Annotated in this window: 54 protein-coding genes, 2 tRNA genes, 1 pseudogene and 1 riboswitch (2 of these 58 running past the window's edge); of the genes and pseudogenes, 18 read left to right on the top strand and 39 right to left on the bottom strand. The window is 68.5% G+C overall.

The annotated features are described in order from the left end of the window. The 4 genes in view from gcvPB to gcvT are tightly spaced (at most 37 nt apart) and all read right to left on the bottom strand, a layout consistent with a single transcriptional unit that may run on beyond the window. Nucleotides 1–1,257, bottom strand: partial view of an aminomethyl-transferring glycine dehydrogenase subunit GcvPB gene (gene gcvPB, locus OPU67_RS01945; protein WP_420708937.1) — the 5' portion only. Its footprint begins 297 nt before the window's first position; 1,257 of the gene's 1,554 nt are visible here — the first part of the coding sequence; it begins with the start codon at nt 1,255–1,257; the stop codon falls past the left edge of the window. Then, nucleotides 1,254–2,630, bottom strand: a complete 1,377-nt coding sequence (gene gcvPA, locus OPU67_RS01940; protein WP_267617133.1) for an aminomethyl-transferring glycine dehydrogenase subunit GcvPA — start codon at nt 2,628–2,630, stop codon at nt 1,254–1,256. The genes gcvPB and gcvPA overlap by 4 nt, the downstream gene beginning before the upstream one ends. A gap of 37 nt (nt 2,631–2,667) precedes the next feature. Then, complete coding sequence (gene gcvH, locus OPU67_RS01935) at nt 2,668–3,036, bottom strand: glycine cleavage system protein GcvH (protein ID WP_267617132.1); 369 nt, start codon at nt 3,034–3,036, stop codon at nt 2,668–2,670. A 3-nt stretch (nt 3,037–3,039) separates the two neighbouring features. After that, nucleotides 3,040–4,179, bottom strand: a complete 1,140-nt coding sequence (gcvT, locus tag OPU67_RS01930; protein WP_267617130.1) for a glycine cleavage system aminomethyltransferase GcvT — start codon at nt 4,177–4,179, stop codon at nt 3,040–3,042. 57 nt (nt 4,180–4,236) lie between these two features. After that, a riboswitch (glycine riboswitch) is annotated at nt 4,237–4,346 on the bottom strand. 240 nt (nt 4,347–4,586) lie between these two features. On the opposite strand from gcvT, the gene OPU67_RS01925 reads away from it, so the two are divergent. Further along, on the top strand, nt 4,587–5,786 hold the full coding sequence (locus tag OPU67_RS01925; RefSeq protein WP_267617129.1) for a cation:proton antiporter: 1,200 nt from the start codon (nt 4,587–4,589) through the stop codon (nt 5,784–5,786). A gap of 3 nt (nt 5,787–5,789) precedes the next feature. Here the strand turns inward: OPU67_RS01925 and OPU67_RS01920 are convergent, their stop codons facing one another. From OPU67_RS01920 to OPU67_RS01885, 8 genes are all read right to left on the bottom strand, one after another. Continuing rightward, nucleotides 5,790–6,992, bottom strand: coding sequence for a serine hydrolase domain-containing protein (locus OPU67_RS01920; RefSeq protein ID WP_267617128.1), 1,203 nt, complete (start codon nt 6,990–6,992; stop codon nt 5,790–5,792). A gap of 31 nt (nt 6,993–7,023) precedes the next feature. Then, nucleotides 7,024–9,651, bottom strand: coding sequence for a methionine synthase (metH, locus tag OPU67_RS01915; protein WP_267617127.1), 2,628 nt, complete (start codon nt 9,649–9,651; stop codon nt 7,024–7,026). Nucleotides 9,652–9,742: 91 nt separating this feature from the next. Then, nucleotides 9,743–10,786 carry a homocysteine S-methyltransferase family protein gene (locus tag OPU67_RS01910; RefSeq protein WP_267617126.1) on the bottom strand — a complete coding sequence of 348 codons (1,044 nt, stop codon included), beginning with the start codon at nt 10,784–10,786 and terminating at the stop codon, nt 9,743–9,745. After that, the gene (gene metF, locus OPU67_RS01905; RefSeq protein ID WP_267617125.1) at nt 10,783–11,712 is read right to left on the bottom strand and encodes a methylenetetrahydrofolate reductase [NAD(P)H]; all 930 of its coding nucleotides are present in this window, start codon (nt 11,710–11,712) and stop codon (nt 10,783–10,785) included. Before metF ends, OPU67_RS01910 begins: the two co-directional genes overlap by 4 nt. After that, entirely contained in the window at nt 11,709–12,710 is a 1,002-nt protein-coding gene (locus OPU67_RS01900; protein WP_420708936.1) for an ArsR/SmtB family transcription factor, read from the bottom strand. Before OPU67_RS01900 ends, metF begins: the two co-directional genes overlap by 4 nt. Before the next feature lie 85 nt (nt 12,711–12,795). Continuing rightward, nucleotides 12,796–13,983 (bottom strand): galactokinase, encoded by a 1,188-nt coding sequence (galK, locus tag OPU67_RS01895; RefSeq protein WP_267617123.1) that lies wholly within the window; start codon nt 13,981–13,983, stop codon nt 12,796–12,798. Nucleotides 13,984–13,999: 16 nt separating this feature from the next. Beyond that, nucleotides 14,000–15,025 carry a UDP-glucose--hexose-1-phosphate uridylyltransferase gene (locus tag OPU67_RS01890; RefSeq protein ID WP_267617122.1) on the bottom strand — a complete coding sequence of 342 codons (1,026 nt, stop codon included), beginning with the start codon at nt 15,023–15,025 and terminating at the stop codon, nt 14,000–14,002. Then, the gene (locus OPU67_RS01885; protein ID WP_267617120.1) at nt 15,022–16,512 is read right to left on the bottom strand and encodes a sodium:solute symporter family transporter; all 1,491 of its coding nucleotides are present in this window, start codon (nt 16,510–16,512) and stop codon (nt 15,022–15,024) included. The genes OPU67_RS01890 and OPU67_RS01885 overlap by 4 nt, the downstream gene beginning before the upstream one ends. A 99-nt stretch (nt 16,513–16,611) precedes the next feature. Between OPU67_RS01885 and OPU67_RS01880 the strand changes: the two genes are divergently transcribed. Together OPU67_RS01880 and OPU67_RS01875 are read left to right on the top strand one after the other, a co-directional pair. Continuing rightward, entirely contained in the window at nt 16,612–18,702 is a 2,091-nt protein-coding gene (locus OPU67_RS01880; RefSeq protein WP_267617119.1) for an alpha-galactosidase, read from the top strand. Beyond that, nucleotides 18,699–20,633 carry a beta-galactosidase gene (locus tag OPU67_RS01875; RefSeq protein WP_267617117.1) on the top strand — a complete coding sequence of 645 codons (1,935 nt, stop codon included), beginning with the start codon at nt 18,699–18,701 and terminating at the stop codon, nt 20,631–20,633. The genes OPU67_RS01880 and OPU67_RS01875 overlap by 4 nt, the downstream gene beginning before the upstream one ends. Nucleotides 20,634–20,640: 7 nt before the next feature. On the opposite strand, the gene OPU67_RS01870 is transcribed toward OPU67_RS01875, so the two are convergent. From OPU67_RS01870 to OPU67_RS01830, 9 genes and pseudogenes are all read right to left on the bottom strand, one after another. Further along, on the bottom strand, nt 20,641–21,537 hold the full coding sequence (locus OPU67_RS01870; protein ID WP_267617115.1) for an NAD(P)H-binding protein: 897 nt from the start codon (nt 21,535–21,537) through the stop codon (nt 20,641–20,643). 62 nt (nt 21,538–21,599) lie between these two features. Further along, nucleotides 21,600–23,162, bottom strand: coding sequence for a hypothetical protein (locus tag OPU67_RS01865; RefSeq protein WP_267617114.1), 1,563 nt, complete (start codon nt 23,160–23,162; stop codon nt 21,600–21,602). A gap of 158 nt (nt 23,163–23,320) precedes the next feature. Then, entirely contained in the window at nt 23,321–23,704 is a 384-nt protein-coding gene (locus OPU67_RS01860; protein ID WP_267617112.1) for a GtrA family protein, read from the bottom strand. A 4-nt stretch (nt 23,705–23,708) separates the two neighbouring features. Then, nucleotides 23,709–24,398 (bottom strand): class I SAM-dependent methyltransferase, encoded by a 690-nt coding sequence (locus tag OPU67_RS01855; RefSeq protein ID WP_267617110.1) that lies wholly within the window; start codon nt 24,396–24,398, stop codon nt 23,709–23,711. Beyond that, on the bottom strand, nt 24,385–25,422 hold the full coding sequence (locus OPU67_RS01850; protein ID WP_267617108.1) for a glycosyltransferase family 2 protein: 1,038 nt from the start codon (nt 25,420–25,422) through the stop codon (nt 24,385–24,387). The genes OPU67_RS01855 and OPU67_RS01850 overlap by 14 nt, the downstream gene beginning before the upstream one ends. 203 nt (nt 25,423–25,625) lie before the next feature. Then, entirely contained in the window at nt 25,626–26,102 is a 477-nt protein-coding gene (locus tag OPU67_RS01845) for a hypothetical protein (protein WP_267617107.1), read from the bottom strand. Continuing rightward, on the bottom strand, nt 25,987–26,424 hold the full coding sequence (locus tag OPU67_RS01840) for a Gfo/Idh/MocA family oxidoreductase (protein WP_267617162.1): 438 nt from the start codon (nt 26,422–26,424) through the stop codon (nt 25,987–25,989). The genes OPU67_RS01845 and OPU67_RS01840 overlap by 116 nt, the downstream gene beginning before the upstream one ends. A 64-nt stretch (nt 26,425–26,488) precedes the next feature. Continuing rightward, nucleotides 26,489–26,896, bottom strand: a pseudogene (locus OPU67_RS01835) (zinc-binding dehydrogenase); the annotation flags it as partial. 196 nt (nt 26,897–27,092) lie between these two features. Next, entirely contained in the window at nt 27,093–27,605 is a 513-nt protein-coding gene (locus tag OPU67_RS01830) for a DUF1003 domain-containing protein (RefSeq protein WP_267617106.1), read from the bottom strand. Nucleotides 27,606–27,617: 12 nt separating this feature from the next. Here OPU67_RS01830 and OPU67_RS01825 point away from each other — a divergent pair, with 12 nt between their 5' ends. Continuing rightward, nucleotides 27,618–27,884 carry a hypothetical protein gene (locus OPU67_RS01825; protein WP_267617105.1) on the top strand — a complete coding sequence of 89 codons (267 nt, stop codon included), beginning with the start codon at nt 27,618–27,620 and terminating at the stop codon, nt 27,882–27,884. A 3-nt stretch (nt 27,885–27,887) separates the two neighbouring features. Here the strand turns inward: OPU67_RS01825 and OPU67_RS01820 are convergent, their stop codons facing one another. Genes OPU67_RS01820 through OPU67_RS01810 form a run of 3 tightly spaced genes read right to left on the bottom strand, consistent with a single transcriptional unit; the run spans nt 27,888 to nt 31,182 of the window. Then, complete coding sequence (locus tag OPU67_RS01820) at nt 27,888–29,132, bottom strand: glycosyltransferase family 87 protein (protein ID WP_267617104.1); 1,245 nt, start codon at nt 29,130–29,132, stop codon at nt 27,888–27,890. Further along, complete coding sequence (locus tag OPU67_RS01815; RefSeq protein WP_267617102.1) at nt 29,129–29,866, bottom strand: SDR family oxidoreductase; 738 nt, start codon at nt 29,864–29,866, stop codon at nt 29,129–29,131. Before OPU67_RS01815 ends, OPU67_RS01820 begins: the two co-directional genes overlap by 4 nt. Further along, nucleotides 29,863–31,182, bottom strand: a complete 1,320-nt coding sequence (locus tag OPU67_RS01810) for an FAD-binding oxidoreductase (RefSeq protein ID WP_267617101.1) — start codon at nt 31,180–31,182, stop codon at nt 29,863–29,865. The genes OPU67_RS01815 and OPU67_RS01810 overlap by 4 nt, the downstream gene beginning before the upstream one ends. Nucleotides 31,183–31,343: 161 nt before the next feature. On the opposite strand from OPU67_RS01810, the gene OPU67_RS01805 reads away from it, so the two are divergent. Then, complete coding sequence (locus tag OPU67_RS01805; protein WP_267617100.1) at nt 31,344–32,822, top strand: UbiA family prenyltransferase; 1,479 nt, start codon at nt 31,344–31,346, stop codon at nt 32,820–32,822. Next, nucleotides 32,819–33,289: a GtrA family protein gene (locus OPU67_RS01800; protein ID WP_267617099.1), complete on the top strand. Its 471-nt coding sequence runs from the start codon at nt 32,819–32,821 to the stop codon at nt 33,287–33,289. The genes OPU67_RS01805 and OPU67_RS01800 overlap by 4 nt, the downstream gene beginning before the upstream one ends. A 130-nt stretch (nt 33,290–33,419) precedes the next feature. Here OPU67_RS01800 and OPU67_RS01795 read toward each other — a convergent pair whose 3' ends face one another. The 3 genes from OPU67_RS01795 to OPU67_RS01785 form a co-directional block, all read right to left on the bottom strand. Continuing rightward, entirely contained in the window at nt 33,420–33,854 is a 435-nt protein-coding gene (locus OPU67_RS01795) for a DUF6538 domain-containing protein (protein ID WP_267617097.1), read from the bottom strand. Nucleotides 33,855–33,998: 144 nt separating this feature from the next. After that, a tRNA-Thr gene (locus tag OPU67_RS01790) sits at nt 33,999–34,074 on the bottom strand. A 50-nt stretch (nt 34,075–34,124) separates the two neighbouring features. Beyond that, nucleotides 34,125–34,198 (bottom strand) — tRNA-Cys (locus OPU67_RS01785). Between the two features lie 166 nt (nt 34,199–34,364). Here OPU67_RS01785 and OPU67_RS01780 point away from each other — a divergent pair. Further along, nucleotides 34,365–35,144: an acyl-CoA thioesterase gene (locus OPU67_RS01780; protein WP_267617096.1), complete on the top strand. Its 780-nt coding sequence runs from the start codon at nt 34,365–34,367 to the stop codon at nt 35,142–35,144. A gap of 270 nt (nt 35,145–35,414) precedes the next feature. On the opposite strand, the gene OPU67_RS01775 is transcribed toward OPU67_RS01780, so the two are convergent. The 8 genes from OPU67_RS01775 to OPU67_RS01740 all read right to left on the bottom strand — a co-directional run bounded on the left by OPU67_RS01775 (nt 35,415) and on the right by OPU67_RS01740 (nt 40,314). Then, nucleotides 35,415–35,606 carry a hypothetical protein gene (locus OPU67_RS01775; protein ID WP_267617094.1) on the bottom strand — a complete coding sequence of 64 codons (192 nt, stop codon included), beginning with the start codon at nt 35,604–35,606 and terminating at the stop codon, nt 35,415–35,417. 134 nt (nt 35,607–35,740) lie between these two features. Beyond that, entirely contained in the window at nt 35,741–36,571 is an 831-nt protein-coding gene (locus tag OPU67_RS01770) for a crotonase/enoyl-CoA hydratase family protein (protein WP_267617092.1), read from the bottom strand. An 88-nt stretch (nt 36,572–36,659) separates the two neighbouring features. After that, the gene (locus tag OPU67_RS01765) at nt 36,660–37,055 is read right to left on the bottom strand and encodes a helix-turn-helix domain-containing protein (RefSeq protein ID WP_267617090.1); all 396 of its coding nucleotides are present in this window, start codon (nt 37,053–37,055) and stop codon (nt 36,660–36,662) included. Next, nucleotides 37,052–37,492 carry a JAB domain-containing protein gene (locus OPU67_RS01760; protein WP_267617088.1) on the bottom strand — a complete coding sequence of 147 codons (441 nt, stop codon included), beginning with the start codon at nt 37,490–37,492 and terminating at the stop codon, nt 37,052–37,054. The genes OPU67_RS01765 and OPU67_RS01760 overlap by 4 nt, the downstream gene beginning before the upstream one ends. Before the next feature lie 49 nt (nt 37,493–37,541). Further along, nucleotides 37,542–38,048, bottom strand: coding sequence for a hypothetical protein (locus tag OPU67_RS01755; protein WP_267617086.1), 507 nt, complete (start codon nt 38,046–38,048; stop codon nt 37,542–37,544). A 3-nt stretch (nt 38,049–38,051) separates the two neighbouring features. Continuing rightward, complete coding sequence (locus OPU67_RS01750; RefSeq protein ID WP_267617085.1) at nt 38,052–38,396, bottom strand: hypothetical protein; 345 nt, start codon at nt 38,394–38,396, stop codon at nt 38,052–38,054. A gap of 25 nt (nt 38,397–38,421) precedes the next feature. Beyond that, nucleotides 38,422–39,009 carry a hypothetical protein gene (locus tag OPU67_RS01745; RefSeq protein ID WP_267617083.1) on the bottom strand — a complete coding sequence of 196 codons (588 nt, stop codon included), beginning with the start codon at nt 39,007–39,009 and terminating at the stop codon, nt 38,422–38,424. 105 nt (nt 39,010–39,114) lie between these two features. After that, on the bottom strand, nt 39,115–40,314 hold the full coding sequence (locus OPU67_RS01740) for an LL-diaminopimelate aminotransferase (protein ID WP_267617082.1): 1,200 nt from the start codon (nt 40,312–40,314) through the stop codon (nt 39,115–39,117). Nucleotides 40,315–40,477: 163 nt separating this feature from the next. Here OPU67_RS01740 and OPU67_RS01735 point away from each other — a divergent pair, with 163 nt between their 5' ends. The 7 genes from OPU67_RS01735 to OPU67_RS01705 all read left to right on the top strand — a co-directional run bounded on the left by OPU67_RS01735 (nt 40,478) and on the right by OPU67_RS01705 (nt 47,432). After that, nucleotides 40,478–42,388 carry a PHA/PHB synthase family protein gene (locus tag OPU67_RS01735; protein ID WP_267617081.1) on the top strand — a complete coding sequence of 637 codons (1,911 nt, stop codon included), beginning with the start codon at nt 40,478–40,480 and terminating at the stop codon, nt 42,386–42,388. A 150-nt stretch (nt 42,389–42,538) separates the two neighbouring features. After that, nucleotides 42,539–43,345 carry a phasin family protein gene (locus tag OPU67_RS01730; protein ID WP_267617080.1) on the top strand — a complete coding sequence of 269 codons (807 nt, stop codon included), beginning with the start codon at nt 42,539–42,541 and terminating at the stop codon, nt 43,343–43,345. Nucleotides 43,346–43,543: 198 nt separating this feature from the next. Continuing rightward, a complete protein-coding gene (gene clpS / locus OPU67_RS01725) occupies nt 43,544–43,948 on the top strand; it encodes an ATP-dependent Clp protease adapter ClpS (RefSeq protein ID WP_267617079.1) in 405 nt (134 codons plus the stop codon). Between the two features lie 10 nt (nt 43,949–43,958). Beyond that, the gene (locus tag OPU67_RS01720; protein ID WP_267617078.1) at nt 43,959–44,465 is read left to right on the top strand and encodes a DUF427 domain-containing protein; all 507 of its coding nucleotides are present in this window, start codon (nt 43,959–43,961) and stop codon (nt 44,463–44,465) included. 135 nt (nt 44,466–44,600) lie between these two features. Beyond that, complete coding sequence (locus OPU67_RS01715; protein ID WP_267617077.1) at nt 44,601–45,842, top strand: LptF/LptG family permease; 1,242 nt, start codon at nt 44,601–44,603, stop codon at nt 45,840–45,842. 10 nt (nt 45,843–45,852) lie between these two features. Further along, on the top strand, nt 45,853–46,959 hold the full coding sequence (gene lptG, locus OPU67_RS01710; protein ID WP_267617076.1) for an LPS export ABC transporter permease LptG: 1,107 nt from the start codon (nt 45,853–45,855) through the stop codon (nt 46,957–46,959). Continuing rightward, nucleotides 46,956–47,432, top strand: a complete 477-nt coding sequence (locus tag OPU67_RS01705) for a GNAT family N-acetyltransferase (RefSeq protein ID WP_267617074.1) — start codon at nt 46,956–46,958, stop codon at nt 47,430–47,432. The genes lptG and OPU67_RS01705 overlap by 4 nt, the downstream gene beginning before the upstream one ends. Before the next feature lie 128 nt (nt 47,433–47,560). On the opposite strand, the gene OPU67_RS01700 is transcribed toward OPU67_RS01705, so the two are convergent. Continuing rightward, on the bottom strand, nt 47,561–48,655 hold the full coding sequence (locus OPU67_RS01700; protein WP_420708935.1) for a fatty acid desaturase family protein: 1,095 nt from the start codon (nt 48,653–48,655) through the stop codon (nt 47,561–47,563). A gap of 116 nt (nt 48,656–48,771) precedes the next feature. Between OPU67_RS01700 and OPU67_RS01695 the strand changes: the two genes are divergently transcribed. Both OPU67_RS01695 and OPU67_RS01690 read left to right on the top strand, forming a co-directional pair. Beyond that, a complete protein-coding gene (locus tag OPU67_RS01695; protein WP_267617073.1) occupies nt 48,772–49,977 on the top strand; it encodes an N-acetyltransferase in 1,206 nt (401 codons plus the stop codon). Between the two features lie 417 nt (nt 49,978–50,394). Beyond that, on the top strand, nt 50,395–51,183 hold the full coding sequence (locus tag OPU67_RS01690) for a response regulator (RefSeq protein ID WP_267617071.1): 789 nt from the start codon (nt 50,395–50,397) through the stop codon (nt 51,181–51,183). 132 nt (nt 51,184–51,315) lie between these two features. Here OPU67_RS01690 and OPU67_RS01685 read toward each other — a convergent pair whose 3' ends face one another. After that, the gene (locus OPU67_RS01685) at nt 51,316–52,974 is read right to left on the bottom strand and encodes a CHASE domain-containing protein (protein WP_324255322.1); all 1,659 of its coding nucleotides are present in this window, start codon (nt 52,972–52,974) and stop codon (nt 51,316–51,318) included. A gap of 257 nt (nt 52,975–53,231) precedes the next feature. Here OPU67_RS01685 and OPU67_RS01680 point away from each other — a divergent pair, with 257 nt between their 5' ends. Together OPU67_RS01680 and OPU67_RS01675 are read left to right on the top strand one after the other, a co-directional pair. Further along, nucleotides 53,232–53,441: a NepR family anti-sigma factor gene (locus OPU67_RS01680; RefSeq protein WP_267617070.1), complete on the top strand. Its 210-nt coding sequence runs from the start codon at nt 53,232–53,234 to the stop codon at nt 53,439–53,441. Then, nucleotides 53,438–54,061: a sigma-70 family RNA polymerase sigma factor gene (locus tag OPU67_RS01675; protein ID WP_267617069.1), complete on the top strand. Its 624-nt coding sequence runs from the start codon at nt 53,438–53,440 to the stop codon at nt 54,059–54,061. Before OPU67_RS01680 ends, OPU67_RS01675 begins: the two co-directional genes overlap by 4 nt. Before the next feature lie 163 nt (nt 54,062–54,224). On the opposite strand, the gene OPU67_RS01670 is transcribed toward OPU67_RS01675, so the two are convergent. Beyond that, nucleotides 54,225–54,833: a superoxide dismutase gene (locus OPU67_RS01670; RefSeq protein WP_267617067.1), complete on the bottom strand. Its 609-nt coding sequence runs from the start codon at nt 54,831–54,833 to the stop codon at nt 54,225–54,227. 80 nt (nt 54,834–54,913) lie between these two features. After that, nucleotides 54,914–55,666: the 3' portion of a dicarboxylate/amino acid:cation symporter gene (locus tag OPU67_RS01665; RefSeq protein ID WP_267617066.1), read on the bottom strand. 546 nt of this gene lie beyond the right edge of the window; only the last 753 of its 1,299 coding nucleotides appear in the window; its start codon lies beyond the right edge, outside the window — the gene reads right to left on this strand; the stop codon is at nt 54,914–54,916.

Genomic DNA, 55,666 nt, shown 5'->3' with positions numbered 1-55,666 from the left:
GCCGAACAGCGCCTCGTGCATGCACGGCCCGCTAGCCCCGAACGGCGCGTGGAGAATGTCCTCCATGCTGCGCAGGATGTAGTTGGCGTTGAGCACCGCGTCCTCGGCGACCTGCTTGAGGCCGTCCGCCCCGTGGCTGAGGATGTAGGTCAGCGCGCGGGTGAACATCCCCATCTGCCCGTGGAAAGCTGTCATGCGGCCAAACGAAGGCCCGCGCTCCTCGCGGTTCTCTTCCTCGACGAGGTAGAACTCCCCGCCCTCAGCCTGGCGGATGAAGGGCAGCGGGGCGAAGGGGGCGAGCGCCTCGGACAGCACCACCGGCCCCGAGCCCGGCCCGCCGCCGCCGTGGGGCGTCGAGAAGGTCTTGTGGAGATTGATGTGCATCGCGTCCACGCCGAGGTCGCCCGGGCGCACCTTGCCGACGATCGCGTTGAAGTTCGCCCCGTCGCAATAGACATAGCCGCCCGCGGCGTGAACCGCATCGGCGATTTCGCGGAAGTCCTTCTCGAACAACCCGCAGGTGTTGGGGTTGGTGATCATCACGCCGGCCACGTCCGGCCCGAGGCGGGCCTTCAATGCGGCGACATCGACGCGGCCTTCGGGCGTCGCGGGGATGTCCTCGACCCGGTAGCCGGCGAAGGCGGCGGTGGCCGGGTTGGTGCCGTGGGCGCTTTCGGGCACCAGCACCACCTCGCGCGCGTCACCGCGCGCTTCGTGGGCGGCGCGGATTGCGAGGATGCCGCACAGCTCGCCATGGGCGCCGGCCTTGGGACTCATCGCCACCGCCGGCATACCCGTCAGCGTGCACAGCCAGTGGCCGAGCTGGTGGATCACCTCGAGCGCGCCCTGCACCGTCGACTGGGGCGCGAGCGGGTGGATATCTGCAAAGCCCGGCAGACGCGCCATCTTCTCGTTGAGGCGCGGGTTGTGCTTCATCGTGCAGCTACCGAGCGGGAAGAAGCCGAGGTCGATCCCGTAGTTCTGGCGGCTCAAACGGGTGTAGTGGCGCACCGTCTCGGGCTCGGTGAGGCCGACGAGACCGATCGCTTCCGAGCGCGCCAGCCCGCCGAGGCGGTTGGGCGCACCGGCATCCACCGCGGGCAGGTCCACGCCGGTCACGTCGGCGCGGCCGATCTCGAACAGCAGCGGCTCTTCGAGCATCAGCGCGCGGTTGCCGGTGGTGGTGGCCGGGCCGGAGTGGAGCCCGTCGGCGGGGGTCATCTCGGGCTTCCAGCCGGAGGTGTTGGGGGCGTTCATGCGGCGCTCTCCTTGATGCTGGCTTCGAGTTCCTGCGCGAGGCGTTCGATGTCCTCTTCGGTCGTGGTCTCGGTCACGGCGACGAGCAGCGCGTGCTCGAGCGCCTCGACGCCCGGGTAAAGCCGCCCGAGCGACACACCCGCGAGCACGCCCTTGTCGGCGAGGTCGCGGACGATGGCCCGCGCGGGCTTGCCGCCGAGCATCAGCGTGAACTCGTTGAAGAAGGCGTTGTTGAGCACCTCGACGCCGGGCACCTTGGCCAGGCGGTCGGCCGCGATGCAGGCGAGCCGGTGGTTCTCCGCCGCCAGCTCGCGCAGGCCCCGCTCGCCCAGCAGCGTCATGTGGACGGTGAAGGCGAGCGCGCAGAGCCCCGAGTTGGTGCAGATGTTGCTCGTCGCCTTCTCGCGGCGGATATGCTGTTCGCGGGTGGACAGCGTCAGCACGAAGCCGCGCTTGCCCTCGGCATCGGTCGTCTCGCCGCACAACCGGCCCGGCATCTGGCGCACGTGCTTGGGATCGCGCACCGCGAAGAGGCCGAGGTAGGGCCCGCCGAATTGCAGGCCGACGCCGAGCGACTGGCCCTCGCCCACCACGATGTCCGCGCCCATCTCGCCCGGCGACTTGATCGCGCCCAAGGCGACGGGTTCCGTGTTCACCACCACCAGCAGCGCGCCCTTGGCATGAGCGGCTTCGGCAATCGGGGTGAGGTCGGCGATGCGGCCGAGGATGTCGGGATATTGCACCACGACGCAGGCGGTCTCCTCGTCGATCCGCCCGATCAGGCCGGTCAGCTCGGGGTCGGAGGTGATCGAGGGCAGCGCGTCGGCGATCTCGTCGCCGGTGAAGTGCGCCATCGTCTTCACCACTTGCGCATAGTGGGGATGCAGCGCGCCCGAGAGCACCGCGCGCTTGCGCTTGGTGACGCGGGTCGCCATCGCCACCGCCTCCCAGCACGCGGTCGATCCGTCATAGAGCGACGCGTTCGCCACTGCGCAGCCATAGAGCCGCGCGACCTGCGTCTGGAACTCGAACAGCATCTGCAGCGTGCCCTGCGCGATCTCCGGCTGGTAGGGCGTGTAGGCGGTCAGGAACTCGCCGCGCTGGATGATGGTGTCGACGCTCGCCGGCACGTGGTGGCGGTAGGCCCCTGCGCCGAGGAAGAACGGCACGTCGCCCGCCGCCATGTTCTTCGCCGCCAATGCCTTCATGTGGCGTTCCACCGCCATCTCGCTCGCGTGCATCGGCAGGCCATGGATCGGCCCGTCCAATCGGGCGACTTCGGGCACGTCGACGAACAGGTCGTCGATGGTGGAAGCGCCGACTTTCGCCAGCATCGCCTGCCGGTCGGTGTCGGTCAAAGGAAGGTAGCGCATCGATGTCAGCCTCGCTGGGAGAGGATTGCGGGGGGCGTCAGAGGGATTCGACGAAGGCCTTGTAGCCGTCCTCGTCCATCAGCTTGTCGAGCTCGGCGGGTGCGGCGATGGTCATCTTGAAGAACCAGCCGGCGTCCTCGGGCGCGGAGTTGACCAGCGAGGGGTCTTCCTCGAGCGCGGGGTTCACCTCGGTGATCTCGCCGGTGATCGGCGCATAGACGTCGCTCGCAGCCTTGACGGATTCGACCACGGCGGCGTCCTTGCCCTGCTCGATCATCGCGCCGACTTCGGGCAGTTCGACAAAGACGATGTCGCCGAGCTGCCCCTGCGCATAATCGGTGATGCCGACAGTCGCGGTGTCGCCTTCGACTTCGAGCCATTCGTGTTCGTCGGTGTAGTAGCGCATGGGTCAGTTCCCCCTGTGGTAGCGGTGCGGGACAAAAGGTGTGGGCGAGACGGTGGCGGCGAGGCGCTTGCCGCGCACCTCCACCTCGAGCTGCGTGCCGGGCGCGGCGTGTTCGCTCGCGACATATGCCATGGCGATGGGCGCCCCGAGCGTGGGCGAAAACCCGCCGCTGGTGACGGTGCCGACCTTGCCCTCCCCGACGAAGACCTCGGCGCCCTCGCGCGCGGGCAGGCGGCCTTCGAGCTTGAGGCCGACCCACTTGCGGGTGGTGCCCTCGGCGATCTCGCGGATGATCCGCTCCGCGCCCGGGAAGCCCCCTTCGGTGCGGCGGCGCTTGTTGATGCCGAACAGCAGCCCTGCCTCGATCGGCGAGGTGTCGGGCGTCATGTCGTGGCCGTAGAGCGGGAGGCCCGCCTCCAGCCGCAGCGAATCCCGCGCGCCGAGGCCGATGGGCTTCACCTCGGGCTGTTCGCAGATCAGGTCCGCGACGGCGGCGACATTCTCGGCCGGGAGCGAGATCTCGAAGCCGTCCTCGCCGGTGTAGCCCGAGCGGCTGATCCATGCATCGACCCCGCCGAGCTTGAACGCCGCGCCCTTCATGAAGGTGAGGCTGGCGAGCGGCGTGTCGCCGCTGACGAGCCGTTCCAGCGCGGCGAAGGCCTTCGGCCCCTGCAAGGCGAGCAGCGCGCTATCGTCCATGTGGCTGATCGTCACCTCGTCGGGCAGGTGTTCGCGCAGATGGGCGATGTCGTCCCACTTGGTCGCGCCGTTGACGACGAGGTAGAAGCCCTCCGACCAGCGCGTGACCATCAGGTCGTCGAGCACGCCGCCGTTTGCGTCGAGGAGGAGCGAATAGCGCGGGGCACCGTGCTTCAGGGTGGTGAGGTCGATCGGCAGCACCGCTTCGAGCGCAGGCTCCACGCCCTCGCCCGAGATGAACAGCTGACCCATGTGGCTGACATCGAACAGGCCGGCGCTCTCCCGCGTCCAGGTGTGCTCGGCGACGATCCCCTCATACTGGATCGGCATCTCGTAGCCTGCGAAAGGCACCATGCGCGCGCCGCGGGCACGGTGCCAGGCGTCGAGCGGCAGCGGCTCCAGGGGCAGATCTTCGACGAAATCTTCAGCGTCGTGGTCGGTCACGCGGGGCTCCCCGGAAGAATACGGCAGTCCGGCAGCCCCCGAAGGTGCCGCCACGATCCTGCCCCCTCTGTCGGGTGACCTGAGAGCTTCGGCGGGCCGCGAACGACCAGCCTCCCCTTCGGTGGCCCACGGCCTCAAAGCCGGGGGCGCTTTCCAGAGTGTCATGCAGCCGAGCGGTCCGGTGGCCTGAGAGTTTCCGGGGCGGTTGCTCCTTCGGCGCCTCTGCCCCCTGTGCGAGGGGCAGCGGGCTCTCCCGCTCGCCTGCCCGCGCCGGATTCGCACCCCGCGCGGAAGACGCGTGCAGCCCTGCTTGATTTGCTGCATCGCGTCAATCGGGACATCGCTGCGCAGACGTGTGGAAAAGGCGTTTGCCCGGCAAGGCGCTGCCGAATAGACACAGGGCGGGCATGAACATCACCGAAGTCTACCTGATCGCGCTGACGATCATCTTCGCCGTGCCTTGGGCGGTGTGGCGGATCTTCCGCACCGATCACTTCGCGCCGCTGGTCGTCGTCCAGATCGTCGGCGGCATCCTGCTCGGACCCGGCGTGCTCGGCGCGGTGTTCCCCGAATACTACGCCTTCGTGTTCCGGCCCGAGGTGATCGGCGCGCTGAACGGCGTCGCGTGGTGGGCGGTGATGCTGTTCGTCTTCGTCGCCGGGATCGAGCTCGATTTGACGGCCGCCTGGAGGCACCGGCGCGAGACCGGACTCACCGCGGGCCTCGCCTTGGGCGTGCCGCTGCTCGCGGGCACGGCGGCGGCGGCGGTGATCCTGCAATTCCCCGGCTGGCGCGGGGCGGGCGGCGCCTATTGGCAGGCGCTGCTCGGCATCGGCATGGCCTGCGCGGTGACCGCGCTGCCCATCCTCGTGCTGCTGATGGAGAAGCTCGGCGTCCTGCGCGAACAATTGGGTCAGCGCATCCTGCGCTATGCGAGCCTCGACGATATCGCGATCTGGGGCGTGCTGGCGCTGATCCTGCTCGATTGGGAGCGGATCGGGCGGCAAGGCGTGTTCCTTGTCGGCTTCGCACTTGCGGCCGTCGCGATCCGCTGGCTGATGGCGCGCCTGTCCGATAACGACCGCTGGCCGGTCGGCCTCATCTGGCTCGCCGCCTGCGGCTTCGCGGGCGACTGGTCGGGGCTGCACTACATGGTCGGCGCCTTCCTCGCGGGCGTGGTGCTCGACGCCAGGTGGTTCGGGCACGAGGCGATGGACCGCTTCCGCAACGTGGTGCTGCTCACCATCATGCCGGTGTTCTTCCTTTCGACGGGCCTGCGCACCCAATGGGAGAGCGGCGGGCTCGCCGTGTTCGGCGTCGCCGCGCTGCTGCTGGCGGCGGCAGTCGGCGGCAAGCTGCTCGGCGTCCACATCGCCGGCAGGTTCCTCGGCTGGAGCCGCACCGAGGCGAGCCTGATCGGCTGGCTGCTCCAGACCAAGGCGTTGATCATGATCATCTTCGCCAACATCCTGCTCGACAAGGGCGTGATCACCCCCACGACCTTCACCGCGCTGCTGCTGATGGCGGTGGGGAGCACGATGCTGACCAAGCCCTTCGCCACGCCGCTGATCGCGAAGCTGGGCGAGCGGGTGAAGGCCGAGGCGTAGGGCCTATTCGCGCAGCTTCGCAATTGCGAGCGCCCGCGCCATCAGCGCCGTTTCGCGCGGGTCGGAGGCGGCGGTCTCGACCTCGCCGGAAGGCGGCGGAACCTCGGTCGTGAAATAGGCGATGCCGGTCGGATCGTCGTCGGTGGACATCCACAGACCCGAACGAAGCCCGTAAGCCTCCCCCCCGTGGCCAAACCGCCTTCCGCCGTCGCCGAACAGATCATCGCGGCACGGCGGCTCGTTCGCCAGCGCGTAAGTGCCAAGGCCGTATCCGCAAAAGCCGCTGTCGTCCTGCGGCAGGTGGTGGAGCGCCGTGAGCATCGTCTGAAACCACATAGTCTGCGCTTTCACCGACAGGAAACCCGGCTTGCCGTCTATGCGCAGCATCGCCTGCCCGATTTTCGCCAGGTCGATCATCCCGATCCTGACCCCGCCTTGGGGCGAGAAGATCGAGGCGTTGGTTCCGGGCTTGTAGGCGGCAAGGTCGCACGCCTGCCCCTCGGCCAAGGGAATCGTGCAGGCGGGGGGCAGCTCGCCGGGGCCGTCCTTCGCGACTTCGCCGGTGTCGCGGTAGAGCGTCACCGCGCGGGCCTGCATGGCCTCCTCGCAACCCAGCCAGTTGAGGCACGCCTTCACGCCCAGCGGTGCAAACACCAGCCGTTCCACCAGCCGGTCGTAACGCTCCCCGCTCGCCGCTTCCAATGCGGTCGCCACCAGCGGGGAGCCGAGATTGGCATATTCGAAGCTCGGCATCTGCCCCGTGCCCGGATCGCGCCACGCCGCCGGGTCGGCGAGCTTGGCCTGAAGGCTTTCCCCCAGCGGGATGATGTAGCCCGCCCGGTCGCTCAGCCCGGCGCGGTGCATCAGCAGGTGGTAGAGCGTGATCGGTTCGTCCGGGCGGTAGGGCGAGCGCAGTCTCCAGCCAAGATAGTCGGAAACATCCCGGTTCGGATCGATTTTGCCCTCGTCCATCAGCCGCAGCATTGCGAGCGTCATGATAAGCTTGGAGATCGAGGCGATCCGCACCGGATCGTTCGCCTCCACGGCCCGCCCGGTCTGCTTGTTCGCCAGCCCCTCGACGATCAGCGGGCGCACGCTGTCGCGGTCGAAGGCGACCACGACCGTGGCGGGCGGCGGCGCGTTCTGGGCGGCGAGCGGTGCGGCGGCAGAAAGGCAAGCAAGGGCGGCGAGGAGGCGGCGGATCATGCCGCGCATCATCGCTGCGCGCTTGTCCGCGTCAATCGAGATTCGGCCTCAGCCAGCGCTCCGCCTGCTCGACACTCACCCCGCGCCGCGCCGCATAATCTTCCAGCTGGTCGCGGCCGACGCGGGCGACGCCGAAATACTCGGCTTCCGGGTGCCCGAAGTAGAACCCGCTGACGGCGGCGGTCGGCCACATGGCGAAGCTCTCGGTCAGGGTCAGCCCCGCATTTGTCGGCGCGTCCAGCAGGTCGAACAGGATCGGCTTCAGGCTGTGATCGGGGCACGCGGGATAGCCCGGCGCCGGGCGGATGCCCCGATACTCTTCCTTGATCAGCGCCTCGTTGGTGAGCTGTTCATTGGGGGCATAGCCCCACAGCGTGGTGCGCACGTGCTGGTGGAGGGCCTCCGCAAAGGCCTCGGCGAAACGGTCGGCCAGCGCCTTCAGCAGGATGTCGGAGTAATCGTCCTTGTCGGCCTGGAAGCGCGCCGAGTGGGGCTCGATCCCGTGGATGCCGACCGCGAAGCCGCCGATCCAGTCGCCTGCCGGGTCGATGAAGTCGGCAAGGCACATATTGGCGCGGTCGCGGCTCTTCTTCACCTGCTGGCGCAGGAACGGGAGGCGGACGTGCTCCTCGGTCTCGGGCAGGTGGATCGTGACGTCGTCCCCGTCGCGCGCGCAGGGCCACAGGCCCGCGACGCCGCGCGCCGTCAGCCACTTTTCGGCGATGATCCGGTCGAGCATCGCGTTGGCATCGGCGAAAAGCTGGGTCGCGGTCTCGCCCACCACCTCGTCGGTGAGGATCGCGGGGTAGTTGCCGTGCAGTTCCCAGGCGCGGAAGAACGGGGTCCAATCGATGAAGTCGCGCAGGTGCGCCAAGTCCCAGTCGGGGAAGACGTGGAGGCCCGGCTGTTCCGGCGGGGCGGGCTTGTCGGAAAGGAAGGCGTCGTAGAAATTGGCGCGTGCTTCCTCGATCGGCAGGAGCACCGAGGCGCTCTTGCCAGCGCGCGCATCGCGGACATGGGTGTATTCGTCCGCAACCTCGGCGACGTAATCGTCGCGCTGGGTGTCGGAGAGCAGCTTCGACGCCACGCCCACCGCACGGCTCGCGTCGAGCACGTGGATCACCGGGCCATCATAGGCCGGGTCGATCTTGAGCGCGGTGTGCACCTTGGAGGTGGTCGCCCCGCCGATCAGCAGCGGCATGGTCATGCCGGCGCGCTGCATTTCTTCCGCAACGGTCACCATCTCGTCGAGCGAGGGGGTGATGAGACCGGACAGGCCGATCATGTCGGCCTTGTTGTCATTGGCGGCGGCGAGGATCGTCGGCCAGGGGACCATCACGCCGAGGTCGATCACCTCGTAGCCGTTGCACTGAAGCACCACGCCGACGATGTTCTTGCCGATGTCGTGGACGTCGCCCTTCACCGTCGCCATGATGATCTTGCCCTTGGCCTTGCGGTCTTCCTCGGGGAGGAGGTCCTTCTCGGCCTCGATGAAGGGGATGAGGTGGGCGACCGCCTTCTTCATCACGCGCGCGGATTTCACCACCTGCGGCAGGAACATCTTGCCGCTGCCGAACAGGTCGCCGACGACGTTCATGCCGTCCATCAGCGGGCCTTCGATCACTTCGATCGGGCGCCCGCCCTTGGCCGCGATGGCGGCGCGCATCTGTTCGGTGTCGTCGACGATATGCGCGTCGATGCCCTTGACGAGGGCATGTTCGAGCCGCTTCTCGACCGCCCAGCCGCGCCATTCCTCGGCGGCCTTTTCGTCCGAGGCGGACTTGCCCTTGAAGCTTTCGGCCAGCGTGATCAGGCGCTCGGTCGCGTCCGGATCCCGGTTGAGGATCACGTCCTCGCAAGCCTCGCGCAGCGCGGGGTCGATCTGGTCGTAGACGTCCAGTTGCCCCGCGTTGACGATCGCCATGTCGAGGCCCGCGGGGATCGCGTGGTAGAGGAACACCGAATGCATCGCCCGGCGCACGGGTTCGTTGCCGCGGAAGGAGAAGGAGAGGTTGGAGAGGCCCCCGGAGTAATGCGCGTGGGGGCACAGCTCGCGCAATTCGCGCACCGCCTCGATGAAGTCGACGCCGTAATTGTTGTGCTCCTCGATCCCGGTCGCGACCGCGAAGATGTTGGGATCGAAGATGATGTCTTCAGGGGGGAAGCCTTCCGCGACCAGCAGATCATAGGCGCGCTTGCAGATTTCGACCTTGCGCTGCTTTGTGTCGGCCTGCCCGGTCTCGTCGAAGGCCATGACCACCACAGCCGCGCCGTAATCCATGCAGATGCGCGCGTGTTCGAGGAAGGCCGCCTCGCCCTCCTTCATGCTGATCGAGTTGACGATCGGCTTGCCGGAGACGCACTTCAGCCCTGCCTCGATGACGTGGAACTTCGACGAGTCGATCATCACCGGCACCCGGGCAATGTCGGGCTCGGCAGCGATCAGCTTGAGGAAGGTCGTCATGGCGTGCACCGCGTCGAGCAGCCCTTCGTCCATGTTGACGTCGATCACCTGCGCGCCGTTCTCGACCTGCTGGCGCGCGACTTCGACGGCGGCGGCGTAATCGCCCGCCATGATGAGCTTCTTGAACGCCGCGCTCCCGGTGACGTTGGTGCGCTCGCCGATATTGATGAAGCGGGAGGAGGAGGGTTGGGTCACGATTTCAGTTCTCTGTTTCCGTTCGCCTCGAGCGTAGTCGAGAGGCCCCGCGCTGGTGTCTCGACTACGCTCGACACGAACGGGTGTGGTTCTAAGCGGCGATAAACGCCTCGAGCCCCGCCAGCTTCATCGCCGGTTCGGGGGTGGGCACCACGCGCGGTTCGGACTTGGCCACCGCCCTCGCGATCGCGGCGATGTGCGCTGGCGAAGATCCGCAGCACCCGCCGAGGATGTTGACCTGGCCGTGATCGGCCCAGTCCTTGACCAGCCCCGCCGTGGTATCGGGCAGTTCGTCATATTCGCCGAGTTCGTTGGGGAGCCCGGCATTGGGGTAGATCATCAACAGCGTGTCGGCGATCTGCGACAGCACCTTCACGTGCGGGCGCAATTGTTCGGCGCCGAAGCTGCAATTGAGCCCGATGGTGAGCGGCTTGGCGTGGCGCACCGCGTACCAGAAGGCCTCGACCGTATGCCCGGAGAGATTGCGGCCCGACAGGTCGGTGAGCGTCATCGAGATCATCACCGGCACGTCCCGGCCAAGCTCGCGCTCCAGCTTCTTCACCGCCATGATCCCGGCCTTGGCGTTGAGGGTGTCGAACACGGTTTCGATCAGGATGAAGTCCACCCCGCCCTCGACCAGCGCGCGGGCCTGTTCAAGATAGACGTCGACCAGAAAATCGAAGTCGATCTCGCGGAAGCCCGGGTCTTCGACGTCGGGGCTCAGCGATAGCGTCTTGTTGGTCGGCCCGATCGCGCCCGCGACAAAGCGGGGCCGTCCGTCCTTCGCCTCGAATTCCTCCGCCAGCGCGCGGGCGAGCTTGCCGCTCGCCACATTGATCTCGCGCACCAGACCTTCCGCCGCATAATCGGCCTGCGAAATGCGGTTGGCCGAGAAGGTGTTGGTCGAGACGATGTCCGATCCGGCCTCGAAATAGGCGCGGGTGATGTCGCTCAGCACGTCGGGGCGCGTCAGGGCGAGGATGTCGTTGTTACCCTTCTGATCGGCAGGCAGGCCAAGATCGCCCGCATAATCCTCCTCGGTCAGCTTGCGCAGCTGGATCTGCGTCCCGAAGGCGCCGTCGAAGATCAGCACGCGGTCCCGGGCAGCGGCGGTCAGGCGTTCGCGGGGGGTCATGCAGCGTCTCCGATGGGGCGCTTCCCGAGCAGGTGGCAGATCGCGTAGGCGAGCTCGGGGCGGTTGAGGGTGTAGAAGTGGAAGTCGCGCACCCCGCCCGCATAGAGGCGGCGGCACAGCTCGGCGGCCACCGTGGCCGCGATCAGCTGGCGGGCGGCGGGCTTCTCGTCGAGGCCCTCGAACAGGCCGTCCATCCACGCCGGGATCGCGGCCCCGCAGGCGGCGGCGAACTTGCGCGCCTGGGCGACGTTGGTGACGGGGAGGATGCCCGGCAGGATCGGCGCGGTGATCCCGGCCGCGGCGCAGGCGTCGCGGAAGCGGAAGAAGGTTTCCGCGGAGAAGAAGAACTGGCTGATTGCGCGCGTCGCCCCGACATCAAGCTTGCGCTTGAGGTTGTCGATGTCGTCCTGCGGGCTCGCCGCGTCGGGGTGGCACTCGGGATAGGCCGCGACCGAGATCTCGAAGGGGGCGATCGCCTTGAGGCCCGCGACGAGTTCCGCGGCGCTCGCGTAGCCTTCCGGGTGCGGGGTGAAGGGCGCGCCGGGCTCGCCCGCGTCGCCGCGCAGCGCGACGATGTGGCGCACGCCGGCCTCCCAGTATTGCTCGGCGACCTCGCGGATTTCCGCCTTGGACGCCGCGACGCAGGTGAGGTGCGCGGCCGCCGGCAGCTTCGCCTCGGCGATGATCCGCGCGACCGTCGCATGGGTGCGCTCGCGGGTCGAACCGCCCGCGCCGTAGGTGACCGACACGAAGCTCGGCTCCAAGGGCTTCAGCTGCGTCACCGCATCCCACAGCTGCTCCTCCATCTTCTCCGACTTGGGCGGGAAGAATTCGAAGCTCACCGCAACGTCGCCGGGCAGTCCCGAGAACAACGGGGTGTCGGTGGCGGTGCGGTATTCCTGCAATTGGTCGAGGGTCGGTGTCATCGGGCGGTTTCCAGGGCCGGGGTGGTGGTGACGGAAGCGGGTTCGGGTCGGCGCGTGGCGGTCCAGATCTTGACGACCAGCTTGCCCCCTTCGAGCGCGAGCGGGTCATGCGCGGCAAAGCCGGCGGCGGCGAGCAGGTCGGCCATCTGGCGATCCGAAAAGCCGAGCCGCACGTGCTGATGACGGGTGCGCAGCTCCTCGCGGTCGTGGCTGGCAAAATCGACGATGGCGATCCGCCCGCCGCCGCGCAGCACCCGCGCCGCTTCAGAGAGCGCAGGGGCGGGATCGGCGGCAAAGTGCAGCACCTGGTGGAGGATCACCGTGTCGAAGCTCGCATCGGCAAAGGGCAGTGCGGCGAAATCGCCCTGCACCAGTTCGACGCTCGCGGCGGGCAGATGCTGGAGCTTGGCACGGGCGACGCGCAGCATCTCGAGGTTCTTGTCGAGCGCGACGATCCGCTCGGCCCGGGGCGCGAACAGCTCGGCCATGCGGCCCGTGCCGGTGCCGATGTCGAGCAGCGCGCCAAGCGGTGCGGCGGCAAGCGCCTCGGCCAGGTGCCGCTCGACTTCGGCATCGGCGCTGTGGAGCGCGCGCAGTTCGTCCCATTCCCCGGCATGGCGGGCGAAATAGGTCTCGGCCGCCGCCTCGCGCGCCTCCCGGATCGCCGCGAGCTTGCGGCGGTCGGCCTCGCACAGGGCCGCGAAATCCGGCTCCTCGCTTTCGGCGAGCGCGAGCAGCTGCTGGACCGCATCGACCACCGCGCTGCCCGATTCGCTCTGGCGCAGGAACACCCACGAACCCTCGCGGCGGCGCTCGGCGAGCCCAGCGTCGCACAGGATGCCGACATGGCGCGAGACACGCGGCTGGCTCTGGCCGAGCACCTGCGCGAGTTCGCCGACGGCCAGCTCCATCGCGCCCAGAAGGCGGGCGATGCGCAGCCGGGTCGGATCGCCCAAAGCCTTGAAGATGTCCTCGATCGCCATGATGACGAGGAGCATATAAAGATATTTTTATATCTGTAAATCGCCTGCGTGGGTCCGCAAGTTGATGCAGCCGCCCAGGGCGGCCCTCAGATGGATTTCATCAACCAAGCACGATCGGCGCCGCCCCGCCGATCGGTTTGAAGGTCTCGGCCGAGGCAGGCAGGTCGGCGGTCGCGCGGTTGTAGCGCGCCACCGCATCGTCGATCGCGGTGCGCGCATCCGCCGCGCTCACCGCGACGAGGCAGCCGCCGAATCCCGCGCCGGTCAGCCGCACCCCGCCGGCCTCGCCGAGCGCCTCGCGCACCAGTCCCTGCAAGTGGTCGATGGCGGGCAGCGACACGTCGAAGTCCGCCGCAAGCGAGCGGTGCGCCTCGTCCATCAGCGCCGCGAGCGCCGCCGTGTCGCCGGTCGCCAGCGCGACGGCGACGGGCTCCACCCGCTCCATCTCGCCCACCACATGGCGCGCGCGCTTGAACAGCACCGGATCGAGCGCCCCCTCCTCGGCGAGCAGCGCCGCGGAATCGAGGTCGCGCAGCGCCTTGACCCCGAAGTGCTCGGCCACCGCCTCGCATTCCGCACGGCGCTGGTTGAAGGCGCTGGTGGTGAGATCGCGGCGCAGGCCGGTGTCGATCACGGTCACCGCGAGGCTCCCGTGGATCGGGATCGGCAAGGTCTGGAGCGTGCGGCAATCGAGCAGCAGCGCGTGCCCCTCGACGCTCGCGGCCGAGGCCATCTGATCCATGATCCCGCAGGCGCAGCCGACGAAGTCGTTCTCGGCGATCTGGGCGATCTTGGCGAGCGTCTCGGGCGCAAGGCTGAGGCCCGAATACTCGGAAGCCGCAAGCGCCACCGCCACGCCGAAGGCCGCCGACGAGGAAAGCCCCGCGCCGATCGGCACGTCCCCGGCGATCGCGATGCGCGCAGGCCGGACCTTGTGGCCGTAGCGGCCCATCGCCTGGATCACGCCGCGCACGTGGTTCTGCCAGTTGTTCTCGCCCGGCGTGATCCGGCCGCCGAGTGCGAAGCTGTCGCGCGCGCTCGCCATATCGCCCATGTCGAGCGCCACCGCCTCGAAATGCGGCACCTTGGCCTCCGGCGCGGGCGGGCCGAGCGCCACGATCGTCTCGCGGTCGATCGCGCAGGGCAGCACGTAGCCGTCATTGTAATCGACGTGTTCGCCGATCAGGTTGACCCGGCCGGGTGCCGCGAAAAAGCGCGTCGGCTCCACCCCGTAGGCGAGGCGGAAGCCCTGACGGGCGCGGGCAATCAGGCGGTCGCGGCGATCCATGGAAACTCCTGGGGGCTCAATCGGCGTAATGCACTATTCCGCTGACGCCGCGCAACATTTCCGCAGCGCGTTCGGGGGTGAGGTCGCGCTGGGGTTCGGCGAGCATCTCGTAGCCGACCATGAACTTGCGCACCGAGGCCGAGCGCAGCAGCGGCGGATAGAAGTGGGCGTGGAGCTGCCAGTGATCCGCCGGTTCATCGGTGAAGGGCGCCCCGTGCCAGCCCATCGAATAGGGGAAGGACGTGCGGAACAGGTTGTCGTAGCGGGTGGTGAGCGCCTTCAGAATGGCGGCGAGGCTGTCGCGCTGGGTCGGCGCAAGATCGGGCATCCGCGCGACCCGAAAGCGCGGGAGCAGCAGCGTCTCGAAGGGCCAGGCTGCCCAGAACGGGACGATCGCAAGCCAGTCGGCGTTGACCTCGAGCGTGCGCTCGCCTGCGGCTTCGCGCTCGGCCACGTCGAGCAGCATCGCGCGGCCGTGCTCGGCGAGATAGGCGCGCTGGCGGGCGTCCTCGGCGGCGGGTTCCTGCGGCACGTGGGCAGTGGCCCAGACCTGCCCGTGCGGGTGCGGGTTGGAGCAACCCATCATCGCGCCCTTGTTCTCGAACACCTGCACGTGAGCGAAGCGCGCGCCGAGCTCGGCGGTCTGGTCGGCCCAGGTGTCGATCACCGCGCGGATCTGCGCGGGCGACAGGCGGGGGAGCGACCGGCCGTGATCGGGCGAGAAGCAGATGACCCGGCTGACCCCGCCCGACGCCTCGGCCCGGAACAGGGGATCGTCACCCGCCGCGCTGCCCGGCTCGTCGAGGAGCGCGGGAAAATCGTTGTCGAAGACATGGACCCCCTCGTAGGCGGGGTTCGTCTCGCCGCCGACGCGGGCATTGCCGGGGCACAGGTAGCAGGTCGGGTCGTAGGCGGGCGGCGGCGGATCGGGCTCGCTCACCTCGCCCTGCCACGGCCGGCCCATGCGCTGCGGGGAGACCTGCACCCAGCCGCCGGTGAGCGGGTTGAAGCGGCGGTGCGGGCGGGCGGGGTCGAAGGTCATGCAGGGGTGCCGTCGCGGCGCTCGGCTAGGCTCGCGAAGACTTCGCGCGGAGCGAAGCGCGTCCGGCTGCCGAGCGCCAGCCGGTTGAAGGCGAGGGCGGCGACCACGCTGGTGGCGAGCGTCACCACCATGAAGTCGATATAGTGAAGGCCGATGGTCCCGTTCGGCTGGAGCACGAAGGTGTAGAGCGCGTAGAGCGCGAAGCCCCACACCACGCCCACGATCGCGGCGCGGCTCTCGACCCCGGTGAACAGCAGGCCGACGATGAAGGCCGAGAGGATCGGCATCGAGCTGAGGCCGTTCAGCTGCTGGAGCAGGTTGATGATGCTCTCGGCGTTTTCGTAGACCGGGACAAGCGCGATGGAGGCGGCGGTGAGCAGCGCGGTGACGACGGCGGACAGGCGCCAGTGGTTGGCGACGGGGGCCATAAACTTCTCGTGGAAGTCGACCGCATAGAGCCCGACCGCGGCGTTCATCACCGCAGCCGTATGCGCGATCACCGCGGCGGCGATCATCGCGGCGAAGATGCCGGAGAGCCAAGGGGGCAGCACCTCGCCCACCAGCCGGCCGTAAGCCGCATCGTCGATATCGCCGAACAGCTGGAAGGCGACCACGCCCGGGATCACCACGATGGCGGGGATGATGCAGATGCGGATGGCGGCGGCGGCCAGCACGCCCTTCCGCGCCTCGGCGATCGAGGGGGCGGCCATCGCCTTCTGGGTGATCGGCTGGTTGGTCGACCAGTAGTAGATCTGGATGAAGATCATGCCGGTGAACAGCGTGTGGAACGGGATCGGGCTGTCGGCGCCGCCGATCATGGTGAGGCGCTCCGCCGGCACCCCGCGGGCGATGTCCCAGCCGACGGCGTTGAGGGCGAGGATGACGATCAGCACCGCAATGGCGAGCACGCCGACGCCCGAATAGGTCTCCATCACCGCGACCGCACGCAGGCCTCCGCTCATGGTGTAGGCCGCCGCGACCACGCCGAGGAACCCCGCCAGCGCCATGAGCGGCAGGTCTATGCCCGCGGTCTTGAGAAACAGCGCGCCCGAATAGAGCCCGGCCGGCAGGTAGATGAGGATCATCCCGAACAGGAAGATCGCCGACACCAGCGTGCGGATTCCCCCTCCGCCATAACGCATTTCGAGCAGTTCGGTCACGGTCGTGACCCTGGCGCGGTAGTAGATCGGGACAAACACATAGGCGAGGATCAGCAGGCCGACGAAACCGCTGATCTCCCACCACGCGAGCAGCAGCATCTGGTTGCCGTTCATCCCCACCAGCTGGTCGGTCGAAAGGTTGGTGAGCGTGATCGCGCCCGCGACGAAGGCCCAGTTGAGCTTGCCCCCGGCGAGGTAGACGTCCTTGCGCGAGCCGTCGTGGCTTGCCCGCCTGACGGTCGCCCAGGTGGCGAGCGCGATGGCGAGCGTGACGGCCAGGGCTACCCCGATCTGGACGATGCTCCCCCCCGATGTGCCAGCCTGCATTGCGCGCTTCCCCCTCTCTCGTCGGGCGGTTACAGCGCATCGGAGAGTGGCGGACAAGCCTCGCTCGAGGCTTCGTCACCGGCGCGGGAGAGGGACCGGGTGGAATTGCTGCGGCTGGACGGGGAGCGGCTGACGCTGGTCTTGGCGCTGGAAGAAAGCGGGGCGGCGGACCTCGCCTATATCGGCCCGCGCCTGCCCGGGGACGAGGACCTCGCGATGATCGCGGCGGCGGGCGCGCGCGGGCGGCACGAGAGCCAGCCCGACAGCCCGCCCCGCCCCGGCCTCTTTCCCGAGCGCAAGGGCGGGTGGAACGGGACGCCGGCGGTCGTCCTGCGGCGTGCGGGTCGCCGGGTCGAGACGGACCTGCGGATCGCCGCGTGGGAGCGTGCCGAGCGAGCGCTCGCGATCCGCTTCGCGGACCGCCTCGCGGGGGTGGAGGTGCTGTTGCGCTGGCGGTTCGGCGCGGGCGACGTGGTGACGAGCGCCGTTACGATAGCGAACACCGGCGAAGCGCCGCTTGCCGTCGAACGCTGCGCCGCGCTCGCCCTGCCGGTCCCGGCGCGCTTCGCCGAGGTGACCGCCTTCGCGGGCCGCTGGGCCGCCGAGATGCGGGAGCACCGCCGCCCGATCCGCCCCGAGGGCCTCCATCGCGAAGGCGCCGCCGGCAAGCCGGGCTTCGACGGCGCGGGCTGGGTGCTGCTCCACGCCGGAGACGAGACGCTCGGCGCCCATCTCGCGTGGAGCGGCGATGCCTGGCTCACGCTCGATGCCGACCCGCCCGGCGGCGCCGACGGGCGCGCGCAGCTGGTGACGGGCGCTGCCTTGAACCCGGGCGAGGTGGTGCTCGCGCCGGGCGAGACTTTCGACACGCCCGAAGCCGTGCTCGCCCTCGCCCCCGATCGATCGGCGCTGGCGCAGGCCTTCCACGCCCATGTGCGCGCCGAAGTGCTGCCGGAGCGCGCCACCTGGGGCCCGCGCAAGGTTCACCTCAATTCGTGGGAGGCGCTGGGCTTCGACCTTTCGGAGCCCGCCCTGATCGCGCTCGCCGAAAGCGCGGCCGCGCTCGGGGCCGAGCGCTTCGTGCTCGACGATGGCTGGTTCGGCGGGCGCCGGAGCGACCGGACCAGCCTTGGCGACTGGACCGTCTCGCCAGAGGTCTTCCCGAACGGCCTCGCCCCGCTGATCGCCCGCGTCCACGCGCTCGGCATGGACTTCGGCCTGTGGGTCGAGCCGGAGATGGTCTCGCCCGACAGCGACCTTTACCGCGCCCACCCCGACTGGTGCCTGCACACGCCGGGGCGCGAGCGCCCGACCATGCGCGGCCAGCTGGCGCTCGACATGGCGCGCGGCGAAGTGCGCGATTACCTCTTCGCACGCCTCGATGCCCTGCTGCGCAAGCACCCCATCGCCTACCTCAAGTGGGACCACAACCGCGATCTGTTCCCTGCCGCGCCTGGGCAAACCGAGGGCTTCTACGCGCTCCTCGATGCCCTGCGCGCCGCGCACCCCCATGTCGAGATCGAGAGCTGTGCGAGCGGCGGGGGGCGGATCGACTTCGGGGTGCTGCAACGCACTTGCCGCGTCTGGCCCAGCGACAACAACGACGCCATCGAACGCCTGCGCATCATCCCGGCGTGGAGCCAGTTTCTCCCGCTCGAGGTGCTCGGCAGCCATGTCGGCCCTTCGCCCAACCCGATCACCGGACGTCGCCTCGCGATGGATTTTCGCGCCAAGGTGGCGATGTTCGGGCACATGGGGGTCGAGGCCGACCCCGCCCGCATGACTGGCAGGGAGCGCGAAACCCTTGCCGCGCACATCGCGCTCTACAAGGCATGGCGCCCTGTGCTGCATTCGGGCGATTTGCACCGTCTCGCCCACCCCGATCCCGCCGTCACCGCCATGATGGTGACGCACGAGGGCCGGGCGCTGGTGCTGGTCGCCCAGACCGCTTTCTCGTCAATGTTCGACGCCGCGCCGATCCGCCTCGCGGGGCTCGATCCGGCGGCGCGCTACCGCGTGCGCCTGCCCGAGCCTTGGCCGCCGCGCGCACAGCACTACCTCGCCGATCCCGACTTATGGCGCGAGGGCCTCGTCCTCTCCGGCGCCGCCCTGATGACGCACGGCCTCGCGCTGCCCCTCACCCATCCCGAAACCGCGTGGCTCGTCGCGCTGGAGAGACTTGCGCCATGAAGCTCGGCTGCTGCTACTACCCCGAACACTGGCCCGAGGCGATCTGGGCCGAGGATGCGCGGCGCATGGCGGCGATGGGCTTGCAGCTGGTGCGCATCGGCGAATTCGCGTGGAGCCGCATCGAGCCCGAGCCCGGCCGCTTCGACTGGGGGTGGCTTGACCGCGCCATCGACACGCTGGCCGGCGCGGGCCTCAGGATCATCCTCGGCACCCCCACCGCTACCCCGCCGAAGTGGCTGGTGGACCGGATGCCCGACATGGTCGCCATCGACGAGAAGGGCCGCCCCCGCGGCTTCGGCTCGCGGCGGCACTACTGCTTCAGCCACGAAGGCTACCGCGCGGAAGCCGCAAGGATCGTCACCGCGCTGGCGGAACGCTACGGGCGGCACCCGGCCATCGCTATGTGGCAGACCGACAACGAATACGGGTGCCACGACACGGTGCTCAGCTTCTCCAAAGCCGCTGCGAGCGCCTTCCGCGGCTGGCTGGCGGCCCGCTACGGCACCCCTGAGGCCCTTAACGAGGCGTGGGGCAACGTGTTCTGGAGCATGGAATACCGGAGCTTCGCCGAGGTCGATCCGCCGCACCTCACCGTCACCGAAGCGAACCCGGCGCACTGGCTCGACTATCGTCGTTTCGCCTCCGATCAGGTGGCGAGTTTCAACCGCGAGCAGGTCGAGATCCTCCGCGCCCATTCCCCGGACGCGGACATCACCCACAACTTCATGGGCTTCTTCACCGAATTCGATCATTTTCGGCTAGGCCGCGACATCGACGTGGCGACGTGGGATTCCTATCCACTGGGCTTTCTCGAACAGTTCTGGTTCTCGTCGGACGAGAAGCGCGCCTACCTCAGGCAGGGCCACCCCGACATCGCTGCCTTCCACCACGATCTCTATCGGGGGTGCTCGGGAGGGCGCTGGGGGGTGATGGAGCAGCAGCCGGGGCCGGTGAACTGGGCGCGCTTCAACCCCGCGCCGCTCCCCGGAATGGTGGCGCTGTGGACGCTCGAGGCCGCCGCGCACGGGGCCGAGCTCGTCAGCTATTTCCGCTGGCGGCAGTTTCCTCAAGCGCAGGAGCAGATGCACGCCGGGCTCCTGCGCCCCGACAGCTCGGAGGCCGAGGCGGCCGACGAGGTGCGGCAGGCGGCGGCGGTGCTGGCGGAGATCGGCCCGCAGGAATGCGCCAGCGCCCCGGTCGCGCTGGTGTTTTCCTACGAGGCGGCGTGGGTGATCGGCATCCAGCCGCAGGGGGCGAGCTTCCGCTACCTCGAGCTGGTGTTCGAAGCCTATTCGGCGCTGCGCGAGCGCGGGCTCGATGTGGACATCGTCTCGCCCGACGCGGACCTTTCCGGCTACCGCATGGTGGTGGTGCCGACCCTGCCGATCGTGCCCGAGGGTTTCGCGCAGAAGCTGGCGGCGCTCGACGTGCCGGTGCTGCTCGGCCCGCGCTCAGGGAGCAAGGACGCGAGCTTCCGCATTCCCGATGGCCTCGCCCCGGGCGCACTCAAGGCACTGGTGCCGCTCACCGTCACCCGCGTCGAATCCCTGCGCGACGGGGTGGCCGAGGCGGCGGAGGGCTTCGTCGTCACCCGCTGGCGCGAGGATGTGGCGAGCGACCTCGTGCCCGAGCTGACCGATGCGCAAGGCCGCGGCGTCGTTTTCCTGCATGGCCGGGTGCGCTATTGTGCGGCTTGGCCCGACCGCGCGCTGCTCCGCCTGCTGACCGGGCGGATGGCGAGCGAGGCGGGCCTTGCCCTTCTCGATTTGCCCGCAGGGATCCGGGTGCGGCGGAGCCAGACCTGCGTCTTTACCTTCAATTACGCATCGGAGGCGGTGTTCGTGCCGCATCTAAGGGGGGTTTTGCCCCCTGCCAGCTGGCACCTCGACCCCCGCCAGACCCCCGCCAGACCCCCGCTAGACCCCCGCTAGACCCCGCCTAAACCCCCGCCAACAGCCGCTCGTAATGCGATCTGAGCGTCTCCGCGCCGAATTCCGGGGTCAGATCGGCGCGGTAGGTGCCGGTTTCGGGATCGAGCACCAGCATCGATTCGGTGGCATAGTAGCGGGCGATCCGGGCGTATTCGGCCTTCTCGGCGAACCAGTCGGAGAACGGCGCGCCGAGGGCGAGGATGCGCTCGGCGGCGGTGAAGATCCGCGGCGAGACGGACTTGAAGCGGGGCTCCTTGCCGGCCACCTGAAAGAGCAATTCTCCCTGTTCTTTCAGAGAGATGGCAGGGCCGGGCCCGCCGATGGGGAGCACCTTGCCGAGCGCTTGCGGGTTGTCGATGCACTGGCAGATGAAGCGCGCGAGATCATCGTCGCTGATGGGCTTGCAGCGGGTCAACTCGCCGTCGCCGAAGATCAGGAAAGGCTTGCCCGCCTTCACTCTTTTCACCTGTCCGGACAAGGACTTGAAGAAGGCCGTCGGGCGCACGACGGTGTAACCCATGCCGCTCGCGGCAAGCTGTGCCTCGAACCTCAGCTTGGCGTGCTGGAACGCAAGCAGCGGCTTCTGCACGCAGATCGCCGACAACAGGATGAAGTGCCGGGCGCCCGCTGCCTGCGCCGCCTCTAGCAAGGCGATATTGGCTCTGAAATCAACCGCTTGCGCATCCTTCGGTGAGCCCGAGCGGGAGGCGATGCAGGAGATGACGACCTCCGGTTCCGCCTCGCCCATCGACCGCGCGAGCGCCCCGCGGTCCGTCAGCACAGCCCGCCCCGGCGCGGTCACCGCGTGCCCCTCGGCCTCAAGGCGACGCAGCACCGCCGATCCGATCGTGCCGCTCGCCCCGGCGAGAAACACGCGGCGGGAGGCAGGGTTCGGCGACGTCATGCCGTTTTCCTAGCGCGGGCGGAACCGGCGGAAAAGCGCGAGTTTTGCGGCAGCACGCGGCCTCAGCGCACCGGCTCGATGCGGTAGAGCCTGCCGCTGCCGCTGCGCGGGACCGGCACGAAGCCCTCCGGCGCAACGAAGCCGGGCGCGATGTAGCCGACCAGCCACACGTGGGTGAAGGCCGCGCGCGGCAGCTGGGCAAGCGTTGCGGAGAGCCGCGGCCGACCGCCCGGCGGGCACTGGTCGCCCTGCACGAGATGCGAGGGGTCGCTGGTGAAGGGCGCAGCGGCCGGGTAGTGGACCTTGAGCGGATTGAGACCGGGCTGCTGCCACTGGTCGTTCACGAAGGCCCCGCGCCGCGCCATCGCCGCGCCCGCGAGGTGATCGAGCGGCGGCAGCGCCCAGGCCACGTGGCAGGGCTTGACCGAGAAGAAGGCGACCCGCGCGCCGACCGGCAGATTGTCGATCGCCGGAAGCGCTGCCTGGACGAGGCGGTCCTGCTCGACATAGGCGAGGCTCGTCACCGCCAGGCGCCCGGCGAACAAGGCGAGAGCGGCGGCGCCCGCCGCGATCAGGACGCGCGAGCCCTTGCGCACCGGCGCGATGGCCACCAGCCCGATCGCCAATCCATAGGGAAGCAGCCGCATATCGGCAAAGGCCGAGCCGAACACCTTCACGGGCAGGGCGAAAAAGAACAGCACGCACAGGACTGCGGCAATCCCCAGGCCGCGGTCATAGCGCACCGTCCGGCTGAACAGCGCCCAGACGAGCAGCGCCGCCACCACGGCCGCCGAACCGACGTCGATCAACTGCCACTTGGTCCTGAGCGGCGAGAGCAGGAAAATGTACTTGAACAGCAGGTCCCAGCCCGACATCGCCGCACCCGAACTCTCCGCGCGCCACACCACCATCGGCACGATCGGCAAAAGCAGCGGCCAGCAGACGCCGAGGATGCGGACCACCGCCCGCACCGGCTTCTCGCGCGCGGCGAACATCTCGGCCAGCATCGCGGAACCGGTGAGCAGGCCAAGGAAGGCCCAGCCATAGGTGTGGCACACCCAGATCATCGCGCCGGCACCGCCCAGCCACAGGCGAGCGGCCGTGTCGCGTCCCTGCCGGTGCAGGCGCAGCCACGCCACATGGGCGAGCAGCGCCAGCGCCATGCTGAGCACGTAATTGAGAAAGCCGTAGTTGAACGGGTAGCCGTAGAGGAGCGTGATCGCCGCGACGGCGAAGGGCGTGATGCGCCCATGCACCTCGCGCGCGAGCAACAGCAGGCCGAGCACGCCGAGCAGCTGCGCGAGGATGACGGCGGCGTGGACCGATCGCTCGAGCCCGAGCATCGGGTGGAGGACCTCGACCAGGATGTCGCCGCCGAGATTGCCGATCAGCGCCCAATCGTAGGAATAAAAGCGCTGGAGCTCGGGTCGCTGCGCGAGTTCGGTCTGCACCGCGTAGCGACCGAGATGACCGTAAAGATCGGTGAGCGGCGGGAAGCTCACCACCAGCAGCGGGATCAGGGATACGACGCAGATCAACGTGATGAGCGGCCACTCGCCGCGCCAGCCTGACAAGGGACGCGGGCGCACGCCCGGTTGCAGATCGAGGGTCTGTGCAAGGTTCATGGGCTGGAGCTGAATTCGGATCAAGGTTGCGAGAGAGGAACGGGAGGCGAAAAGGCGGCAGCGGTTGCGAAGCGCTGCGGCCAAGCCTCGCGTCGCCCCTGTTCGCCGCCCGGACGCGCGATGTAAACCGCGAACTTCAGAGCCTGCCGCTGCCGGTCTCAGTCACGGCCAGCCGGACGGAAGACGACGAACTGCGAAAGGACGAAGAAGATCGCGACATAGGCGGCGATCGCGGGAAGCTGCGCGAGGGGATTGCCCGGCCCGAGCACGTCGCGCGCGGCGAAGAGCACCGCGAGGTTTGCGCCGTAGGCGACGGCGAAGGCAGCGAGGAAGCGTGCGACCTCCGGCGCCCTCACAGCGCCGGTCACGCCGAAGGTGAAGCGCCGATTGAGCGTGAAGGAGAGCACCAATCCGACCCCGAAGCCCGCAGCGTTGGCAGCGAGGTCGCCGAGGCCTGCCCACAGGCCGACGAAGATCACCGCCCAGCCCACCGCCGAGTTGGCGAGCCCGGTCAGAAGGAAGCGGGCCAGCCGGCCGATCATCGGCTCAGCGGGCGAGGAGGCGATATTGCGCGCCCAGCGGCAGCCAACCGAGCCCCCGCTCGAGCGGGCGCAGCGGTGCGAGCGCCGCCGGGAAGAACAGCGTCCACTTGAGGTCGACATCGGCGAAGCCTGCCGCCCGGAAGCGCCGGCGCATTTCGGGCGCGCTGATCAGCACCGCGTTGGCATCGAAGGGGCAGGTCGCCACCGCGTGCCGGGTGAGCGGGTTCCAGGGATTGTGCTCGAACAGCACGAAGCGCCCCTCGGGCGTCAGCGTGCGCCTGATTTCGGCGAGCAGGCGGATATGGTCTTCAGCCGGGATGTGGTGGAAGACGCAGGCCGTGAACACGAGGTCGAAGCTGCCATCGGCAAACGGCAGCGTCCGGCCGTCATAACAGACGGTCTCGATCGGGCGGATCGCACGCGCTTCGCAATGGGTCAGCGAGCGGGCCGAAACGTCGAGCGCGGTGAGCGCCGCCTCGGGGAACGCGGTCTGGAGGTGGGCGATACAGTTCCCGCGACCGGCGCCGAAATCCATGATCCGCCGGGGCGCGACGCCTGCTGCGGCAAGGGCGCGGGCGGCTTCCTCGGCCTTGTAGGCGGCGAAGAAGTCCGGGTCCTCGCCGCTCAGTCGCACCGAGGCGGCGTGCTGTGCCTCGTATTCGTCGACATAGGCGTCAAATTCAGCCTGCGACACGGATCGCCTCTTCGCTGGATGCGGGAACGGGCTGCACCGCTTCACCCGCCGCAGCGGCGGTGACCGCAACCGGGTGGCGGCGCACTTCGGCGACCTGGAACAAGGGGCGGTGCTTGGATTCCATGTACATCCGGCCGAGATATTCGCCGAACACGCCGAGCACCAGCAGCTGCACGCTGCCCATGATGAGGATCAGCGCGGCGAGGCTCGCCCAGCCTTGCACCGTGCCGCCGGCGAGCCACACCCACACGATCCCCGCCAGCGAGAGGAGGCCGGCCAGGCCGAACAGCATTCCAAGGTGCGAGGCGAAACGCAGCGGCACCGTCGAAAAGCTGGTCACGGCGTCGATTGCCAGCGCCACCATCTTGCGCAGCGGGTATTTGGTCTCACCGGCAAAGCGCGCGTCGCGCTCGTAGGGGAAGGGCACCTGGCTGAAGCCGACATAGCTGACGAGCCCGCGAATGAAGCGGTAGCGTTCGGGCATGGCGTTGAGCTGATCGACCACGCGGCGGGTCATCAGCCGGAAATCGCCGGTGTCGGGCGGGATGTGGGTGTCGACCAGCTTGTCGAGCATCCGGTAGAACAGCGCTGCCGTGCCGCGCTTGAAGGCGGTCTCGCCATGGCGCTTGATCCGCTGGCCATAGACGACGTCATGACCCTCTCGCAGCTTAGCGAGCATCGGCGCCAGCAGTTCGGGCGGGTCCTGGAGATCGGCGTCGAGGACGAACACGATCGCGCCGCGCACGTGGTGCAGCCCTGCGGTGAGGGCCAGCTGGTGGCCGTGATTGCGCGCCAGATCGATCGCGACGATGTGCGGATCGCGCTCGGCATGGGCGCAGATCCGCGCCCAGCTGGTGTCTTTCGAACCGTCGTTGACGAGGATCAGCTCATAGTCCGCCCCGAAGCAGCCGCGTGCCGCTGCGGTCACGCGGGCGACCATCGCGTCAAGGCCGTCCTCCTCGTTGTAAACGGGAACGACGATCGACAGCGCGCAGGAGCCCGGTGCTGCTTGCGGAACCTGCACGTTGCCACCCCTCCCGATCCGGTCCGCAGACCCTAGCCGAACATGGTTAATGAAGCGTTGGAGGCCCTGCGTCCCGGGCGCGCAGCCGGTGACAGGAGCCGAAAGCTCGCCGCTTTCATCGGCGGCGGGCACCGGCACGCCCTTTGGACGAAGTTTGCAGGGCTCGCAAGGCGAAGCTTTGCGCCGCCCCGACGCTGGGCCGATCAACCCGCTCCGGCGGCGGCATAGATCCGGTCGATAAGCGCGGAGGCATCGAGGATCCGCCGCGCCTCTGGGTCGAAGCGCGCATTTTCGGCGATACGCCTGGCCCAAGCGGCGGCGGCGCGTCCGCCCCAGTCGTCGGGCGGGGCAACAAGCCGCTCGCACGCGATGCCGGTGAGATGAACGAGTTCGAGATCGTAGAAGCTCCCGCCGACGTTGCGCAAGGAAGCACCGCCTCTTGTGCCGTAAGGGCTCGCCTCGATCACCGCGTCCTGCCCCGCGTTGAGGCGCCACGAACAGGCGAGCCGCACCGCCGCGCCGCCGGCGAGATCGAAGGTGGCGACGGCGTAGTCTTCCACTTCGTCAGTCTTGGTCCCGAGCGGCCTGCCGCCGCCGAACATCTGCGCATTGACGCCTTTCACCTTCGGGAAGCCGGTGAGCCACAGGATCAGGTCGGCAAGGTGGATGCCGAGGTCCATCAGCCCCCCCCGCCTGACTGGGCCTTGGCGTAGAACCACGGCTTGTCCGCCCCGTAGGCGTTGTGAAACACGAGATCGGCGACAAAAATCTCTCCGAGCGCGCCGCTGCGAACCAGTTCGGCCAGCGCCGTGGCGGCGGTATGGCGGTATGGCGGTAGGAGAAGTCGACCGCCAGCAGCCGGTGGGCAGCCTCGGCGGCGGCGATCACGGCGCGCACCTCCGCGCTGCTTCGCCCCAAAGGCTTCTGGCAGAACACCGCAAGGCCCCGTTCGAGCGCCGCGATGGCCTGCTCGGCATGGAGCGCGCTCGGAGTCGCGTTCATGAGCGTTGACGACGTCGATGCCCTTCCAGTTCCAGCCCTGCATGTTCACCTGCCGCGGCCCGTCCTGGTGGTAGCCCGCGATCACCAGCCGTCCGCCAAAGCCGACCAGCTCGCCCGCGAGGTCGAGCGGCCATTGCTTGCCGACGCATTCGATCACCCGCTCGCACAGGGTCTCGCCGGTGACGGCCTTTACGTCCTCGATGATCCGCCAGTGATCGTCCATGACGATGGTCTCGGCCGCGCCGTAGTTCCGGGCGAGCTCGAGGCTCTCCTGGCGACGCGAGATGGCGATGACCGTCGCCCCCGCCTCGCTCGCCAGCCGGGTGAGCACCGCGCCGAGAAAGCCGATGCCGATGATCGCGACATGCTGGCCCGCCGGAATCTCGCTGCGGCGGAAGATGTTGAAGGCGCAGCCCAGCGCCTCGCCGGGGAAGGGCTGGCCCTCCAGTTCGGGGGGTAGCGTCACGACCATCGCCGCCGGCACGACATCGGCCTCGGCGTAAGACCGGTAGCCGAGCGCCGCCACCAGGTCGCCCTCGGCAAGCCCGGTCACGCCCGGGCCGACCGCCTCGATCCGCACCCGGACCTCGCCCTCGCGGGCGCGGGCCGCGCGACCTCCTCGATCCGCATCTCGCCCGGTGCCGCCAGCACCGCCGCCTGCATGGTCATCACGAACCCCTTGTCTCGTGTTGATCGATCTCGTCGAGCACCTCGCCCGCGACCACGTCCTGCTCGATCTCGGCGAGCTCCGCGCTGTCGACCGGCACCCCGAGGCGCTCGGCGAGGCGGTGCAGCAGTTCGGCGAGGCGAGTCAGCTCGTGCTCGGTGAGGAGCGAGATGTGGAGGTCGAGGTCTGCCCGCCGGTCGGCGAGCGCGGCCATCCGGTTGTGGCTGATGAGCACGAAGGTCGACAGGAAGATCGCCTCGAGCGAGGCCGCGCTTGCGAGGATTACGAAGCTCGGGTCAAAGCGCGGGCCGGGCAGCCAGCCGAGGTTGACGGCGATCCACACGACGACAATCGCCACGTGGACCCAGACGAAGACCATCGAGCCGGTAAAGGCGGTGATGTGCCGCGCCAACCGCTCGGACCACGGCGCGCGCGCATTCTCCTCGCCCTCGCGCTCGGAGAGGGCGACGATGTTCTCGCGCAGTGTGCCGCTGAGGCCGGCGGGTGCGGGCATCAGCCGGCCGCAATGAAGGCTTCGAGCGCGGCGAAAGCCTCGTCGTCGGTCATCTGCTCAGGGGGATCCACCCGCCGCCGCCCGGACATCAGCACGGCGCGCGCGGTGCTCGGCTGGGAGCCGACGACGTCGCTGGTCACCGGCCTGCGCAAGACCTTCGCCTGGTTCGCCGCGGAGCACGGCGCGGGCCATGCGGCCCCGCTCGCGGCGGAGCGGCGCGAGCGGCTCAGCGAGGCGCCCTTCATGTTCGCGAAAGAACGCGCCGAGGCGGCGCGCTAGGGATCAGGCGCCCTGCGGGGCAAGCGCATCGCTTGCGCCCGCGCGGGGACGGTGCAGCAGCCAGCCGGTCGCGACGCACAGGGTGACGAGCAGCAGTCCAGCCAGAGCGAGCCCGCCCCCCGCGCCGGCCTGCCCGGCCGCACCCGCCTCCGGCTGCATGGCGTTGACGATCATGCCATACCCCCCCGTCGCCCACGCCAGCGCCAGGAGCCCGGCCAGCGCGCGGCCCGACGTCCGGGCGGCGAGGTCGGGCAGGACGAAGGCGAGCGCGATGCCGAGGATCGCAAGGTCGTAGTCGTAGCTGTAGGGGCTGACGAACAAGGACAGCGTGCAGATCAGCGCCGCGCGGGCCGCGAAGCCAAGCCGGGCGAGCGCCGCCCAGGCCAGCGCCAGAACGGCGGCAAGGGCGATGGCGGCGTGGCCGATCATCGCCGCCTCCGCAGGCACGCCGAAGGTGAGCAGGGCCGCATAGGCCGACGTCATGCGGTACATGGGGTAATAGCCTCCGGCGAGGAACGCCCCCGCCTCGCGCACCGCACCGAGAAAATCGGCCCAGACCCCGACACCGTAGGCCAGCGTTGCCGCTCCGGCCGCGGCCAGGACGACGGCCGCAGCGATCCCGACCACGTCCCACCGCCGTCCGAACAGCGCGAGCAGGCCCACGCCCACCGCCAGATGCGGCTTGATGACCAGCAGTCCCAGCGGCAGGCCGGCCACCGCCCTGCGGTCGCGCCACGCCAGCAGGAAGGCGCCGATCAGCCCGGCGACGAGAAAGCCGTTCTGTCCGGTGCGCAGGTTGAGCATGACGATCGGCAGCAACGCGATCAGCACCGGCAGCAGCCATTCCCCGGCGATGCGGCGCAGCACCGCGAGGTAGAAGCCGAAGCTCGCCAGTGCGAACAGGGCATAGGCCGCGCCGACCGGCAGGCGGGCCAGGCTGTCCATCAGCAGGGTGAAGGGCGGCGGATAGGTCCAGGGCATGAAGCTTGCGATCGGGCTTGCCTCGGCCTGCACCTTGAGCATCGCGGCGGCATCGTAGGCGTCGGCAACCCGGCCCTCGCCCGCCAGCCGCCCGGCGATGTGGAAGGCATCGAAATCGGTCAGCTCCTTGACCAGCCCGAACTGCTCCGGCGACTGGAACCGCACCGCCGAAATCGCCACGAGCAGCACCGCCACCACGAGATAGCAGGCGAGGAGCAAGCGGCTGCGGCCGATCGCCTCGGCAACCGATGGTCCGGTTCGGCTCAAAGGCTCGTCCCCTTGAAGATCCGTTCGGGAATGGCGCGGATCACGGTCATGACAAGACGCCAGATCGGCTTCACGTAGATGACGTCGCGGCGCTTGGCGGCGGCCTGATAGATTCCCTCGGCGACCGCATCGGGCTCGGCGGTGAGGCGCAGGGGCAGGTCCATGCCGGCGGTCATGCGGGTGCGCACGAAGCCGGGCAGCACGGTCATCACGTGCACGCCGCGCTTCGACAGGCGGTTGCGCAGGCCGGACAGGAAAGCGGTGTACCCCGCCTTGGCCGAGCCGTAGACATAGTTGCTCGCCCGCCCGCGGTCGCCCGCGACCGAGCTGATGCCGATGATCGTCCCGCTGCCGCGCTCCGCAAAGCGGTTGGCGATCAGGCCGGTGAGGAGCGCCGGGCCTTCGTAATTGCTGCGTATCACCAGCGTGGCCGCCGCCGGGTCCGCTTCGGAAACCGCCTGTTCGCCGAGAACCCCGACGACGCAGATCGCTGTAGCGGGGAGGACCGGCAGGCTGTCGAGGAAGGGGCCGAAGCTGGCGGCGTCGAGGATGTCGAGTTCGTGCACGCTCGCCTTCACCCCGTGGCGCAGGGCGAGATCGGCGGCATCGGCGGCAAGGCCTTCGCTGCGGCGCGCGGCGAGCTGCAGGTCGTGCCCCGCGGCGGCGTAGCGGCGGGCGAGCGCCATGGCGATATCGGAACGCGCGCCGATGATGAGCACGGGCTGGGCGGTCATAGGCAGAGCCTTTCGGATTGGCTGGAACGGAACAGGCCGAGGGCGCACTCGCGGCGCATCGCCGCAAAGGCCCCGGCCCGGGGATCGGAACGGCGCAGCGTGGCGGCCGCCATGCGCGCGTCCTTGGCGAGGTAGAAGCGCCCGCCGTGATCGAGCGTGATCGCGTCGAGCCGGTCCATCAGGCTCGCGCTGCGCTCGGAAAAGGGGAAGTCGAGCGCCAGGGTGTAGCCCTCGCGCGGGAAGGACATCCCTCCCGCCTCGCCGCCCATGCGCTTCAGGACCGACAGGAACGAGCCTTGCCCGCTCGCGGCGATCGCCTGGAGGAGCGCGGTCAGCCCCTCCTTTGCGGCGCCGGTGGGCAGCACGCACTGGAACTGCATGAAACCGCGCGCGCCGTAGATGCGGTTCCATTCGAGGATCGCGTCGAGGGGGTAGAAATAGCTGTCCCAGTCGACCACGCTCGTCCCTGCTCCAGCGCGGGCATTGCGGTGGTAGAGCGCGTTGAAGGCGCGCACCGTCATGCGGTTGAGCGCGACTTGCGGCAGATCGACGGGCACCTTGCGCACCGGCTTGCGCGGCACGTGGAAAGGGGCCGAACGGCGCACCCGCGACAATTCGTCCGTCGTCGCGTGCTCGCCCAGCATCAGCGCCGATCGCCCCATCGCCGCCCCGGTGGTGAGGCAATCGATCCACGCGACCGAATAGGTGGCGGCCTCGTTGGCCTCGAACAGCGCCATGACCTCGCCCAGATCGCGCGCGGGCAGCGTGGTCTGGCGGATCCAAGCGCTCTCCACCCGACGCAGGCGGAAGGCGACGCGCAGGATGATCCCGGTGAGGCCCATGCCGCCGATCGTCCAGGCGAACAGCTCCGCATTCTCCTGCGGGCTGCACCGCAGCACCGTGCCGTCCTCGGTCATCAGGTCGAGCCAGTCGACGAAGCGGCCGAAGGTGCCGTCGCGGTGGTGGTTCTTGCCGTGGACGTCGGCCGCGACCATGCCGCCAATGGTCACGAACTTGGTGCCCGGCGTCACTGGCGGGAACCAGCCGCGCGGCAGGAAGGTGGCGATCACGTCGGCAAGCAGCACGCCCGCCTCGACCACCAGCTGGCCGTTCTCCTCCTCGAAGGCGAGCATCCGCCGGAAGGCCCGCATATCGATGGTGGCGTTGCGCTGCATCGCGCAGTCGCCATAGCCGCGCCCGTTACCGCGCGCGATCCGGGGCCCCTCGGCAAGCGCCATGCGCAGCGCCGCCTCGTCGCGCGGGGCATGGACGCGGCACAGCTGACGGGGGAAGCGCCCCCACCCCTCGATCATCATGCGCGATTGCCCACAGCCTTGCGTCGTCCCTGCCTCGGTCGTTCCGGTCGATAGCGCGCGGGGCGCCGGTCGGATGAACCGTCCTTATAGTTAACGACTTAATAAATCCTCATCGCGTAGGCAGGCCTCGGCAATCGCGCCGCAAGGGAGCCAACCAGACGATGAACATGATGACGGCCCTGAGCGCGTTCGATGCCGGGACGGCAGCGCCCGGGACCGCACGGCGCGTGCTCGTCGTCGATCTCGACAACACCCTGGTGCGCACCGACCTGCTGCATGAAAGCGTCTGGCGCGCACTCGCCATGGCGCCCGCGAACGGCATTGCCGCCCTCAGCCGGATGCCGCGCGGACGCGCCGATCTGAAGGCGCAGCTCGCCGCGGCGGGCCGGATCGACGCCGCGACCCTGCCTTACGACACCGACGTGCTCGAAATGGTGCGGGCGGCGCGGGCGCAAGGTCGGCTGACGGTGCTGTGCACCGCAGCCGACACCCGCATCGCCCAATCCGTGGCTGCGCATCTCGGCCTGTTCGACGAGGTCTATGGCTCGGACGGGGTCACCAATCTCAAGGGCCGGGCCAAGGCCGACTTCCTGACGGCGCGCTTCGGCGAAGGCGGCTTCGACTATATCGGCGACAGCGCTGCGGACCTGCCGGTCTGGAGACGCGCGCACGCCGCGATCACGGTCGGCCTGCGCCCGTCGCTGCGCCGCCGGGTGACGAGCATCGGCGGCGAGGTCTCGCACATCGCTCGCCCCGGGAAAGGCTTCGCGCCGTACCTGAAGGCGATGCGCCCGCACCAGTGGCTGAAGAACATCCTCGTCTTCCTCCCGGTGCTCGCTGCGCATGACTTCGCGCCCGCCACCTGGCTCGCGGCCATCGCCGCCTTCTGCGCCTTCAACATGGTCGCCTCGAGCGTCTACCTTACCAACGACCTGCTCGATCTCGAGGCCGACCGCGCGCACCCGCGCAAGCGGCTGCGCCCCTTCGCATCGGGTGAGGCCGCGGTGCTGCACGGCTCGCTGCTGGCGGCCGGGCTTCTGGCGCTGGGCGCCTGCCTTGCGCTGCTGGTGGGCCGGGCGGAGTTTATCGCCGTGCTGGCGGGCTATTACCTCCTCACCACCGCCTATTCGATGGCGCTGAAACGCAACCTCATCATCGACATCAGCACGCTCGCCGGGCTCTACACCATGCGCGTCGTAGCCGGTAGCGCGGCAACCGGAATCCCCTTGTCGCAATGGCTGATCGGCTTTGCCCTGTTCTTCTTCTTCGCGCTCGCCGCCGTGAAGCGCCAGGCCGAACTGGTCGACGGCCTCGCGACCGGCCGCGACAAGGCAGCGGGCCGCGCCTACGAGACCGCCGACCTGCCGATCGTCACGATGATGGCCATCGCGGCGGGATACGCCGCAGTGCTGCAATTCGCCCTCTACCTGAATTCCGATGACGTGCTGCGGCTTTACCAGAGCCCCAAATTCCTGTGGGGTGTCGGCCCGATCCTGCTGTTCTGGATCAGCCGCATGGTGATGCAGGCGCATCGCGGGCAGATGCACGACGATCCGATCATCTTCGCGGTGCGCGACCGGGTGAGCCTTCTGTGCGGGCTTGCCGTGGTCGGGCTGGGGCTGGCGGCGGCGCTGCTGTGAGCCCGGCGACGCTGGCCCTGCGCTACGCCGCCTTCGCCGCTGCGGCGACCGCCGCCAACCTCGCGGCCCAGCGGCTGGTGCTCTGGACGGGGCACACGGCCATGCCTGCCATCGGCGAGGGCGTGCTGCTGGGTGCGGCGATCCTTGTCGGGACCGGCGTCGGCCTGGTGCTGAAATACGTGCTCGACAAGCGCTGGATCTTCGCCGACCGCGAGACCGGGATCACCGCCCACACCCGCAAGTTCGGGCTCTACACCGCGATGGGTCTCGTGACGACCGCGATCTTCTGGGGTTTCGAGACCGCCGCCTGGTCGATCTGGCGCACCCCGTCTGCCCGCGAACTCGGCGCCGTCGCCGGCCTCGCGATCGGCTATGCGGTGAAATACCGCCTCGACCGCCGCTTCGTGTTCCGCCCCGCCGCGAGCGCTGCGGCCTTCAAGGGCGCGCTGCGGGCCGGCCGCGGCTGAGGGCACCCGCGCGAGGTCCGGACAACGGCACGCGCAGAGCCAGAGCCGGCGCTCAGGATGCAGCGCCGCACTGTTCGCGCTGGACTTCGGCGACCTCCTTGATTGTGCACAGGGCCTGCCCGTCGAAGGCTCACCCCGTCCCGCCGCCAAGCGTCTCGCAGCGCCAGGTTTCGGCCTTCACTTCGGCGCTCAGAAGCTTGCCGATGCCCGCATCCACATAAGCGTGGAGGCTCTTGCTGGTTCGAGATGAGGTCGGATCGCTCGGGTAAAGACCGCGAAGCTCATCGAAGGTGCTGCTGGAATTGCGGGAAGCGGCAACGGTAGGGAAGCGCTTGATCTCACCGAGCACGGCAGTCGGCGGCATTTGTCGCGCATGGTCGAAAGTAGCCGCAGCTTCGAGGGCACATCGCGCAGCCAGACGGTTGGCGAGCGTCGACGAATACGTCTTCAGAGACCGCGACAGATGCGTCCTTCCGATGATCGCGTGCGGATCGTGCGGAACCCGAATGCGAGATTGGTAGATCGAGCCGCGACGCCACACGCCATCGGCGCGCGTGAGTGACACTGCTGCGCGACACTTCGGAACAGTGTTTCCGAAGCCCTTCAGACGGTTAACCCGATGCCAAACCGATCATGTGCGGCACATCTGTGCGACACTTTGGCCGAGACGATTGGCTAGATCGTTGAGAAAGCGTGGAATTTTGGGAAGTGGTGCCGCTTACGTGACTCGAACACGTGACCCCATCATTACGAATGATGTGCTCTACCGACTGAGCTAAAGCGGCATCCTCGCTCGCGGCCCTAGATCGGGTGGGACGCGGGCGCAATGCAAAGGTGGAGGCCCGAGCCGGAATCGAACCGGCGTATACGGATTTGCAGTCCGCTGCGTCACCACTCCGCCATCGGGCCGAGCCTTCCGGAGACGAAGCCCCCGGACGGATGCGGGGCACTAGCGATTCGGGTGCGGCTTGGCAATGTGTCTTCGTTTGCGATTGCGCAGGCCTGCGACAGAGACCGCCCCCCTTCCCCAACGTCAGTCTGGACGAGGTGGCGCGCGCGGGGCATGGCAGGGGCCATGACCATCGCCAGCCTCCTCGAACCCGTCACCGGCCAGCCCGGGCCTGCCCGCCTCGTCCATGCGGCCGACTGGATGCAGGGGCGAACGCTTTACGGCGGGGCCTCGGCGCTGGTGGCCTATACCATGGCGGTGCGCGCCTTTCCGGGCCTGCCGCCGCTGCGCGCGGGCCAGATCGCCTTCGTCGCGCCGGTGGGCGAGGACATCGAACTGCGCGCCGAGATCATCCGCCAGGGCCGCAACGTGACCCAGGTGCGCTCCGAGATCCTCGCCGAGGGCCGCATCGCGCTCTCAGCCTTCTGGCTGTTCGGCGAGGGGCGCGCGCCGAATGCGCACCATGCCCCGGCGCGTCCCGACGATTGGCCGGGCGTTCCGGAGGAGAGCGACGTCGTCACCCACCAATTCGCACCCGCCTTTGTCGCCAGGAACTTCGAGCTGCGCCGCAGTCATCCCAAAGGCAGCGACACCGGCGCAACGGTGCGGCGCTGGGCACGGCTCACCGAGGCGCACGATCTCGACCCGGTGGCAAAGCTGGTGCTGATGGGCGACGTCATGCCGCCGGGCGCGATGCGCGCGATGCAGCGGCAGGGGCCGGTCAGTTCGATCAACTGGTCGTTCAACGTGCTCGACCCGGAAAGCCGCTCGCGCGGGGGCTGGTATCTTGCCGAGAACGCGAGCCAGCACGCAGATAGCGGCTATTCCTCAGAGCGCCTCAGGATGTGGGATGCCGACGGGCGCCAGGTGCTCGACGGCCTGCAATGCGTAGCGGTGTTCGGATAACGCCCGCCGCGAACCACACCATTCTGTCTCCGTTTCATTTCCTCATTAGAGAATATCGGAAGCGGACGAACACGGGGGCTTGGCGAGGACTGCGGCATCGCTGGGTGCGGGAAGGGGCTAACGATAGAAAAGAGCGGCCACGGACTTACCGGTTGCTAGGGCTGAGGATAACGCAAGGTCATTTGGCAGACATTCGATCTCAGTCGGATCGAGGCAAGTCGATCCGACGCGAGCTCATCATGACGCTGACGGACATGGCCGCGCTCACCGTCAGAGCGACGGCGCTGCGCGATCAACTTTTGTAGCTGCTCTCAGCATTGCAACAATCAGCTCTCGAGCAAGAACACCTAAGCGCTTGGCGGGAATTTGCACAAAAGCCTCAGCGTCATGCGCCTCCTGCATGGCCGCTACACCCGCCTCAACCAACGCGTCCGTAATCTCAATCTCAGCGGCTTCCGCCATATAGCACCTACGTCAACATCGCAGAGCCATTCCGCCGCGCGCGGTCGCTGGTCACAGACAGTATCCAACGCCCAACCTCGGCCGATATCGGGCCGCCATGCTGCGGGCGGTAACAATCCCCGCGCCGCCTGGCCTCAAAGATCCTCGAAGTTGGGCTTGCGCCGCTCCATCTCCGCCATCACGGCCTCGACCTGATTGCGGCTGCGCAGGATGCCGTGCTGTTCGATGCTTTCCTCGAGCAGGATCGCGTCGGTCTCGCGCTCCCACATCCCGGCCTGGAGGCGCTTGGCGGCGCGGATCGCGTGGGGGTTCTTGAGCGCGATGGTCCGCGCGATGGCGAGCGCGCGGTCGCGGGGGTTCGCGTCGACATGGGTGGCTAGCCCCAGGGCCTGCGCCTCGGCGCCGGTGAACTCGCGGTTGGTGTAAACGAGCTCGCGCAGCACATCGTCGCGCACCAGCCCGCGCCACAGGGCATAGCCGCCCATGTCCGGCACGAGGCCCCATTTCATCTCCATGATCGCCATCCGGGTTTCGGGGTGAACGATGCGGATGTCGGCGCCGCTCGCGATCTGGAGGCCGCCGCCGAAGCACACGCCGTGAACCGCCGCGATGACGGGGACCGGGAGCTTCCTCCACTGCATTGCCACCTGCTGCGCGCGGTTGGCGTTGCCGTAGGTGCGTTCGGTGAGGCTCGGCTCGTCCTCGCGCGGCTTCCTGGCGAAGTTGGAAAGGTCGAGCCCGGCGCAGAAGGCGCGCCCCTCTCCGGAAAGCACCACAGCGCGCAGGCCCTTCATGTGGTGGAGCGCATGGCCGGCCTCGATGATCCGCTCGAACATCTCCGCATCGAGCGCGTTCATCTTGTCGCCGCGGGTGAAGCGGACTTCGGCGACACCATCCTCGCCGAGGTCGATGGCGATGCGATCATTGGCGATCGTGGCAGGCTTGGCGGCGGTCGGGGCGGACATGGCGTGACATCCCTGGTTGGCTCGGTGGCAGGACCGCGAGATTGGCCCATCCCCTGCGTCCTGTCCAGAGCATCGGGCCCGCGGCCGGCTAGTGCCCGCGCGGCTCCGGGCCGGGGGCCAGGCTCAAGGACGGCCGGGCGGCAAGGGCATGGCCCCCGCCCCGACCGGCCGCGACAAGATCGGCAAGGCCGAAGGCGGCAAGCTTCGCCCTGAGGCGGACGATGAGGCGGGCGAGGTCGGCTGCCTCGGTGCCCGGGCGCGCCCGCCACAGGTCTGCGGTCAGTTCCGCGTCGCTGACCGACTCGCCGGGGCGTGCCGCAAGCCGCCACAGGATCGCGAATTCGCGCGGATCGAGGCCGAGCCAGCGATCCTCGACCCGCCCATCGCGGTGGGTGAGATCGAGCGTCAGGTCCCCCGCTTCGCGAAAACGCGCGGTGGCGATGTCCCTCGCGGGGAAGTGGCCGAGACCGGGGAGCGCGTTCAAAGCAGCCCCCCGGCCCGCATCGAGTAGACCGCCTCGCGGGTGATGATCAGATGGTCGATCAACGCGATGTCGAGGGCGCCCGCCACCTCGGCGAGCCGGCGGGTGGCGGCGATGTCGCACCCGCTGGGGCGGCAATGGCCCGATGGATGGCTGTGGGCGAGGATGATCCCCGCCGCATCGTGGCGCAGCGCCTCGCCGAGCAGTTCGCGCATCCGCAAGGTCAGGGCATTCATGGTGCCGATCCCGCAGGGCGCATCGCCCAGCCAGCCGCGCGCGCGATCGACGAAGATCGCGTGGCCGCGCTCTTGCGTGGCGGGCGGGGCGAGGATGACGTCGCGCAGGTAGGCGATCATCGCCGCCGTGCGCCGCTCGGGGACGGGCGCCGTCAGCCCGGCGGCCGGAAGGGGGGCGGTCAGGATCGGCACGGTCGCCGCCATGCCGCCATGGCGGCGATCTGGTCCGCGCGCGCGCTACCGCGCCGCTCTGTCATGGTCGCCACCCCAGCACCCCCGGAACCGCCTGTCGCCACTCCCGGTATGGTCCGAAGCGGCGCTGGCGCAGCGCATGACGGGCAAAGCCCGCGATGAGCAACAGGAGCTGGCAATAGGACGGCCCGATCACGAGGATTGCGTAAGCGAGCGGCGACACCTCGTGGACCAGCGCCTTGACGAGGTGCGCTGCCACGGCCACCACCTGGAAGCCGGCGATCCACAGCGGGTAATTGCGATTGGCGTTGAGCGCGATGCCGACGAACAGTGCCGCCGCCATGAGGTCGAGCGAGATGACCATCGTCGCCCAGGGGCCGATGTCCGTCGCGCTGAGACCCAGCCCCCGCGCGATGTAGACCGGCACCACCATGGTCGCGAGGAACACGCCGATCAGCCAACGTTCCGGGGCCCCGCCCCAGCGCCAGATGGCACCCGCCAGCAGCAGGCTGGCGAGATGCTGGGCCGGGACTCGGAATTCGTTGAACAGATCGAGCAGCATCGCCATCGATCAGGCCGGCATGGCGTCCTTGCGGGTCGGCAGCGCGGCGAGATCGGACGGCGGGAGGGTGGTCGGAATCCCGCTGTCCGGGCCGGCGTGCACCTCGGCGACCTTGCTGAGCTCGTCATGGACGCGCAGCAGGTTGGTCGACATCGCGAGCGCCTGGCTTTCGGCTTCGGTAAGCCGCAGCAACGCACGCTGGCCGGTGTTGACCTCGACCTCCGGGTTCTGCCGCGCGGCGAGCATCGCCTGCTTGAGGCGCGCCATCGCGATGATCGCCTCGTCGGCGAGGGCCTCGGCTTCGCGGATCAGCTTCTTGAGGTTGTGAGCATCGGCGAGAATACGGTTATCCATTTTCGGTCTCCGACGCGCCCGGTGCTCATCCGGCCGCGACACGTGGTTCCCCGGAGTAGTTCGCCTTGCCATCCGTCGCCGCGCTGAGGGTCATCGCGGCCGTCACCGCGAGGATCACGGCGGCGAAGACACCCGATGCAATCCCGATGATTGCCCCAAGCCGAAACAGGACGGCATGCTCCCCATCGAGCACTCCGGGGACGACCTTCGGTTCGCCCGGTTTCAGCCACGGTGCCTGTTCTATGAGCGGCATTGCATCGCTGAGGACCAGGTGACCCAGATCGTCCCGATCGCCGAATGCCGCCAGATCGGCGATCGGACGTAGCTGCGATTTTGTGTATGCAGGTTCGCTGAAGACCGCCACGGCGCTAGGCTCGGCGGGCGCGGCCTCGCCGTCTGCCGCTTCCGATGGCTGCGTCGCCCTGAAGTTCTCGACCAGTTCGCCGAGGCTGCCGGCGTCGTAGAAATCCTTCAATGCGCGGATATGCTGGTTGATCCGCGTCTCGGACACGCCGAGTTCCATCGCGATCACCTTGATCGGCACCCGCCGATCGATGCGCTCCATCACGGCTAGCTGACGGTCGGTCAGCCGGCGAGCGGCTCCGGACGCCATGAAAATCTCCTCGCGCGAATCCCCGATTAGGCGAAACCTCTAACCTTTTTCAGGCGAAAGGTTAATATTAATCGGATCAAATCGGTCTCAAATAAGCCGCGCGACTTACGCGGCCGAACTGTTGACGCCCAGCGATTGCAGGTAGCGGCGGATGTTGCGCGCCGCTTGGCGCAGGCGCTGTTCGTTCTCGACCATCGCGATCCGCACATAGCCCTCACCGTTCTCGCCATAGCCGACGCCCGGCGCGACCGCGACCTGCGCCTGGGTCAGAAGCTGCTTGGAGAACTCGAGACTGCCCATCGCCTTCAGCGCCGGCGGCAGCGGCGCCCAGGCGAACATCGAGGCGGGCGGCGGCGGGATCTCCCAGCCGGCGCGGCCGAACGCCTCGACCATCACGTCGCGGCGCTTCTGGTAGAGCGCGCGGTTGGTCTCGATGATGTCCTGCGGACCGTTCAGCGCCGCGCAGGCCGCGGCCTGGATCGGGGTGAAGGCGCCGTAATCGAGATAGGATTTCACGCGGGTCAGCGCCGCAATCAGCTGGCGGTTGCCGACCGCGAAGCCCATCCGCCAGCCGGCCATCGAATAGGTCTTGCTCATGCTGGTGAACTCGATCGCCACGTCCTTGGCGCCCGGCACCTGCATGATCGAGGGCGTCGGGTTGCCGTCGAAATAGAGCTCGGAATAGGCAAGGTCGCTGACCACCCAGACCTGGTTCTCCTTCGCCCAGGCGACCAGCCGCTCGTAGAAGGCGAGGTCGACGATCTCGGAGGTCGGGTTCGAGGGGTAGCTCACCACCAGCACCGAAGGGCGCGGCACGGTATAGTTCATCGCCCGCTCAAGCGATTCCCAGTAATGCTCGTCCGGCGTCACCGGCACCGAGCGGATCGTCGCGCCGGCGATGATGAAGCCGAAAGTGTGGATCGGATAGGAAGGGTTCGGCGCCAGCACCACATCGCCCGGCGCGATGATCGCGGTGGCGAGGCTCGAGAGGCCCTCCTTCGAGCCCATCGTGACGACCACCTCGGTCTCGGGATCGAGCTCCACCCCGAAACGGCGCGCGTAGTAGCCCGCCTGCGCGCGGCGCAATCCGGGGATGCCCTTGGACTGCGAATAGCCGTGGGCATCGGGCTTGGCGGCGACCTCGCACAGCTTGTCGATGACGTGCTGCGGCGGGGGCTGGTCGGGGTTTCCCATGCCGAGGTCGATGATGTCCTGCCCGGCCAGACGCGCCGCATGACGCATGGCGTTCACCTCCGCGATCACGTAGGGGGGCATCCGCTTCATGCGATAGAACTGGTCGTTCATGGCCGTCATCACCTCGTCTCATGCCGCGCCCATCGGGCCGCCGCAGCCTCTCACTAGGCGAAGATCGCCGCTACAGGGAAGCGGCTTTTCGGACGAGTTGCGATGGCGCTCGATTGACGGCATCATCGGCCCCGGCGCGGGCGGAAGGGACGATTTTCAGGCGATGGCACAGGACGGCGATCTCATGGCGGCAGCGGGAGAGGGCGTGAAGAGCTTTCTCGATATGCAAGGCGACGCGCTGCGCGAGATGATGGGCGGCAAGGGGATGGAGACGCTGCTCGGCCAGGCCCTCGAGCCGGGCGAGATCGCCGAATGGACCGCCACCGCCGCACAGCTCCAGCAGCTGTGGCTCGATTTCGCGACTCACCAGGCGCAGAGCGCAGCCGAAAAGGCAAGCGCGGGCGCGGGCGCCAACCTGTTCGACCCGGCGCAGTGGATGATGGTCTCGCAGGCGATGCTCGGCCAGATGCCCAAGGGGCTGTTCGAAGCCTCCGCCCGGCTCGCCGAAGGGCAGATGCAGCTGTGGTCAGGCATGATGCAGAGCTTCGCCGCGGGCGCGACTGGCGGCACGGCGGCCGCGGCTCCCGATCCCGCCGCGCTACCGAAGAGCGACCGGCGTTTTGCCGATCCCGCATGGCGCGAGCACCCGGCCTTCCTGCTGCTCCACCAGACCTACCTGATGCTCGCCGAATACATGCGCGAGGCGGTGAGGGGGATGGAGGGGCTCGACAAGACGAAGCGCCAGCAGCTCGAATTTGCGGTTTCCGCGCTTGCCGAGGCGATGAGCCCGGACAATTTCCTCGCATCGAACCCGGTGGTCCTGAAGCGCACCATGGAGAGCAAGGGCGCGAACCTGGTGCGCGGGATGCAGCACCTCGTCAACGACCTGAAGCGCGGGCAGCTCACCCATACCGATCCACAGGCCTTCCGCCTCGGCGAGAACCTCGCCGCGACGCCGGGCAAGGTGGTGCACGAGACGCCGCTCTACCAGCTGATCCAGTATGCGCCGACCACCGAGGAGGTGCTGGAGACCCCGCTGGTGATCTTTCCGCCGTGGATCAACCGCTTCTACATCCTCGATCTGACGCCCAAGAAGAGCTTCATCAAATGGGCGGTCGATCAGGGGATCACGGTCTTCGTGGTCAGCTGGAAGAGCGCCGACGAAACCATGGCCGACATCGTTTGGGACGATTACATCCGCGGCCAGATCGAGGCGATCGACCATGTCCGCGCGCGGCTCGATGTGCCGGCGGTCCACACCATCGGCTACTGCGTGGCCGGAACGACGCTGGCCGCGACGCTGGCGGTGCTCCACCGCCGGGGCGAAGCCGACAAGGTGAAGTCCGCAACCTTCTTCACCGCGCAGGTCGATTTTGAGCGGGCGGGCGACCTCAAGCACTTCATCGACGAGGGCCAGCTCGAGATGATCGGGCAATTGTCGCCGCAGGGCTATCTCGACGGGCGCTACCTTGCCGCCACCTTCAATGCGCTGCGCGGGCGCGACCTCATCTGGAACTATGTCGTCAACAATTACCTCTTGGGCGAGGACTACCCGGCCTTCGACCTGCTCCATTGGAACGGCGACGTCACCAATCTGCCCGCCAAGTGGCACAACGCCTACCTGCGCGATCTCTACCGCGACAACAAGCTGGTGGTGCCCGACGCCCTGTCGGCGGACGGCACGCCGATCGACTTGCGCCTCGTCGCCACGCCCACCTTCGTGCAGGCGGGGCGCGAGGACCATATCGCCCCGGCGGAAAGCGTGTGGCGGATCACGAAGCACTTCACCGGCCCGGTCGATTTCCTGCTGGCGGGCTCGGGCCACATCGCGGGCGTGGTCAATCCCCCCGCGGCCGGCAAGTACCAGTACTGGGTGGGCGACAGCGCCGCGCCGTCGCTCAAGGATTTCGTGGCAGGCGCCGCCGAGCATCCGGGCAGCTGGTGGCCGCACTGGCTCGCTTGGCTGCACCGGCAGTCGGACGCGCGGGTGCCGGCACAGGGCAAGCGGATGCCTGGCGGTCCGGGCGACACGGTGATCGAGGATGCGCCGGGCCGCTATGTGAAGACCCGCTGAGGGCGGCTTCGTACGGCAAGTACATCCCGGGCCGAGGAGCGAACCTGCTGAAGCGGCTCGCTTTCCAACATTATTGTGCACTGCACAAAAATGCTTGACTTCGCTTCCGCAATGCTTATTTTGTGCATCGCAACATGAAACGAGGTTGCCATGTCCGACGTTGAACCCAAGGCTGTCGAAGCGAAGGTCGCGATGAAGGCCGCGAAGCCTGCGACCGCCAAGATCGATGCCGCCACCCAGAAGGTGATCGCCGAGGCTGCGGCCAAGGTCGTGCCCTCCGCTCCCGAGGCTGTCGTCACCACGCCCGCGGTCGATGCGCCCGCCGACATTCTGCCCGCGTCCAAGCCGGCTCCGATCGCCACCAAGGCGCCGAAGCTCGCCAAGCGTGCGGCCAAGACCGTCATCAAGGCGGCCAAGATCAAGCCCGCGCGCAAGGCGGCCGCGCCCGCCGAGGCGGCTCAGCAGCCCGCCATCGCGCCGAAGACCAATCCCATCGTCAAGCTCAAGGATACCGTCATGGAAACCGTCAACACCACCGACCTGACCGCCACCGCCAAGGCCGCCCTCGCCGACGCGCAGGCCCGCGCCAAGACCGCCTACGCCAAGGGCACCGAATTCGCCGGCGAAGCCACCGAGTTCACCAAGGCGAACCTCGAGGCGGTCGTCGAAAGCGGCAAGATCTTCTTCGCCGGCGCCCAGGAACTCCTCAAGGACAATGTCGAGACCGGCAAGACCGTGATCGAGACCGTCACCGAAGACGCCAAGAAGGTCGCCGCAGTGAAGTCGCCGACCGAGCTGTTCCAGCTGCAGGGCGAGATCGCCCGTCGCAACTTCGACGCGGTCGTCGCCTACGGCTCGAAGCGCACCGAAGCCTGGGTGAAGCTCTATAACGACGCCTTCGCCCCCATCTCGAACCGCGTCAGCGTCGCGGTCGAGAAGGTCAAGACCGCCGCGTAAGCGCAGACACGAATTCTCCGGCCGGGCCTCTCTCCTCTCTCTCCCAACCCGGCTCACGAGAGCGCGCCGCAAGGCGCTGGCCGGCCAGACCTCGCGTCTGGCCGGCCTTTTTTCGCCTGTCGTGCCGCCACCGCTACCCCAAATGTTTCGCACCTATCGCTTGCACCTGCCCGGGCGAATCCCATAATGGGGGGGCTCATGCGATCCCCCGTCCTCGCCTCCTCCGCGCCACGCGATCCGCTGCCCTTGCGGCCGGTTGCCCCCGTGCGCGCCGCCGAGGACGACGAGGGCAAGGACGCCGGCGGCCAGGGCCAGGTCGGCGTCGCCACCAAGACCCGCGCCAAGCCCAAGAAGCCGAGCCAGTACAAGGTGCTGATGCTCAACGACGATTACACCCCGATGGAATTCGTGGTGCTGGTCCTCAAGCGCTTCTTCGGCATGGACCTCGAACAGGCGACCCGCGTGATGCTCCACGTCCACCAGCGCGGCGTGGGCGTGTGCGGGATCTTCACCTACGAGGTCGCCGAGACCAAGGTGAACCAGGTGATGGACTTCGCCCGCCAGAACCAGCACCCGCTGCAATGCACGCTCGAGAAGGCGTGAGCACACAGGGGTGAGGCAGCCGCACCACCCCGAGCCCGACCCGGTCCTGCCCGGACAGGAGAGCGTGTGGGACTATCCCCGCCCGGCCATTGCCGAGCCGACCGCCCGGCACATCCGCATCGTCCACAAGGGCACGGTGATCGCCGATACCCGCGCCGCGTGGCGCACGCTCGAAACCTCGCACCCGCCGACCTATTACCTGCCGCAGTCCGACATCGCGATGGAGCACCTGCGCCCCAATCCCGCGCGCTCGATCTGCGAGTGGAAGGGGCAGGCGGTCTACTGGGACGTCCTCGTCGCGGGCGAACGACTTGCGGGTGCAGGCTGGTCCTACCCCTCGCCCACCCCGGCCTTTGCCGGGATCAGGGACCACATCGCCTTCTACGCCGCCCCCTTCGATGCGGTGACCGTCGACGGGGAGCAGGTCACCCCCCAGCCCGGCGGCTTCTACGGCGGCTGGATCACCTCGCGCGAGGCCGGGCCGTTCAAGGGCATTCCCGGCAGCCGCTTCTGGTAGGGCCCCTCCGCCCGCACGCACGGCACGGTACGGCGCACCGCTTGGCAGGCGGCGGAAATTCGGGACATGACGCGCGCGCGCCGAGGCGCTAGGGCAGCACCGCCTTCGCGCGAAAACCGACGGACCCCAGACCTCTTGTTCAACGCCATCCCCAGCATCGATCGCTATATCCTGCGGCTCACGATCGTGCCGATGATCGGCATCTTCGCGCTCGCCGCGTCGCTGCTGATGCTCGACAAGATGCTGCGACTGTTCGATTTCGTCGCGGTCGAAGGCGGGCCGGTGGGCGTCGTCTTCAAGATGCTCGGCGCGTTGATCCCCGAATATGCGAGCCTCGCGATCCCGCTCGGGCTGCTGCTCGGGGTGCTGCTGGCCTTCAGGAAGCTCGCCACCTCCTCGGAACTCGACACGATGCGCGCGGTGGGCCTCTCCTACAACCGGCTGCTGCGGATGCCCTACGCGATCACCCTCGTGCTGATGGCTGTCAATGTCGCGCTGGTGTTCTACATCCAGCCGGTCAGCCGCTACTACTACGAGCAGATGGAATACGAGCTGCGCTCGGGCGCGCTCGGCGCCTCGATCAAGGTGGGCGAATTCACCACGCTCGCGGACCGCATGGCGCTGCGCATCGATGCGAGCGAGGACGACGGGCGCCGGCTGATCGGCATCTTCGCCCGGGTCGCCGACCGGCGCGGCCAGGTGCTCAGCATCTCCGCGCGCGAGGGCGCCTTTCTCGCGACGAAGGACAATCCCGACACGATCATCCTGCGCCTCACCGAAGGCACGATCATCCAGGACACGGGCACGCAGACCCCGCGCGTGCTGTCCTTCAGCCGCCACGACCTTCCAATAGACCTGCCCGCGATCGAGAAGTTCCGCGCGCGCGGCGATGCGACGCGCGAATACATCCTTCCCGAACTGCTGCGGATCGGCTGGAACCGTGCGAGCCCCGAACAGGCGCGCGATGCGAGCCTTGCCAGCTTCAATTTCCGGCTCGTCGAGATCCTGATGATGTTCCTGATGCCGCTGCTGGCGGTGGCGCTGGCGATCCCGCCCAAGCGATCGACCAGCGCGCTGGGGGTGTTCGTGTCGATCGTGATGGTGGTCTCCTATCACAAGATCAACCAGTACGGCGAAGGCGTCGCCTCGCTCGGACGGGTCGATCCGGTGCTCGCCTTCTGGGTTCCGTTCACACTTTTTGCCGCGCTGATCCTGTGGATGTACTGGCGCGTCGCCTATGTGCCCGGCGGCCAGGCGATCGGCGCGCTGGAAGCGGTCTTTGCCAAGCTTTCCCGCCGCCTCGCCAAGCTATTTGCGCGGCGCACCCCGCGCGCGGGCGAGACGCCGCTCGCCGCGCAGGCCGCCCCGGCGGAGTAAGGCCCGAGAGATGCAGCTCGACTTCTTCCCCTCGCGGACACTGACCTTCTACCTCGCGCGGCTGTTCATCGTGCGCATCCTTGCGGTGCTGATGATGCTGGTGCTGGTGCTGCTGATGCTCGATCTGCTGTCCGAAAGCGGCAAGATCCTCGCCGCGCCGGGCAACGGACAGGCCGAGATCCTGCGCTACGCCGGTCTGCGCGCGCCGCAGCTGGCGAGCCGCTTCCTGCCCTATTCGGTGCTGCTGGCGACGCTCATCACCCTCGTGACGCTGAACCAGAACAGCGAGGTGGTGGCGATGAAGGCGGCCGGGCTGTCCGCGCACCAGGTGCTCGCCCCGCTGCTGCTGACCTCGGCGCTGGTGGCGGGGATCAGCTTCGGCTTCAACGAACGCATCGTGACCCGCGCCAATTCCGCGCTCGCTGCCTGGCAGGCGGTCGATTACGGCCCGGTGCCCGCCGCACAGACCGCCGGCGGGGTGCGCTCCAACCTCTATCTCCTCGACGAGGGCAACATCCTTGCGGCGGCAACGCTGTCGGGCGCGGGCGCGGACATCGTGCTGACCGGCGTCACCTGGTATGCGCGCGCGCCGGGCGGGATCATCCGCGAGCAGATCCGCGCGCCGCGCGCGACCTATGCCGGGCCCGGCTGGCGGCTCGAGGATGCGACCCGTTTCGACGTCGCGGGCGCGGTGACCGAGCGCTTCCCTGCGCTGGTGGTGGGCCGGAACCTCACGCCCGAGCGGATCATGCTGCAATCGGTCGATGTCGACGGGCAGGGCTTCTGGGAGCTGAAGCGCTCGATAGACGCCTACGAGGCGGCCGGGCGCAGCACCGACGAGATGCGCGCCAAGTGGTGGCACCGCCTCTCCGGACCGCTCTCGGCGCTGCTGATGCCGCTGCTGGGCTCGGTCGCCGCCTTCGGCCTGGCGCGATCCGGCCAGCTGTTCGTGCGCGCGATCATCGGCATGGCGCTGGGCTTTGCCTATTTCGTGGTCGACAACGCTTCGCTCGCGATGGGCAGCTTCGGCGGCTACCCCCCGCTGCTCGCCGCCTGGGCGCCGTTTGTCCTGTTCCTGCTGCTCGGCGAGACGGTGCTGATCCGGACCGAGGAGTGAGGCCGACAGGCGCCCGCGACTGGTCGCTCAGGCTCGCCCGCGCGGAGGATGCGGGGGCGATGGCGGCGCTGGTCGGCGCCGGATCGCGCGGCACCGCCGACTACGCGCGCCTGATCCGCAAGGGGCGCAGCCTCGTCGCGCATGGCGGTGAGACGCTCGCGGGCCTTCTCGTCGCCGAGCCCTTCAGCCGCGAGCTGCACATCTGGGAGCTCGCCGTCGCCGCCGAGCACCGGTCACGCGGAGTCGGCTCGGGGCTGGTGCGCGCCGCGCAGATCGACGGGCGCAACATGGGCACCAGAGCGCTGACCCTGACCACTGATCGCCATGATGGCGCCGCGTTCTACACGAGGCTAGGCTTCGAGGAGGTCACTGCCCTCGACGCCCATCCGCGGCTCGCGGGCGAACTCGCGAACGAGGTCGACGACGGGCTGCCAGCCGACCGCCGCTGCGCGATGATCTGCTTTTTGGATTAGAGCCACCTTCGGTGGCGCAGACCCCCCGCCCCGCCTCCCCACCCGGCCACCATAACGTAGTGGTACTATTGGTGGCCGGGTGGGGGGCGGGGCGGGGGGTCTGCGTCGCGCGTCAGCGCGACCAGGAATCAGGCCCGCCGCCCCATGGTGCTCTTCGCGATCCGTCCGACCAGCGTCAGCATCCCCGGATGGTTCGCGCCCTCGTAGGTCGAGCCGGCGCCAAGCTCGCGCGCCAGCCGGCGGTGGGCTTCGGGGAGGTCATGGTAGGGCATCGAGGGCATCAGGTGATGCAGCGCATGGTAGCGCAGGCCCACCGGCGCCCAGATCTCCGCCGCAAGGCCCGGCGGGGGCACGTTGACGCTATCGAGGAACTGCGCGGTCACCGTCATCGCCTCGCCCTCGTTCTCCCACAGGTGCGCGACCAGCGTGCGCAGCTGGTTGAGCACCGCGGCAACCGAGAGGATCGCGAGCCCCGTCGCGAGCGGCTGCCAGCCGAACACGAACACGCTGGCGATCAGCAGCATCGCCCACAGGCTCGCCCCCGCCTCCTGCCAGCGCACCCGGCCCGCGAATTCGCCCTCGGGCGCCTTGCGGCGGAACTCCGGGTTGATCGACAGCGAGGAGAAGCGTTCCCAGACGAAGGTGCGCAGCGGCGCAGCCACCAGCCCGAGCGGGTAGAGCACGCCGAAGCGCACGATCAGTGCCACCGGCAGCAACATCGCCACGAGCACGAACAGCGGCAGGCTCCACGGCTTCATCAGCGCCAGCGGCAGATATTCGGGATCCTCGACGGTGCCGTATTGCGTGCGCTTGTGGTGAATGGTGTGGACGCCCTCGTACATGAAGGAGGGGGTGAGCATCGGGATGCCGACCAGCAGGTTCCAGCCCGTGCGGAAGCCGGGCAGGGCGTCGCGGTGGATGTGGGTCAGCTCGTGGATGAACATCAGTGCCCGGTAGAGCGCGAGCGATGCGACGAGGCCCGCCACCAGCTTCAGCCCGATGCCCGGCGCCATGATCGCCGCCGCGATGCCGGCATAGCCGACGCCCGCCGACAGCAGCATATCGGTCCAGTAGATCGCCGGCTTCGCCACGCCCAGCCCCTTGGTGAGGTCGCGCGCGGCGCGCAGCATCGCCTTGTCGTCGGCGGCCATGAACTGGACGCGGCTCGCCCTGACGGTCGGGACCGGCATGGCGTCGGGGCTGATGGTCTGTTGCACGGTCATGATCGAATGGGTCCTGAGGTCTGCCCTACCCGAAAAACGGGGCGGGGCCAAACGCGGCTTGTTGGTCAAAGTGATCGATTGCCTTGCGCGATTGACGCCGGCGCGACACAGACGCCTTGACCAAGCGCAATGACGAGGACGACCCGGTGACGGATGCGGCAAGCCACACAGGCGAGATAGTGATCGAACCCGTCACCGACAAGCGCGGCCGGGCCGCCTTCGTCGATCTGGGCCGCGCCTTTTCCGCGCGGCTGGAGCACTATGTCCCGCAGCTGCGCTCGGAACAGCTGGAGCTGGTCGATCCGGGCAAGAACCCCTTCTTCGGCCATGCGCGGGTGCAGCTGTTCATCGCCAGGCGCGCAGGCCGCGCGGTGGGGCGCATCTCGGCCCATATCGACGAACTCGCGCTCGCCGTGCCGGCTGCCCAGGGCTTCGGCCCCGGCACCGGCTTCTTCGGCTATTTCGACGCGGAGGACGAGGCGACGGCCCGCGCGCTCCTCACCGCTGCCGAGGGCTGGCTGGCGCAGCAGGGCATGACCCGCGCGCTCGGCCCGATCTCGCTGTCGATCTGGGAGGAGCCGGGCCTGCTGGTGCGCGGGCAGGACCATGCGCCGATGCTGATGATGGGCCACCACCCCGCGCATTATGCCGCGTGGATCGAGGCGGCGGGCTACGCGCGCGCCAAGACGCTCTACACCTACGATCTCGATATCTCGAAGCCCTTCCCGCCGCTGGTGCAGCGGATCGTGCAATCCGGGCACAAGAACGCGCGGATCACGGTGCGGCCGGTGCGCAAGGCCGATTGGGACGCGGAAGTGGCGACAATTCTCGGCATCCTCAACGATGCCTGGTCGGAAAACTGGGGCTTCGTGCCCTTCTCGCCCGCCGAGGTCGCCTATGCGGGCAAGAAGCTGCGGCCCTTGATCTTCGAGGATCTCAACATGATCGCCGAGGTCGACGGGCGGCCGGTCGCCTTCATGCTCACCTGGCCCGACATCAACGCGGCGCTGGCACGGATTCGGGGCAAGCTGTTCCCCTTCGGCTGGCTGCATATGCTGCGCTGGCTGCGCCACCCTAAGGGCGCAGGGATGCGCGTGCCGCTGATGGGGGTGCTGAAGGAGCTCCACAACAGCCGCCTCGCCAGCCAGCTCGCCTTCATGATGATCGAGCAGATCCGGCACAATGCGAACACCCGCTACGGATCGACGCGCGGCGAGATCGGCTGGATCCTCGAGGACAACCAGGGGATGGTGGCGATCGCCGACACGATCCAGAGCAAAATCAACCGCGAATACGCGATCTACGAGAAGACGCTCGGGTGACGCGATCGCGTTGACGCGCGATGCTGACCGCCCGCCACGCCTCCCCACCCGGCCACCAATGGTACACCATGCTGTGGTGGCCGAGTGGGGAGGCGGGGCGGGCGGTCTGCGTCACCGAAGATGGCCCCAACGAAAAAAGGCCTCCGTTGCATACACAACGGAGGCCTTTCGGGATCGTATCACCAGCCGCTTGGACGGGAGGGGGGTCTCGGCGGTGACAAAGCTAGAATGACCGGCTCGCGCAACGGTTCCCGCGCTGCGCAAAATTTTTTTGGTCGGCCCCATTTTCCTCGCAAGCTGCGGTTATATCGAATGTTTGTCGGAGAGGGGCGACGCGGCTGGCCTGACCGTCTATGCATCGAATCGGACGGGTCCCGCGCGTTGCGGCGCATCGTCCCCATGCAAAAAAGGTAGCCTATGTCCCTTGCCAGCCAGATCGCCGCCAACCTGCCCTTCCTGCGCCGCTACGCCCGCGCGCTCACGGGCTCGCAGACCACCGGGGATGCCTATGTGCGCGAGATGCTGGAAGCCGCGCTGGCCGACGAGGCGCTGAAGGCGAGCCTCGCGGGCGGGCGCGTGCCGCTCTACCGCGCCTTCGGGAAGCTGTGGGCGAGCGGATCGGGCAGCACGGAGCTGGCCGATGCCGCGAGCGAGCACGAGGCCGGCGCCCAGGCGCGGCTCGGCGTCATCACCCCGCCCGCGCGCCAGGCGCTGCTGCTGACCACGCTCGAGGACTTCACCATCCCCGAAGCGGCCCAAATCCTCGACCGCACGCCCGACGAGGTCGCCGCCCTCGTCGCCGAGGCGATCGGCGAGATCGACCGCGAGCAGGCGACGAGCGTGCTCATCATCGAGGACGAGCCGCTGATCGCGATGCAGCTGGAAGACCTTGTCACCAGCCTCGGCCACACGGTGAGCGGCACGGCCGCGACCCGCACCCAGGCGCGCGAGGCGGTGGAGTCTGCGATGCCGGGGCTGGTGCTCGCCGACATCCAGCTTGCCGACGGTTCCTCGGGCCTCGATGCGGTGGACGACATCCTCTCGGTCGGCACGATGCCGGTGATCTTCATCACCGCCTACCCGGAACGCCTGCTGACCGGCGACCGGCCCGAGCCGACCTATCTCGTCACCAAGCCCTTCCAGGAAGCGACGGTGCGCGCGGCGATCAGCCAGGCGCTGTTCTTCGGATCGACAAGGCCGTTGTGATGCGATCGCGCTGACGCGCAATGCAGACCGCCCGCCCCGCCTCCCCACCCGGCCACCACATCATAGTGGTACTATTGGTGGCCGGGTGGGGAGGCCGGGCGGGCGGTCTGCGCCACCGAAGGTGGCCGAAAACTAGGGCTTCCGCACCCGCCGGTCGCGTTCTCTCTCCCTGATCCGGAACCCCACGGGCCGCCGGACCGGAACCCGCAGCACGCAGCGCACGCCGCCGGGGGCGAAGTCGAGCTTTACCGGCTGGCGCAGCTCGTGGGCGACGACCTTCTCGATGAGATCGGTGCCGAACCCGCGGCGGCGATCGGCGGCGACCGGGGGCCCGCCGACCTCCTGCCATTCGACCTCGGCCCAGCTGATTTCGCCGGCAGCCTCGCCGCTCGGATCGCCGGCTCGCTCGGGCCCGCGCTGCCAGCGGATCGTCACCTGTCCGCCGGGCACGCTCAGCGCGCCGTATTTCGCCGCGTTGGTCGCCAGTTCGTGAACCGCGAGGCCGAAGGACAGCGCGTCGTTGGGGGCAAGCTCCAGATCCGGCCCCTCCAGCAGGATGTCCTCGCCCAGCACCTCGCGGAAATGCTGGAGCTCGGCCTCGATGACCGCGCGGATCGGGGTGGTGCCCCATTCGGTGACGGTCAGCAGGTCGTGCGTCGCCGACAGCGCGCGGATGCGACCCTGGAGGCTGTCGGCGAAGTCGTCGAGGCTCGTCGCCCGGCGCCGGGTCAGCGACAGGATCGACAGCACGTTGGCGAGCGTGTTCTTGACCCGGTGGTTCAATTCGCGGGTCAGCGAGTTCCTGATCGAGTGCTGCTCCTCGAAGAAGGCGAGCCGCGCCTGGTCCTCGAAGGCCTGCTGGGTGAGCAGCCGCGCGAGCAGCATCAGCAGGCTGGCGAGCGCCAGGCCGAACACCAGCGTCACCATCGACAGGGGCGAGAGGACATTGGCCTCGCCGTTCTCGACCACCAGCATCAGCTTGCGATCGGCGATGTTGACCGCCTGCTCGACCGTCGCGCGCGGCGCCCCGCCGACCGATCGGGCAACCAGCAGGTGGCCGGTATCGACCTCGCCGTCATAAAGCCGCACGCCGAAGCGATGCTCCCCCTGTCGGTCGATCGCTGCGGAGAGGAATTCGCGCGCGCGCAGCGGGGTATAGACAAAGCCGGCGAGCCGGTTGCCGCGCACCACCGGCATATAGATCGCAAAGGCAGGCGCCGTGCCGCTGGTCTCCTGCATCAGGATGATGCGGCCCGAGGCGGCGGGCCGGAGATTGAGCTCGGCCTCTGCCATCGCCGCGGCGCGATTGGGATCGGAATACATATCGTAGCCGAGCGCGCGGCGGTTCAAGGCCGTCGCTGGGGCGAACATCGCCACCGGCGCGATCCGCCCGATGCTGCTGGTAGGGGCGGGATAGACATCGGGATAGGAGGGCTGGCTCTTGCGGGTCGCGGCGATGAAGGCGGGGAGATCGCGCGCCTCGATCACCGGAATCCAGCCGATCCCCTCCGCGCCCGAATATTCGGTGTTGAGCTTCAGCACCCGCACGAAATTGTCGAAGGTTTCGGGGCTGACCTCGCCAAGGCTCGCGAACAGCGCCGCGCCCGCCCTGAGGTAGGAGGCAAAGCCGCTGCCGCTGCGGTCGAGCGCGGCGGCCACCCCTTGAGCATAGGCGCGCATCTGCGCACCCTCGCGGGCGCGGGCATTGCTCTCGATCGCAAAGACCGACAGCGCGGTGATCGCGGCGATGGCGAGGAAGATCGCCAGCGGGATCGCGCGCGGGTAGAGCACCAGCCAGCGCCGGGCCCTCCCTGCGCTCCCCGGGGGCGGAGCGGCAGGGTCATTCGCGGACGAAACAAGGGCGGGCTCGATGACGGATGATCCTGTGCGGCGGGTGGGGGAACCAAACTGGTAGCGCATCGTTGCTGAATCGTCCAAACTCCGCTCGTCGGGAATTGGGCACAGCATATTGCGTCGCCCCTTCCGCAGCGACCTCGGCTCCGGTTGGGGAAGCCGGCACGACGGGATCAGGGACGATTTAAGCGACAATGGCCTCCAATCAGTCACAGGGCGCAGACGGCGACAGCCGCGAGGGGACCGGCCGAGGCCGGGCTCCGGAATGGGCCGATGGGCTCAAGCAGCTCTATGATGCGGTGGTCGAGGAAGCGCTGCCGGACAGTTTCAAGGACCTGCTCGACAGGCTCGAGGGCGTGCCCCCGACGCGCGGCACGGGTGACCGCAAGGACGCCGACACATGACCGATGGCGGCCGGCCCGAGACTTCGCGATCGGCCGCGGAGCAAATCGACTTCAAGCGCGAGCTGACGCAGGTCGTCCCGCACCTGCGCGCCTTCGCGCGGGGCCTGTGCGGCCGGCCCGACCTCGCCGACGATCTGGTGCAGGAGACTTTGCTCAAGGCGTGGGCGGCGCAGGACCGGTTCGAGCCCGGCACCTCGATGCGCGCCTGGACCTTCGTGATCCTGCGCAATGCCTACCTCACCGATATGCGCAGGAACCGTTTCCGCGGCGAATATGACGAAGGCGTGGCCGAGCGCATCCTCACCGCGCCCGCCGGGCAGGAGGAGCCGCTCCACCTCTCCGACTTGCACCGGGCGTTGTTGACCTTGCCGGCCGAACGGCGCGAGGCGCTGCTGCTGGTGGGTGCGGGCGGGTTCTCCTACGAGGAGGCGGCGGCGATCTGCGGGTGCGCGGTCGGCACCATCAAGAGCCGCGTCGGCCGCGCCCGCGCGACGCTGACCGAAATGCTCGCCAACGGGGCGATCCCCCGGCGTTCGACCGACGACGATGTCGCCCACCGCGCGATCCTCGAGGAACTGGACGAGGTCGCGGCGGGTAACGGGGTAAGCACGCGGGGGTAGGCAAGTCTCACAAGTGTCGTGATCCCAGCAAAAGCTGAGACCCAGAGCTTCATAATGCAACGCTTGTCACTCTAGGCCCCAGCTTTCGCTGGGGTGACGCGCAAAAGGAAAGGCCCGGAAGCGCTTCCGCTCCGGGCCTTCCCCTTGTCCGGTCACATCGGCCTTATTCGTAGGTCCACACCGTGCCGCGCGCGAGGTTCTCGCTCGCGAAGGCCCAGTTGAGCTTCGTCTCGACCACCGCGTCGAGGTAGGCGGGGCGCTTGTTCTGGTGATCAAGGTAGTAGGCGTGCTCCCACACGTCGAGCACCAGCAGCGGGTTCATCCCCTTGTCGACGAGCGTGTCGGCGTCGTGCGATTCCTCGACCGAGAGCTTGCCGTCCTTCTCGGCGAGCCACACCCAGCCGGAAGCGAAGTGGCCCGCGCCGCGGTCCTTCAATTGCTGCTTCAGATTGTCGACCGAGCCGAAAGCCTCGTCGATCTTGGCGGCGAGTTCCGCCGAGGGCTCGGTGGTCGAGGGCGCCAGCGAGTTCCAGTAGAAGGCGTGGTTCCAGGTCTGCGCGGCGTTGTTGAACAGCCCCTGGTTGCTGCCGCGCGCGGCGGCGATGATCTCTTCCAGCGACTTGTCGGCGTGATCGGTGCCCTCGATCGCGGCGTTGGTCTTGTCGACATAGGTCTGGTGGTGCTTGCCGTGGTGGAACGACAGCGTCTCGGCCGAGATGGCGGGCTCGAGCGCGCTGCTGTCATAGGGAAGCGGGGAAAGTGCGAAAGCCATGGTGATCTCCGATGGTCGTCAGTGTGAAGAACGGCGTGTTCTCGTAGCAGCAACGCAGATGAGGCCTGCGGGTTGCAGCTTCAAGTCTCGGCGTTAGCCTCGTCGGCGGTGCGGTCAACTGCGCTCGTCACCGCGACGTTCATCGTGACATTGCCGAGCGTGCGCATCAGGTCGGGCAGCATCTCGACCGCCACCAGCAGCGCGAGCGGCTCGACCGGCACGCCCATCGCGAGCGCGATCGGGCCGATCGAGACGACGAAGCTGATCGAGCCGGGGAGGCTCACCGCGCTGAGGCTGATGACGCTCGCGATGAGGATGCCGGCAATGGCGACGGTGGGCGATACCTCCACCCCGGCGAGCGCCGCGATATAATTGACCACCGCGAGGTTCATCGCCGCGCTGGTCGCCCGGAAGATCACCACCGCGAGCGGCAGGACGAACTCGGCCGTGGCGGGCCGGAGGCCGAGGCGGCTGGAGGAATCCAGCATCGCCGGAAGGCTCGCCAGCGAGGACTGGGTGGACAGCGCCACCGCCTGCGCGGGCAGCAAGGCCTTGGCGAAGCTCGGGAGGCCCTTGCCGCCAAGCAGCCCCGCGACGACATAGGCGAGGAAGAAGATGAAGGTCCCCATTACGGTGACGGTCACGACATAGTGCCCGAGCGCGGCGAAGGCCCCGCCGCCGCTCTGGACGCCCACCCCGTAACCCAGCGCCAGCACGCCGACGGGCGCGGCGGCCAGCACCCAGCCGATGATCAGCAGCATCGCGTTGCCCAGCGCGTGGAAGAAACCAAGCAGCCGCTCGCCCTGCTCGCCCGGCAGATGGGTGATGGCGAC

It is taken from the genome of Erythrobacter sp. WG, from assembly GCF_026586795.1.
Lineage (GTDB): Bacteria > Pseudomonadota > Alphaproteobacteria > Sphingomonadales > Sphingomonadaceae > Erythrobacter.
The sequence above is the reverse complement of the archived record's forward strand: the minus strand, read 5'-3'. Positions and strand labels throughout refer to the sequence as shown.

Coding starts and splice junctions, on each gene's coding strand:
- gcvPA (WP_267617133.1), bottom strand. CDS start 2,630: ATGCGCTACCTTCCTTTGACCGACACCGACCGGCAGGCGATGCTGGCG.
- gcvH (WP_267617132.1), bottom strand. CDS start 3,036: ATGCGCTACTACACCGACGAACACGAATGGCTCGAAGTCGAAGGCGAC.
- OPU67_RS01925 (WP_267617129.1), top strand. CDS start 4,587: ATGAACATCACCGAAGTCTACCTGATCGCGCTGACGATCATCTTCGCC.
- OPU67_RS01920 (WP_267617128.1), bottom strand. CDS start 6,992: ATGATCCGCCGCCTCCTCGCCGCCCTTGCTTGCCTTTCTGCCGCCGCA.
- OPU67_RS01910 (WP_267617126.1), bottom strand. CDS start 10,786: ATGACCCCCCGCGAACGCCTGACCGCCGCTGCCCGGGACCGCGTGCTG.
- metF (WP_267617125.1), bottom strand. CDS start 11,712: ATGACACCGACCCTCGACCAATTGCAGGAATACCGCACCGCCACCGAC.
- OPU67_RS01900 (WP_420708936.1), bottom strand. CDS start 12,710: ATGCTCCTCGTCATCATGGCGATCGAGGACATCTTCAAGGCTTTGGGC.
- galK (WP_267617123.1), bottom strand. CDS start 13,983: ATGGATCGCCGCGACCGCCTGATTGCCCGCGCCCGTCAGGGCTTCCGC.
- OPU67_RS01890 (WP_267617122.1), bottom strand. CDS start 15,025: ATGACCTTCGACCCCGCCCGCCCGCACCGCCGCTTCAACCCGCTCACC.
- OPU67_RS01885 (WP_267617120.1), bottom strand. CDS start 16,512: ATGCAGGCTGGCACATCGGGGGGGAGCATCGTCCAGATCGGGGTAGCC.
- OPU67_RS01875 (WP_267617117.1), top strand. CDS start 18,699: ATGAAGCTCGGCTGCTGCTACTACCCCGAACACTGGCCCGAGGCGATC.
- OPU67_RS01870 (WP_267617115.1), bottom strand. CDS start 21,537: ATGACGTCGCCGAACCCTGCCTCCCGCCGCGTGTTTCTCGCCGGGGCG.
- OPU67_RS01865 (WP_267617114.1), bottom strand. CDS start 23,162: ATGAACCTTGCACAGACCCTCGATCTGCAACCGGGCGTGCGCCCGCGT.
- OPU67_RS01860 (WP_267617112.1), bottom strand. CDS start 23,704: ATGATCGGCCGGCTGGCCCGCTTCCTTCTGACCGGGCTCGCCAACTCG.
- OPU67_RS01845 (WP_267617107.1), bottom strand. CDS start 26,102: ATGGACCTCGGCATCCACCTTGCCGACCTGATCCTGTGGCTCACCGGC.
- OPU67_RS01840 (WP_267617162.1), bottom strand. CDS start 26,424: ATGAACGCGACTCCGAGCGCGCTCCATGCCGAGCAGGCCATCGCGGCG.
- OPU67_RS01830 (WP_267617106.1), bottom strand. CDS start 27,605: ATGCCCGCACCCGCCGGCCTCAGCGGCACACTGCGCGAGAACATCGTC.
- OPU67_RS01825 (WP_267617105.1), top strand. CDS start 27,618: ATGAAGGCTTCGAGCGCGGCGAAAGCCTCGTCGTCGGTCATCTGCTCA.
- OPU67_RS01815 (WP_267617102.1), bottom strand. CDS start 29,866: ATGACCGCCCAGCCCGTGCTCATCATCGGCGCGCGTTCCGATATCGCC.
- OPU67_RS01810 (WP_267617101.1), bottom strand. CDS start 31,182: ATGATGATCGAGGGGTGGGGGCGCTTCCCCCGTCAGCTGTGCCGCGTC.
- OPU67_RS01805 (WP_267617100.1), top strand. CDS start 31,344: ATGAACATGATGACGGCCCTGAGCGCGTTCGATGCCGGGACGGCAGCG.
- OPU67_RS01780 (WP_267617096.1), top strand. CDS start 34,365: ATGACCATCGCCAGCCTCCTCGAACCCGTCACCGGCCAGCCCGGGCCT.
- OPU67_RS01775 (WP_267617094.1), bottom strand. CDS start 35,606: ATGGCGGAAGCCGCTGAGATTGAGATTACGGACGCGTTGGTTGAGGCG.
- OPU67_RS01770 (WP_267617092.1), bottom strand. CDS start 36,571: ATGTCCGCCCCGACCGCCGCCAAGCCTGCCACGATCGCCAATGATCGC.
- OPU67_RS01760 (WP_267617088.1), bottom strand. CDS start 37,492: ATGGCGGCGACCGTGCCGATCCTGACCGCCCCCCTTCCGGCCGCCGGG.
- OPU67_RS01755 (WP_267617086.1), bottom strand. CDS start 38,048: ATGGCGATGCTGCTCGATCTGTTCAACGAATTCCGAGTCCCGGCCCAG.
- OPU67_RS01750 (WP_267617085.1), bottom strand. CDS start 38,396: ATGGATAACCGTATTCTCGCCGATGCTCACAACCTCAAGAAGCTGATC.
- OPU67_RS01745 (WP_267617083.1), bottom strand. CDS start 39,009: ATGGCGTCCGGAGCCGCTCGCCGGCTGACCGACCGTCAGCTAGCCGTG.
- OPU67_RS01740 (WP_267617082.1), bottom strand. CDS start 40,314: ATGAACGACCAGTTCTATCGCATGAAGCGGATGCCCCCCTACGTGATC.
- OPU67_RS01735 (WP_267617081.1), top strand. CDS start 40,478: ATGGCACAGGACGGCGATCTCATGGCGGCAGCGGGAGAGGGCGTGAAG.
- OPU67_RS01730 (WP_267617080.1), top strand. CDS start 42,539: ATGTCCGACGTTGAACCCAAGGCTGTCGAAGCGAAGGTCGCGATGAAG.
- clpS (WP_267617079.1), top strand. CDS start 43,544: ATGCGATCCCCCGTCCTCGCCTCCTCCGCGCCACGCGATCCGCTGCCC.
- lptG (WP_267617076.1), top strand. CDS start 45,853: ATGCAGCTCGACTTCTTCCCCTCGCGGACACTGACCTTCTACCTCGCG.
- OPU67_RS01700 (WP_420708935.1), bottom strand. CDS start 48,655: ATGACCGTGCAACAGACCATCAGCCCCGACGCCATGCCGGTCCCGACC.
- OPU67_RS01690 (WP_267617071.1), top strand. CDS start 50,395: ATGTCCCTTGCCAGCCAGATCGCCGCCAACCTGCCCTTCCTGCGCCGC.
- OPU67_RS01680 (WP_267617070.1), top strand. CDS start 53,232: ATGGCCTCCAATCAGTCACAGGGCGCAGACGGCGACAGCCGCGAGGGG.
- OPU67_RS01675 (WP_267617069.1), top strand. CDS start 53,438: ATGACCGATGGCGGCCGGCCCGAGACTTCGCGATCGGCCGCGGAGCAA.
- OPU67_RS01670 (WP_267617067.1), bottom strand. CDS start 54,833: ATGGCTTTCGCACTTTCCCCGCTTCCCTATGACAGCAGCGCGCTCGAG.